Origin of the sequence: Hoyosella sp. YIM 151337, assembly GCF_026041215.1 — a bacterium.
In the GTDB taxonomy this organism is placed as follows: Bacteria; Actinomycetota; Actinomycetes; order Mycobacteriales; family Mycobacteriaceae; genus Hoyosella.
Window position 1 is genome coordinate 1 of sequence record NZ_JAPEIQ010000031.1, and the last position, 57,671, is coordinate 57,671.

At 63.3% G+C, this 57,671-nt stretch carries 51 protein-coding genes and 1 pseudogene (1 of these 52 running past the window's edge); 20 read left to right on the top strand and 32 right to left on the bottom strand.

Annotation, left to right across the window (positions count from 1 at the left end; translation table 11 throughout):
- Window positions 1-214: pseudogene (locus tag ONR57_RS16340) on the top strand (hypothetical protein); the annotation flags it as partial.
- A gap of 72 nt (window positions 215-286) precedes the next feature.
- Here the strand turns inward: ONR57_RS16340 and ONR57_RS16345 are convergent.
- From ONR57_RS16345 to ONR57_RS16360, 4 genes are read right to left on the bottom strand one after another with little or no spacing between them, the layout of a single operon-like run.
- On the bottom strand, window positions 287-1,141 hold the full coding sequence (locus ONR57_RS16345; protein WP_265124589.1) for a short-chain dehydrogenase/reductase: 855 nt from the start codon (window positions 1,139-1,141) through the stop codon (window positions 287-289).
- Complete coding sequence (locus ONR57_RS16350; RefSeq protein ID WP_265124590.1) at window positions 1,134-2,615, bottom strand: NAD(P)/FAD-dependent oxidoreductase; 1,482 nt, start codon at window positions 2,613-2,615, stop codon at window positions 1,134-1,136. The genes ONR57_RS16345 and ONR57_RS16350 overlap by 8 nt, the downstream gene beginning before the upstream one ends.
- Before the next feature lie 14 nt (window positions 2,616-2,629).
- A complete protein-coding gene (locus ONR57_RS16355) occupies window positions 2,630-3,685 on the bottom strand; it encodes a PDR/VanB family oxidoreductase (protein WP_265124591.1) in 1,056 nt (351 codons plus the stop codon).
- The gene (locus tag ONR57_RS16360) at window positions 3,682-4,581 is read right to left on the bottom strand and encodes a metal-dependent hydrolase (RefSeq protein WP_265124592.1); all 900 of its coding nucleotides are present in this window, start codon (window positions 4,579-4,581) and stop codon (window positions 3,682-3,684) included. The genes ONR57_RS16355 and ONR57_RS16360 overlap by 4 nt, the downstream gene beginning before the upstream one ends.
- A 90-nt stretch (window positions 4,582-4,671) precedes the next feature.
- On the opposite strand from ONR57_RS16360, the gene ONR57_RS16365 reads away from it, so the two are divergent.
- Window positions 4,672-5,310: a TetR/AcrR family transcriptional regulator gene (locus tag ONR57_RS16365; RefSeq protein ID WP_265124593.1), complete on the top strand. Its 639-nt coding sequence runs from the start codon at window positions 4,672-4,674 to the stop codon at window positions 5,308-5,310.
- On the opposite strand, the gene ONR57_RS16370 is transcribed toward ONR57_RS16365, so the two are convergent.
- From ONR57_RS16370 to ONR57_RS16380, 3 genes are all read right to left on the bottom strand, one after another.
- Window positions 5,262-6,215 (bottom strand): alpha/beta hydrolase, encoded by a 954-nt coding sequence (locus tag ONR57_RS16370; protein WP_265124594.1) that lies wholly within the window; start codon window positions 6,213-6,215, stop codon window positions 5,262-5,264. The two genes, ONR57_RS16365 and ONR57_RS16370, sit on opposite strands and share 49 nt — an antisense overlap.
- Before the next feature lie 60 nt (window positions 6,216-6,275).
- The gene (locus ONR57_RS16375) at window positions 6,276-8,069 is read right to left on the bottom strand and encodes a long-chain fatty acid--CoA ligase (RefSeq protein ID WP_265124595.1); all 1,794 of its coding nucleotides are present in this window, start codon (window positions 8,067-8,069) and stop codon (window positions 6,276-6,278) included.
- 120 nt (window positions 8,070-8,189) lie between these two features.
- Window positions 8,190-8,870 (bottom strand): TetR/AcrR family transcriptional regulator, encoded by a 681-nt coding sequence (locus tag ONR57_RS16380; protein ID WP_265124596.1) that lies wholly within the window; start codon window positions 8,868-8,870, stop codon window positions 8,190-8,192.
- A gap of 197 nt (window positions 8,871-9,067) precedes the next feature.
- Here ONR57_RS16380 and ONR57_RS16385 point away from each other — a divergent pair, with 197 nt between their 5' ends.
- Window positions 9,068-10,234 (top strand): acyl-CoA dehydrogenase family protein, encoded by a 1,167-nt coding sequence (locus ONR57_RS16385; protein WP_265124597.1) that lies wholly within the window; start codon window positions 9,068-9,070, stop codon window positions 10,232-10,234.
- Here ONR57_RS16385 and ONR57_RS16390 read toward each other — a convergent pair.
- Genes ONR57_RS16390 through ONR57_RS16405 form a run of 4 tightly spaced genes read right to left on the bottom strand, consistent with a single transcriptional unit; the run spans window position 10,215 to window position 14,949 of the window.
- Window positions 10,215-11,012 (bottom strand): alpha/beta fold hydrolase, encoded by a 798-nt coding sequence (locus tag ONR57_RS16390; protein WP_265124598.1) that lies wholly within the window; start codon window positions 11,010-11,012, stop codon window positions 10,215-10,217. The two genes, ONR57_RS16385 and ONR57_RS16390, sit on opposite strands and share 20 nt — an antisense overlap.
- A 2-nt stretch (window positions 11,013-11,014) precedes the next feature.
- On the bottom strand, window positions 11,015-12,742 hold the full coding sequence (locus ONR57_RS16395; protein WP_265124599.1) for a GMC oxidoreductase: 1,728 nt from the start codon (window positions 12,740-12,742) through the stop codon (window positions 11,015-11,017).
- 3 nt (window positions 12,743-12,745) lie between these two features.
- Window positions 12,746-14,242: an NAD(P)/FAD-dependent oxidoreductase gene (locus tag ONR57_RS16400; RefSeq protein ID WP_265124600.1), complete on the bottom strand. Its 1,497-nt coding sequence runs from the start codon at window positions 14,240-14,242 to the stop codon at window positions 12,746-12,748.
- 2 nt (window positions 14,243-14,244) lie between these two features.
- A complete protein-coding gene (locus ONR57_RS16405; protein ID WP_265124601.1) occupies window positions 14,245-14,949 on the bottom strand; it encodes an acetoacetate decarboxylase family protein in 705 nt (234 codons plus the stop codon).
- A 115-nt stretch (window positions 14,950-15,064) separates the two neighbouring features.
- On the opposite strand from ONR57_RS16405, the gene ONR57_RS16410 reads away from it, so the two are divergent.
- Together ONR57_RS16410 and ONR57_RS16415 are read left to right on the top strand one after the other, a co-directional pair.
- Window positions 15,065-16,123, top strand: coding sequence for an AraC family transcriptional regulator (locus ONR57_RS16410; protein ID WP_265124602.1), 1,059 nt, complete (start codon window positions 15,065-15,067; stop codon window positions 16,121-16,123).
- Between the two features lie 75 nt (window positions 16,124-16,198).
- Window positions 16,199-17,719: an aldehyde dehydrogenase family protein gene (locus ONR57_RS16415; protein ID WP_265124603.1), complete on the top strand. Its 1,521-nt coding sequence runs from the start codon at window positions 16,199-16,201 to the stop codon at window positions 17,717-17,719.
- A gap of 159 nt (window positions 17,720-17,878) precedes the next feature.
- Here the strand turns inward: ONR57_RS16415 and ONR57_RS16420 are convergent, their stop codons facing one another.
- Window positions 17,879-18,739, bottom strand: a complete 861-nt coding sequence (locus ONR57_RS16420) for an oxygenase MpaB family protein (RefSeq protein ID WP_265124604.1) — start codon at window positions 18,737-18,739, stop codon at window positions 17,879-17,881.
- Window positions 18,740-19,195: 456 nt separating this feature from the next.
- On the opposite strand from ONR57_RS16420, the gene ONR57_RS16425 reads away from it, so the two are divergent.
- Complete coding sequence (locus tag ONR57_RS16425; protein WP_374116469.1) at window positions 19,196-21,178, top strand: elongation factor G; 1,983 nt, start codon at window positions 19,196-19,198, stop codon at window positions 21,176-21,178.
- Here the strand turns inward: ONR57_RS16425 and cydC are convergent.
- The 4 genes from cydC to ONR57_RS16445 are packed head-to-tail and all read right to left on the bottom strand — an operon-like array spanning window position 21,141 to window position 27,033.
- Window positions 21,141-22,847 carry a thiol reductant ABC exporter subunit CydC gene (gene cydC / locus ONR57_RS16430; RefSeq protein WP_265124605.1) on the bottom strand — a complete coding sequence of 569 codons (1,707 nt, stop codon included), beginning with the start codon at window positions 22,845-22,847 and terminating at the stop codon, window positions 21,141-21,143. The two genes, ONR57_RS16425 and cydC, sit on opposite strands and share 38 nt — an antisense overlap.
- Window positions 22,844-24,499, bottom strand: coding sequence for a thiol reductant ABC exporter subunit CydD (gene cydD, locus ONR57_RS16435; protein WP_265124606.1), 1,656 nt, complete (start codon window positions 24,497-24,499; stop codon window positions 22,844-22,846). The genes cydC and cydD overlap by 4 nt, the downstream gene beginning before the upstream one ends.
- Window positions 24,496-25,530, bottom strand: a complete 1,035-nt coding sequence (cydB, locus tag ONR57_RS16440; protein WP_265124607.1) for a cytochrome d ubiquinol oxidase subunit II — start codon at window positions 25,528-25,530, stop codon at window positions 24,496-24,498. Before cydB ends, cydD begins: the two co-directional genes overlap by 4 nt.
- 15 nt (window positions 25,531-25,545) lie before the next feature.
- On the bottom strand, window positions 25,546-27,033 hold the full coding sequence (locus ONR57_RS16445) for a cytochrome ubiquinol oxidase subunit I (RefSeq protein ID WP_265124688.1): 1,488 nt from the start codon (window positions 27,031-27,033) through the stop codon (window positions 25,546-25,548).
- Between the two features lie 343 nt (window positions 27,034-27,376).
- Here ONR57_RS16445 and ONR57_RS16450 point away from each other — a divergent pair, with 343 nt between their 5' ends.
- Both ONR57_RS16450 and ONR57_RS16455 read left to right on the top strand, forming a co-directional pair.
- On the top strand, window positions 27,377-28,546 hold the full coding sequence (locus ONR57_RS16450) for a CaiB/BaiF CoA-transferase family protein (RefSeq protein ID WP_265124608.1): 1,170 nt from the start codon (window positions 27,377-27,379) through the stop codon (window positions 28,544-28,546).
- Window positions 28,539-29,444 (top strand): hydroxymethylglutaryl-CoA lyase, encoded by a 906-nt coding sequence (locus tag ONR57_RS16455; RefSeq protein ID WP_265124609.1) that lies wholly within the window; start codon window positions 28,539-28,541, stop codon window positions 29,442-29,444. Before ONR57_RS16450 ends, ONR57_RS16455 begins: the two co-directional genes overlap by 8 nt.
- A 12-nt stretch (window positions 29,445-29,456) precedes the next feature.
- Here the strand turns inward: ONR57_RS16455 and ONR57_RS16460 are convergent, their stop codons facing one another.
- A complete protein-coding gene (locus ONR57_RS16460) occupies window positions 29,457-30,314 on the bottom strand; it encodes an aminodeoxychorismate lyase (RefSeq protein ID WP_265124610.1) in 858 nt (285 codons plus the stop codon).
- Between the two features lie 123 nt (window positions 30,315-30,437).
- Here ONR57_RS16460 and ONR57_RS16465 point away from each other — a divergent pair, with 123 nt between their 5' ends.
- From ONR57_RS16465 to ONR57_RS16475, 3 genes are all read left to right on the top strand, one after another.
- Entirely contained in the window at window positions 30,438-31,508 is a 1,071-nt protein-coding gene (locus tag ONR57_RS16465; RefSeq protein WP_265124689.1) for a folate-binding protein YgfZ, read from the top strand.
- A gap of 14 nt (window positions 31,509-31,522) precedes the next feature.
- The gene (locus tag ONR57_RS16470; protein ID WP_265124611.1) at window positions 31,523-32,476 is read left to right on the top strand and encodes an asparaginase; all 954 of its coding nucleotides are present in this window, start codon (window positions 31,523-31,525) and stop codon (window positions 32,474-32,476) included.
- 221 nt (window positions 32,477-32,697) lie between these two features.
- Entirely contained in the window at window positions 32,698-32,904 is a 207-nt protein-coding gene (locus ONR57_RS16475; protein WP_265124612.1) for a DUF3073 domain-containing protein, read from the top strand.
- A gap of 77 nt (window positions 32,905-32,981) precedes the next feature.
- On the opposite strand, the gene purM is transcribed toward ONR57_RS16475, so the two are convergent.
- The 7 genes from purM to ONR57_RS16510 form a co-directional block, all read right to left on the bottom strand.
- Window positions 32,982-34,070 carry a phosphoribosylformylglycinamidine cyclo-ligase gene (gene purM / locus ONR57_RS16480; protein WP_265124613.1) on the bottom strand — a complete coding sequence of 363 codons (1,089 nt, stop codon included), beginning with the start codon at window positions 34,068-34,070 and terminating at the stop codon, window positions 32,982-32,984.
- Between the two features lie 98 nt (window positions 34,071-34,168).
- The gene (locus tag ONR57_RS16485) at window positions 34,169-35,161 is read right to left on the bottom strand and encodes an oxidoreductase (protein ID WP_265124614.1); all 993 of its coding nucleotides are present in this window, start codon (window positions 35,159-35,161) and stop codon (window positions 34,169-34,171) included.
- Between the two features lie 77 nt (window positions 35,162-35,238).
- Window positions 35,239-35,967, bottom strand: coding sequence for a MerR family transcriptional regulator (locus tag ONR57_RS16490; protein WP_265124615.1), 729 nt, complete (start codon window positions 35,965-35,967; stop codon window positions 35,239-35,241).
- A 72-nt stretch (window positions 35,968-36,039) separates the two neighbouring features.
- The gene (locus ONR57_RS16495) at window positions 36,040-37,566 is read right to left on the bottom strand and encodes an NAD(P)/FAD-dependent oxidoreductase (RefSeq protein ID WP_265124616.1); all 1,527 of its coding nucleotides are present in this window, start codon (window positions 37,564-37,566) and stop codon (window positions 36,040-36,042) included.
- Window positions 37,563-38,483: a ferritin-like domain-containing protein gene (locus tag ONR57_RS16500; RefSeq protein ID WP_265124617.1), complete on the bottom strand. Its 921-nt coding sequence runs from the start codon at window positions 38,481-38,483 to the stop codon at window positions 37,563-37,565. Before ONR57_RS16500 ends, ONR57_RS16495 begins: the two co-directional genes overlap by 4 nt.
- A gap of 2 nt (window positions 38,484-38,485) precedes the next feature.
- Window positions 38,486-39,385 carry an SDR family NAD(P)-dependent oxidoreductase gene (locus tag ONR57_RS16505; RefSeq protein ID WP_265124618.1) on the bottom strand — a complete coding sequence of 300 codons (900 nt, stop codon included), beginning with the start codon at window positions 39,383-39,385 and terminating at the stop codon, window positions 38,486-38,488.
- 1 nt (window position 39,386) lies between these two features.
- Window positions 39,387-40,379 (bottom strand): alpha/beta hydrolase, encoded by a 993-nt coding sequence (locus tag ONR57_RS16510; RefSeq protein ID WP_265124619.1) that lies wholly within the window; start codon window positions 40,377-40,379, stop codon window positions 39,387-39,389.
- Window positions 40,380-40,505: 126 nt separating this feature from the next.
- Here ONR57_RS16510 and ONR57_RS16515 point away from each other — a divergent pair, with 126 nt between their 5' ends.
- On the top strand, window positions 40,506-41,573 hold the full coding sequence (locus ONR57_RS16515; protein ID WP_265124620.1) for a ferredoxin--NADP reductase: 1,068 nt from the start codon (window positions 40,506-40,508) through the stop codon (window positions 41,571-41,573).
- Window positions 41,574-41,617: 44 nt separating this feature from the next.
- On the opposite strand, the gene purF is transcribed toward ONR57_RS16515, so the two are convergent.
- From purF to purL, 5 genes are all read right to left on the bottom strand, one after another.
- On the bottom strand, window positions 41,618-43,108 hold the full coding sequence (gene purF, locus ONR57_RS16520; RefSeq protein WP_265124690.1) for an amidophosphoribosyltransferase: 1,491 nt from the start codon (window positions 43,106-43,108) through the stop codon (window positions 41,618-41,620).
- A gap of 188 nt (window positions 43,109-43,296) precedes the next feature.
- Window positions 43,297-43,707: a sterol carrier family protein gene (locus ONR57_RS16525; RefSeq protein WP_265124621.1), complete on the bottom strand. Its 411-nt coding sequence runs from the start codon at window positions 43,705-43,707 to the stop codon at window positions 43,297-43,299.
- Window positions 43,704-44,432 carry a CPBP family intramembrane glutamic endopeptidase gene (locus ONR57_RS16530; protein ID WP_265124622.1) on the bottom strand — a complete coding sequence of 243 codons (729 nt, stop codon included), beginning with the start codon at window positions 44,430-44,432 and terminating at the stop codon, window positions 43,704-43,706. The genes ONR57_RS16525 and ONR57_RS16530 overlap by 4 nt, the downstream gene beginning before the upstream one ends.
- Window positions 44,429-46,258 carry an alpha/beta-hydrolase family protein gene (locus ONR57_RS16535; RefSeq protein ID WP_265124623.1) on the bottom strand — a complete coding sequence of 610 codons (1,830 nt, stop codon included), beginning with the start codon at window positions 46,256-46,258 and terminating at the stop codon, window positions 44,429-44,431. The genes ONR57_RS16530 and ONR57_RS16535 overlap by 4 nt, the downstream gene beginning before the upstream one ends.
- A 122-nt stretch (window positions 46,259-46,380) precedes the next feature.
- Window positions 46,381-48,708 carry a phosphoribosylformylglycinamidine synthase subunit PurL gene (purL, locus tag ONR57_RS16540; RefSeq protein WP_265124624.1) on the bottom strand — a complete coding sequence of 776 codons (2,328 nt, stop codon included), beginning with the start codon at window positions 48,706-48,708 and terminating at the stop codon, window positions 46,381-46,383.
- A gap of 133 nt (window positions 48,709-48,841) precedes the next feature.
- On the opposite strand from purL, the gene ONR57_RS16545 reads away from it, so the two are divergent.
- The 5 genes from ONR57_RS16545 to ONR57_RS16565 all read left to right on the top strand — a co-directional run bounded on the left by ONR57_RS16545 (window position 48,842) and on the right by ONR57_RS16565 (window position 53,105).
- Window positions 48,842-49,813, top strand: a complete 972-nt coding sequence (locus ONR57_RS16545; RefSeq protein WP_265124625.1) for a DUF4129 domain-containing protein — start codon at window positions 48,842-48,844, stop codon at window positions 49,811-49,813.
- 71 nt (window positions 49,814-49,884) lie between these two features.
- The gene (locus ONR57_RS16550; RefSeq protein ID WP_265124626.1) at window positions 49,885-50,298 is read left to right on the top strand and encodes a hypothetical protein; all 414 of its coding nucleotides are present in this window, start codon (window positions 49,885-49,887) and stop codon (window positions 50,296-50,298) included.
- A gap of 119 nt (window positions 50,299-50,417) precedes the next feature.
- Entirely contained in the window at window positions 50,418-51,338 is a 921-nt protein-coding gene (locus tag ONR57_RS16555; protein WP_265124691.1) for a MoxR family ATPase, read from the top strand.
- The gene (locus tag ONR57_RS16560; RefSeq protein WP_265124627.1) at window positions 51,331-52,614 is read left to right on the top strand and encodes a DUF58 domain-containing protein; all 1,284 of its coding nucleotides are present in this window, start codon (window positions 51,331-51,333) and stop codon (window positions 52,612-52,614) included. The genes ONR57_RS16555 and ONR57_RS16560 overlap by 8 nt, the downstream gene beginning before the upstream one ends.
- Window positions 52,611-53,105, top strand: coding sequence for a hypothetical protein (locus tag ONR57_RS16565; protein WP_265124628.1), 495 nt, complete (start codon window positions 52,611-52,613; stop codon window positions 53,103-53,105). The genes ONR57_RS16560 and ONR57_RS16565 overlap by 4 nt, the downstream gene beginning before the upstream one ends.
- Here ONR57_RS16565 and ONR57_RS16570 read toward each other — a convergent pair.
- A complete protein-coding gene (locus tag ONR57_RS16570) occupies window positions 53,071-54,144 on the bottom strand; it encodes an acyltransferase family protein (protein WP_265124629.1) in 1,074 nt (357 codons plus the stop codon). The genes ONR57_RS16565 and ONR57_RS16570 overlap by 35 nt on opposite strands.
- A gap of 177 nt (window positions 54,145-54,321) precedes the next feature.
- Between ONR57_RS16570 and ONR57_RS16575 the strand changes: the two genes are divergently transcribed.
- Window positions 54,322-55,551, top strand: a complete 1,230-nt coding sequence (locus ONR57_RS16575) for a glycosyltransferase family 87 protein (RefSeq protein ID WP_265124630.1) — start codon at window positions 54,322-54,324, stop codon at window positions 55,549-55,551.
- Window positions 55,552-55,639: 88 nt separating this feature from the next.
- Here the strand turns inward: ONR57_RS16575 and purQ are convergent, their stop codons facing one another.
- Window positions 55,640-56,323: a phosphoribosylformylglycinamidine synthase subunit PurQ gene (gene purQ, locus ONR57_RS16580; RefSeq protein ID WP_265124631.1), complete on the bottom strand. Its 684-nt coding sequence runs from the start codon at window positions 56,321-56,323 to the stop codon at window positions 55,640-55,642.
- Window positions 56,320-56,565, bottom strand: a complete 246-nt coding sequence (purS, locus tag ONR57_RS16585) for a phosphoribosylformylglycinamidine synthase subunit PurS (RefSeq protein WP_265124632.1) — start codon at window positions 56,563-56,565, stop codon at window positions 56,320-56,322. Before purS ends, purQ begins: the two co-directional genes overlap by 4 nt.
- Before the next feature lie 84 nt (window positions 56,566-56,649).
- Between purS and ONR57_RS16590 the strand changes: the two genes are divergently transcribed.
- Entirely contained in the window at window positions 56,650-57,294 is a 645-nt protein-coding gene (locus ONR57_RS16590) for an MBL fold metallo-hydrolase (RefSeq protein ID WP_265124633.1), read from the top strand.
- A gap of 172 nt (window positions 57,295-57,466) precedes the next feature.
- Window positions 57,467-57,671, top strand: the beginning of a protein-coding gene (locus ONR57_RS16595; protein ID WP_374116470.1) for a SulP family inorganic anion transporter. 1,331 nt of this gene lie beyond the right edge of the window; 205 of the gene's 1,536 nt are visible here — the first part of the coding sequence; it begins with the start codon at window positions 57,467-57,469; its stop codon lies beyond the right edge, outside the window.

Sequence of the window (57,671 nt, forward strand, 5' to 3'; positions counted from 1 at the left end):
CCAGAACGGCTTCGCCATCGACGCCACCTACGGCATCTCCGGCACCAACAGCGAAGCCGTGTTCTTCGCCAACAACTACCCCGGCGCACAAACCGACACCCAGGCCACCCGCATCGACGGCGACAACACCGCCCACCTCGGCATCAACAGCAACGTCACCACCGGCGCCCCCTACATGGTCGCCAGCTACACCCTCACCGGACTCCTCGGCTAGCCAGCCACCTGCTCACCTATCAGCGACAGCACCCCAGTGCTGTCGCTGATAGTCGCCAGACCTACCGAAGAATCAGCAGCCGCCGGACCCCGTCACGCTGGTGGCCCGCTGCTCGAGACGGCTGATCATTCGCTGCGTGCGCTTGTCCCGGACAAGCAATGCATCGAAGCCGACGTTAACCAGCCCGCGCAGCAGCGCGTACGCCGTCCATGCTCGGGGCGCGATCGTGCGGGCAGACCGTCGCGCTATGCCGTCGCAGATTGTCACCGCAGCATCTCGCGCGGTGATGCGCTGGCTGAACGGCCACGGGAAACGGTCACCGAGTTCGCGGCCGAGTTCATCGTCGTCGAGCATTGCCTGAGTCATCGCGGTCTCGACAATGCCGAAGTACGCCACCTGGGCGGTGGCCCCGTGGACTGCCAGTTCGATACGTAGCGCGCGGCCTAGTTGCTCCACCGCCGCTTTGGTGATCATGTACGGCGATCCGGCCATACCCGGGGCGAACGCAGCGACGGAGGCGACAACAACCACGTGTCCGCGAGTAGCGATCACATCGTCAAGGACCGGTCGCACAGTGTTGTAGACACCGGTGAGATTGATGCCGACCACGCGATCAAATTCGGTGTCATCCATGACCCGCAGCGTCGCCGGTTTTGGCGTGACGCCAGCATTAGCGACAACGATGTCAATGGGACCTAGTTCGGCCTGAACTTTCTTAACCGCGAGCTTCATGGCGTCACGATCTGAAACGCTGACACCGATGCCGATGTCGCACGCTGCCTTTACCGCGGCCGCCTCATCGACATCGAGGATCGCGACCCGTGCACCGCGCCGAGCGAGCTGCCTTGCCACTTCGAGGCCGATGCCCCCGCCACCACCGGTGACCAGTGCGGTCCTGCCCCGCACATCCAGTACGTCATCAGCCATTGCAGCCTGCCTTGATCACATAGTCACTGCTGTTGAAGTTCTTTACGCGGCTTCGGTATTCGAAGCTCCAGTTGGGATATAGCCCGGCGTTACGACCATCGGGAGTGGTGTAGTAGCTCTTGCAGCCACCTTTCAGCCACACCGTGTTTTCGCTTCGCTCTTCGACTTCCGCCATGAACCTGTGCTGTACCTCTGGGCGCACCTCGATGCGCTGGGCGCGGAACGAGTCGATCGTTTTCAGTGCGTCGATGATGTAGCTGATCTGCTGCTCGATCATGTAAATCGCGGACTGATTCCCGACCGCACCAAATGGACCGAGAATCGAGAACACATTAGGAAACCCAGCGGTTGTGACGCCGAGGTAGCTCTGTGGCCGCTGCTCGTAGCGCTCACCGAGCGAAATCCCTGCGGGACCGAAGATCCGTGCCACCGCGCCTGGCGGCATGGTAAATCCGGTCCCGAATATGATCGTGTCCACGGGATGCTCCGTACCATCGCGCGTGGTGATGCTGCGCGGCCTGATTTCTGCGATCCCGCTTGTTTCCACGGTGACGTTCGGTTGTGTCAGTGCTGGCAGATACGAGTCCGAGAAGATGGCACGTTTGCACCCGATCATGTAGTCGGGGGTGAGCTTTCGGCGCAGTTCGGGGTCTCGAACTTGGCGCAGCAACTGCAGCCGCCCGAATGCTTCGAATGGGTGCCGGAATCGGCGATCGACGAAACCCGGCAGACCGAAGCTCTCGATCATGCCGTAGTACGCGGCACGCAATCCGCGCTGCACAGCGGGGACCTTGCGCAACAATGCCCGCTCCGGGGCGAGCGTCGGACGGTCCAGACGTGACACAATCCATGGTGCGCTGCGCTGAAAAACGGTGAGATGTTTGACGATTGGCTGGATCTCCGGGATGAACTGAACGGCCGAGGCGCCGGTGCCGATCACCGCGACGCGTTCGCCCGTCAGCTCATGTTGATGGTCCCAGTGCAGCGAGTGAAACGCCCTGCCCGCGAAGCTGTCGAGGCCAGGCAAAGTCGGTATCGACGCTTCGGTGAACAGGCCGGTCGCGGTCACCAGAATACGAGCGGTAAGCTCGCCGCTCGCTGTGTTGAGTCGCCAGTGCGACGCCTTGTCGTCCCACCGGGCCTCAAGGAGTTCCGAATTGAAACGCATGTGCCGGATGACGTCGTGATCTGCTGCCAATCGGCGCAGGTATGTCAGAATCTCGTGTTGTTTACCGTACATCCGAGACCAGTTCGGGTTGGGCGCAAACGAGTAGCTGTACAGGTGGGAAGGTACGTCGCAGGCGCAGCCTGGATAGGTGTTGTCGCGCCAGACACCGCCGATCGCCGCGGCGCGTTCAAGGACAAGGAAGTCGGTGAAGCCGGCTTCGCGCAGTTTGATGGACAGCCCGATTCCAGCGAACCCAGCTCCGATAATGACAATGTCGACGTGGTCGACGTCGTGCGGTTTCGGCATGAGGGTGAAGCTCCTTAGAGATCGAGTACCAGCGGCCCGGCAGCAGACCGCGAGATGCAGAGGAGCATCGACTCCCGCCGTTCTGACTCAGTGAGCAGACGATCCCGGTGCTCAACGTCTCCGCATAGCACTCGTGTCTTGCACGAGCCGCAGAAGCCCTGCTGACAGGAGTAAGCGACACCCGGCAGGACGCGCCGGACTGCGGCTAACGCAGTTTCGTCCGCCGCGACGTCCACTGAGGCACCAGTTCGCGCGAGCGTGAGGTGAAACGGTGTGCCGCCGCGGACCGGCGGTGCCGAGAACCTTTCCGTATGCAGCGACGCTGAGGTGCTGAACACTGGCAGCAACGAGCGGGCAGCGTCGAGCATGGGTGGTGGCCCACACACGTATACCGCCGCCCCGCGTGGCGTGGCTTGAAGCTGGCCGGCAAGGTCGGGAGTGCCATACTCGTCGTCCGGCATGATGTGCGATGGTGCGCCGATCGCCCCGATTTCCGGCAGGAACGGCATGGTTACACGCGTCCGGCCGGTGTACACGAGGGTCGCCGGGACGCCCCGGCGGGCCGCGGCCCTCAACATCGGGAGGATCGGAGTAATCCCGATTCCACCGGCGACGAAGAGGTACGCGGGTGCGTCGATCATCGGAAATGCGTTACGCGGCCCGCGTATTCGCAGCGTATCGCCCGGCCGCAGAACGTCATGGATCTCACTGGACGCGGAACCACCGGCGATCCTTCGTACTGCGATGCGATACCTGGTTTTGTCGGCGGGATCCCCGCACAGCGAATATTGCCGCTGTCTTCCGGATGGGAGGAACACATCGAGGTGGGCACCGGGCGTCCACGCTGGCAGAGCTGCATAATCGGGCGCGGTAAACGCCACGCTGACAACATCTTCAGCGATGTGTTCGATGCAGTCGACGAGAACATCGTGGTCGTAGCCGTCTCGGCGCACCGGCCGCGGCGTTCCGATGATGGGCACCTCCGGGCTGTTCACCACGACATTGCGATAAGCCGTCAGCGCTGTCGATAGCAGGGCGAGAGAGCGCTCGCGGGGCACTGCCGCCGTCATGATGTGCTCTCGGTCTCTGTGCTCTCCGCTGCTCGCGCGGCTGGTGAGATCGCGAGGTATCGGATCGCCGCGTCGAGGTCGCCCATGTCGGACGGGTGAAAGTTCGGGCGCAGGTATTTCGGCATTTCGGTGATAAATACGGTGAAGCTGGGGATTTTCCCGCGCCGCGTGGCCGTGATGTAGTTCAGGATTGGGTGCTTCGCTTTTTCTGGCTCAGGATCGTTCCGAACGAGATATCGCATTGTCACGGCATACAGACCGATCAAGGTCGCGGCTGCAAGCAACGCGGTTCGAGTCCTGCGGGTGTAGCTTCCGTCGAGGTACTGGAAGGCGTCGAAAACGACGTTGCGGTGCTCGACTTCCTCAGCACCATGCCATCGAATGAGGTCGAGCATCATGGGGTGCATATCTTCGATCTCTTCGGAGTCGAGGAACCACTGACCGATGACGGCAGTGAAGTGCTCCATCGCGGCGTAGAGACCGAGCCGTTCTTTGAGCCACTGCTTCTTTGCTCGCCCGGTGAGGCCCCGCTCCCCGATTACCCGGTCCGCGAAGTACTGCATCCGCTCGATCACCGGCTGTATAGGAACCCCGTTGCGTTCGAGGTGTTCGCGCACGCCTTCGTGTGAGCTCGCGTGCATCGACTCTTGTCCGATAAAGCCCTGGACCTCTTCACGCAGTCGCTCGTCGTGGATATACGGCAGAGCTTCGGCGAGCGCCGCCGCCATCGCCCGCTCCCCTTCTGGCAGCACGAGATGCATGAAGTTGAAGAATTGAGTGGCTACCGGCTCACCCGGCAGGTAGTGCAGCGGCACGCCTGACCAGTCGAACGTGACGTTGCGGGCGGTGATCGCGTACGCCTCGTTGGCGTACCGGCGCGAGGTTGTCGTACCCATGCAAGGCTCCTTTGCCTAACTGGAATCAGACGATTCAACTTGAATCAGATGATTCCAATGGCACGGCCTCGTGTCAAGTACCATGAGCAAATGCAAATGGAGAGTTCCGCACCCGCCAAGAAGTGGCGTGGCCAGACTCTCCATGACCGAGCCGATGAACGGCGCGAGCAGCTGCTCGACACGGCGTACGACCTGGTTGCTGCGGAAGGCGTGGGCGCACTCACGATGCGTGCGGTCACGCGAGCAGCCAACCTGTCACCGCGATACTTCTACGAAAGCTTCCCCGACCGCGATGCGCTTCTCTTCGCCGTCTTCGACCGAACCGTGGAACAACTGCAGCAGCGGGTGGCGGCTGCAATGGCCGATAGCGAAGGCATGGAGGCCAAGTGCCGCGCTGCGTTCAGCGCGGCTGCGCACGCCTTCGACGAGGATCCGCGGGCCGCACGTCTGCTGCTGCGCGAAGCACTCGCCGATAACATGCTGCGGGAACACGCACTAGCCGCGCTCCCTCATTTCGTCTTCGCGACTGCCACGCACTTCCTGCCTGAACCAGCGGACCAGCACGGGGTTGACGCACTGCGCCTGCAACTCGACATGTCAGCGCTATCCGGGGCCGTCGTCACACTGTTCCTCGACTGGACAGAAGACCGCCTTGCTATTCCGCGCGAGGAACTTGTCGACTACTGCACCGAACTGGTGGTCGGAATCCTCATCCGCCACGCGGGCTGAGCGCCGATCCTCGCCCGCACGAATTCACCGACATCACACAGCATTTCCCGGCCCTCGGCGGATGCGGGGAACAGCGCGCTGAAACCGTGGATTTGGCCGCGCCACAGATGCAGGACGCACGAAACTCGCGCGTCACCAAGCCGGGCAGCCATCGCTTCGATGTCGGTGCGCAGAACTTCAGAACGCAACGCGACAAGCAGCACCGGAGGCAAGCCTGTGACATCGGCGTTCGCCGGAGAAAGCGCCGCATCCAGCTCGCCATCCACCTCGCCCCCGAGCCGCGCCACAGCCTCGAACACAGATATTGGCAGAAGCGCTTCAGTCTGCGCACCCGATGCTGCGCGCTTTGTCGCGCAATCGAGGTCGAGCCACGGCGAGATGCCGACAAGCCCACTCGGCAGTGGCATCCCCTTGTCCCGAGCGGCTATTGCTGTCGCGAAGGCCAGAAAGCCGCCCGCAGATTCGCCCGCTACGACGATCCGGTCAGCGGGGACGTCATGCTCCAGCAACCACCGGTAGCCGGAAACGCAGTCGCTCACCGAGTCACGGATCGTTGCGTGCGGCAATTTGCGGTAGCCGACATGCATGACGGGCAGCCTCGCACACCCGGCAAGCAGCGCGATCATTCGCCGGTGGGTGTTGAGCCCGCCTGCTACAAACCCGCCGCCATGCAGGTACAGAAGCGCCCCACCGGATGAGCCCTGCACGCCCCGGGGCGAGACAATCTCGGCCTCACAGGCGCCGAGCGACACTCGATGGTATTCGCAATCCCTGGGCCGGGGCAGAAGTCCTGCCGCCCGGTCGATCAGCGACGCGCTCGCCATGACAGTCGAGTTCAGCGGAAGCACGCCGAGAGTCGGCCGGACCACGGTGCGAGCGAGACTCACGACAGCGCGCGAGCGCATGCTGGGACCGAAGACCCCGTTCCCGGCGTGGTGCACCACGGCGTATGCGGACATGGCCAGCTAGGCACGTACCGTTTCAGCGCTGTAGAGCTCTTCGATGTCAGCTGCGTACCGCGCATCAATGGGCTTGCGCCGCAGTTTCATCGTGTGCGTCAGCACCTCGGAGCCTGGCTCCCAGTACTCTTCGAGCACACGATAGCGCTTGATCTGCTCCGCCCGGGAAAGCGACTGATTTGCATCCGCGACGGCACGATCGAGCGTCTCCCGGAGTTCCTTGCTCGCCACCACGGAGGAGAGTTCGCCGCTGATACCGCGCCGCTCCGCAAACGCGGCGACTGCTTCCTGATCGAGGACAATGAGGGCAACGTTGTAGCTGCGATCGTTGCCGATTGCCACGACCTGCGAAATTAGCGGACACGCCGCTTTCACCGCGTTTTCGATGTTCGCCGGTGACATGTTCTTGCCACCGGCGCTGATGATGAGTTCTTTCTTGCGATCAATGATGGTGATGTACCCCTCCTCGTCGATCGTTGCGATGTCACCGGTGTGCAGCCAGCCTTCGCTGTCGATCGCCTCCGCGGTCTGTTCTGGGCGGTTACGGTATCCGCGCATGAGGATGGGACCCGCGATGAGCAATTCGCCATCGTCGGCGAGTTTCGCCCGGACGCCCGGGGCTGGTCTGCCGACAGTGCCGAGTCGCATTTCCCCGTCCGGGCTCATGGTGCTCAGTCCGGAGAGTTCCGACATGCCCCACGCGTCCGATAGCGGTACCCCAAGGCCGATGAAGAACTTGATGACGTCTGGTGCGATCGGCGCAGCACCCGAGAGCGCAACGCGCGTCTGATCGAGACCGATCTTGTTCCGGATCTTGCCGAGTACCAGTTTGTCCGCGACAGCGAACTGGGCAGCGAGCAGCAGACCAGGCTTTTTGCCGCGACCGCTCATGGCCGCAACGTGCTGCCCCGTCGCGATCGCCCACTTGCAGAGCGCCTTCTTCACCGGGCTTTGCTCACCCTCAATGGCCGCAAGAAGGGCTACACGCACTTTCTGCCAGACTGTGGGAACCGCTCCGAAAACCGTGGGCCTGACGTCAGCGAGAGCCCCGACGACTTCCTTGGGGTTGGCGACGCAGGTTACCTGGTTGCCGCACACGGTCTGGATGTAGTGCGCGGACCAGCGGTCAGCGACATGGGCGCTCGGCAGAAAGGAAATGATCCGGTCCTCTGCAGTGACGCCCATGAGCAACTCTGAGCCTTCCACCTGCGCAAGCATGCCTGCGTGCGTGAGTTCCACGCCTTTGGGCGCGCCGGTCGTACCCGAGGTATAAATGAGCGTCAGGACGTCGCCTGGCGCGACTGCGCGCCAGGAACGCTCGAAATCGAATTCGGCCGGCGCAGCAGGCGGCACTGACTCGAGTGACCGCGTACCCTCTGGAGCGCCATCGATGCATACGATGTGCTGTACTGCGGTCTCTTGCGCCCCCTCGAGCAGCACCGGCACGAACGCCTTCTCGCAGATGACGACCTTATTGGCAGCATCGGTGAAGAGGAAGCGGATCTGGTCGGCTGAGGACGTGTTGTAGATCGAGAACGGAATCGCCCCAAGGTGCTGGGCCGCAGTGTCGACGAAATGGAATTCGGGCCGATTCGTCATCATGATCGCGACGGTGTCACCGTGCCCGATTCCTAGGGTATGCAGCTGGGACGCGATCGTTCGAACGCGCTCACCGTACTGTGCCCAGCTCACCCCTGTCGGAGAACCGGGCGTGCGCACTGCGGTACGGGACGCGAAGTCGCGAACGGTGTTCTGGAAGGCTTCGCACATCGTCGTGGCTTGGGAAGATCGCGTGGTCATCGCAACTCCTTGCGGTGTGAAAGATGAGAATTCGGGTCAGTGCCGCGGAATCAGAGATCGATCACACAGTAGACCACTATTGACATTCTGCCAATAGTGGTCGGCAATCTTCCGGGTGCCCTACTCGTCCCAAACGAGGGCTTCACGCACGATGCCGAGCAGCGCACCACGCAGCATCGCGTGGACACGGTCCCTGGTCAGCGATTCGCGCAAAACCCACTCGCGAGCAGCCGCTTTCACCACACCGCCGTAGGCTCGAATCATGGCGCGCAGGTCATCCGGCGAGGATTCGAACCGGTTCAGCCCAACAACGTCGATCAGCCGCGATGCGGCGATGTCATCCGCCTCGTCAAGAACACGCATGACATCAGGGTCACCACCGAACCCCTCGGCCGACACCGCTGAGACCCACAATGTGCCGTGCCGCTCGATGAAGTCCAGGAAGCCGGCGATCCAGGAGTCGATGCGCTCCTCCACGCTCCCAGCAGCGCTTCCCACCTCGTCGATTTCGGGCACGGTCACGAGCACCCTGACCACTTCGATGTAGAGCTCTCGCTTAGTGCCGAAGTAGTGGTGCATCAAACCCCGGGTCACCCCTGCGGCGGCTGCCAGCTCCGTCGTCGACACACTGGCGTAAGACTTCTCCTCAAACACCCGGATTGCGGCGCGGAGAATCTGTTTGCGGCGCTCATCAGGCTCGAAGCGCTGGCGGCGCGAACGAACCGGCGCGGCGCCCGCCGCACCAGCCTGCGGCAGTGGAACCACCTCGGCGGCCGTCTCAGTACCCATCGGTTCGCTCACACCCTCAATGTAACCAGGTCAGCAAGTACATGCCGCCTCCGCCGAGGCTGACATCACGAAAGCCGGGAGCGCGGCCGTGCGGCCACCAGAGAGGCAGCCGCACTGGAGACGGATGCCATACGGCCCACTTTAATCGGGTTATTGACAGTTTGCCAATAGTTCGCGACGATGTGACCTGACCACTTTGGGAGGACCACATGACGACCACTGCCCCCACCGCTGAGAAGCACCCCTGGATGGACGAGGACCTCGCGGCAGTCTCCGAACTCGCCCGAAAATTCTTCGAGAAAGAAGTCACTCCGCACACTGAACGGTTCGTTCAGCAGGGCTATCCGGACCGCGACGTTTACCGGAAAGCCGGCGATCTCGGGCTGCTCGGAATGTCGATCCCTGAGGAGTACAGCGGGGGTGGCGGGACGTTCGCGCACGAGATCGTTCTTTTCACCGAGCAGGTCCGCGCCTGCGAAAGCTCCCTGCAACTCGGCGTGCACACCGGCGTGGTCCTCCACTACCTGCTCGCCTACGCGGGCGAGGACCAAAAGCGCCGCTGGCTGCCGAAACTCACGTCCGGAGAATGGGTGGGCGCGATCGCCATGACCGAACCCGGAGCCGGGTCCGACCTCCAGGGCATCACCACCCGCGCCGTGCGCGACGGAGACCATTATCTCGTCAGTGGCGCAAAGACGTTCATTTCGAACGGCCACAACTGTGACCTCGTCATCATTGCCGCGAAAACCGACCCGTCCAAGGGGGCGGCTGGCGTTTCGCTGATCGTCGCAGAAGTCAGCGACGAGACACCAGGATTCGAACGCGGCCGAATTCTCGATAAGATCGGCCAGAAGGGCCAGGACACCACCGAGTTGTTTTTCGACAATCTCAAGGTGCCGGCCCAACACCTTCTCGGCGCGAGCGAAGGACTCGGGTTTTACCAGCTGATGGAACAGTTGCCGCAGGAACGCCTGATCGCGGCTGCGGCGGCCGTGGCCAGCATGGAACTCGCGGTGGAGGTCACCACCGAGTACACGAAGACCCGAATGGCCTTCGGCAAGCCGCTGTTCGCGCTCCAGAACACCCGCTTCGAACTCGCACACTGCGCGAGTGTCGCCCAGATCGGGCGCGTATTCCTCGACGACTGCATCGCAAAGCACCTGCGCGGCGAACTCGACGTCGCCACGGCAGCGATGGCGAAGTACTGGCTGACCGAGCAGCAGTGTGACGTCGCGACGCGATGCCTTCAGCTCTTCGGCGGTTACGGGTACACGATGGAGTATCCGATCGCGAAGATTTTTACCGACTCGCGGATCCAGAAGATATACGCCGGCGCTAACGAAGTGATGAAGGAACTCATCGCTCGTTCCCTTTGAGAGCCCCCTGAGCTGTGTGCGTGAGAACATCCGCGCACAGCTCAGGGTTGTCATGCATGGGGAGGTGGCCGCAACCTGGCAGCGTCACGTGGGCGGCGAAGGGCAGCAGCGCCTCCGCGCGGCGATGCTGTGTCCAGTACGGCAGCAGCAGATCGCGACTCCCCCACGCGATTGTCACTGGCACCTCCGGGGAGACATCCCCAGCTAGCCAGCGAAACTCGCTGAACGAGCGCAGCGCCTGGTGAAAGCCGTCCGCGCCACCCAGGCCAGCGAGGTCGCCCTCGATCGTCGGCATCGAGAGCGCGCCAGGCTGCCCGTAGAACAGGCCGAACAATCCGGCGCGGGTGATGCGGTTCGACGCCACCAGCGGCACGATTGGTCGGCCATATCGTGCGACCATCCGTGCCGCCAACAGCGCGGCCTGCGTCCACACCCGTTCCGGAGTGTTCCAGAACCCAATGGGCGAAAACGCCGTCACCGAACGGGCCAGCCCCCGGCGGGCGAGTTCCAGGCTGATACCACCGCCCATCGAATTGCCGGCGAGGTGCGGCCGGTCGAGGCCTTGGGCGTCGAGGAAGCCACGCACATGCTCGATCAAGTCCGGCACTGTCGTCGCGCCAGGGCTGGGCGGGCTGGCACCAAACCCGGGGAGATCAACGGCCCACACCTGGAAGTCACGGGCCAGTAAGTCAAGCACTGGTTCCCAAACCTGCCAGCGGCTGCCGATTCCGTGGATCAGAACGAGCGGCTCCCCAGAACCCCGCACCTCGTAAAGCACTCTTACTCCCCTGCCGCGCGTGTGATCGGTGTGATTGGCAGTCTAAGCGCTGCGGGCGCGGCCGCTGGGACTACCGGATTCTTCGGCTCCACCGGGCTCAGCCTGCGGTATGCCGCGCCCAGCGGTGGGCGCCGATCAGCTTCACCTTTATTCGGCCACAGCGCCATCGCGCGCTCAGCCTGCGCGGTGATGGTCAGGGACGGGTTGACGCCAAGATTCGCCGAGATCGTCGACCCGTCGGCGATGTGCAGGCCTTCATAGCCGTACACCCGGTGGTAGGGATCCACAACTCCGTGTTCCGGCGAGTCGCCGATTGGGCAGCCACCGATGAAATGGCCGGTGATCGGGATGTTCGCCATCTCCGTCCAGCTGCCCTGCGGGATGCCGTTGATCTTTGCTGCGACACGTCTCGTGACCTCGTTGCCGACGGGAATCCAGACCGGCGGCGCGGCACCCTGGCCGTGCTTGGTCGTCATCTTCCGGCCGAACAGCCCCCGTTTGGTGTACGTCGTAATCGAGTTATCGACCGTCTGCATGACCAGGAGCCCGATCATGCGTTCGGACCATCGTCGCGGGCTGTGGATACGCCACAGATCGCGACGCCGCCGCCACATTTCACGCAGGCCGAGAACCCAGCGGCGTTTGCCCTCCTGCGCATCCACGAGGACTGACGTGAGAAGTGAGAGCGCATTGCTGCCTTTTCCGTAACGCACCGGCTCGATGTGCGTGACGGAGTCGGGGTGGATCGAAGAGGTGATGGCGACACCTTTGGTGAAATCAGTGTCGTTGCTGCGAGATTTCGCGGCGAGCACCGCTTCGGAGTTGGTCCTGGTCAATTCACCGAGCCGCGGTGACACGTTCGGCAGCACCTTCTCGTCACGCATCCGGTGCAGGAGTCGCTGCGTTCCGAGCGCAGCGGCCGCGAACACCACGTGATCCGCTGTAAAGGTTGTCTTCCCCTTGCGGATCCAGCGGCCAGTGCGGACCGTGTCGATCGCATAACCCCCACCGTGCAGAGGCCGCACCGTCGTCGCAGTCGTCAGCGGATGCACTGTGGCGCCGGCCTTTTCCGCGAGATAAAGGTAGTTCTTCACCAGGGTGTTCTTCGCGCCGTGCCGACAGCCTGTCATGCATTCACCGCAATGGGTACACGTTCTGCGGCCCGGACCTTCGCCGCCGAAGTACGGGTCAGCTACCTCCCCGCCCGGCTTGGTGGCTTTGTCAGCGAAGAGGACACCAACCGGGGTGGGATGGTACGTGTCGTCAATGCCCATGTCTTTCGCGACATCCAGCAGCACCCGGTCCGCCGCGGTGGTCGCAGGATTGAGAGTGACACCAAGCATCCTTTTCGCTTGGTCATAGTAAGGGCCCAGTTCATCGGCCCAATCGGTGATGTGCGCCCACTGCTTGTCCTTATAGAACGGCTCCGGCGGCTCATACAGCGTGTTGGCGTACACGAGCGAGCCGCCCCCAACACCGGAGCCGCTCATGACGAACGTGTCATTGAGCAACGTCATCCGCTGGATCCCGAAGCAGCCCAGTTTCGGCGCCCAAAGGTACTCACGCAGGTGCCAGGAGTTCTTCGCGAACTCGTGATCGGCGAACCGGCGCCCGGTTTCCAAAACACCAACGTTGTAACCTTTTTCGGTGAGACGCAGCGCTGTGACGCTGCCGCCGAATCCGGAACCTATGACGAGGACGTCGTAGTGTGGCCCCTGTTTCGCGGTCATGCGTCACGCATCCTTTCCAGCGCGGGTGATGGAGTAGTCGGAAAGCCTCAGCCGTCGTGTTCGGAGCCAGTACGTCGAGACAGTGCCCGGCCAGTTGTTGGTGATGCGGCCGGCCGCGTTGCGGTACCAACTTGAGCACAGCGTCCACACCGAGCGGTCGAGGCGCTGCTGCAGCTTTTTGTTGAACTCGGCCTCGACTTCGGGGCGCACTTCGATCGCCGACCCCGGTCGTTTCGCGAGCACCTCCACGGCCTGCCGAATATAGCGGGCCTGCGCTTCGAGCATGTAGACGATCGACCCCGCGCCAAGATTCGTGTTCGGACCGTACATGACGAACATGTTGGGAAAGCCTGAGACGTTCATACCGAGGTAGGCGTGTGCGCCTTCGGGCCCCCACACATCTTGCAAGGCTTGCCGGTCCCGGCCGAAGATCTTGATCGGCCAGAGGAACTCTGTCCCTTTGAAGCCGGTGCCGTAGATGATGACATCGACCTCATGGTGGGCACCGTCAGCGGTGACGATGCCCTTTGGCGTCACTGCCGTGATCGCGCTGGTCTTGACGGTGACGTTCGGCCTGGTCAACGCTGGGTAATAGTCGTTCGACAACAACCCGCGCTTGCATCCCGCCTCATAGTCTGGTGTGAGCTTCGCACGCAAGTCTTCGTCCTCAACCTGCTTATGCAAGTGATTGAGCGCGAGCTTCGCCACGGGCGGCCGGATGGCCGGGATGTCAACGAGCGCGAGCGCGAGGAACTCGTAAATACCCCAGCTGAGGAATCGCTCGGCCAGCCGGACGGGCGGTATGCGCGTCAGCACAGTGTGGTGCAGAGGAGTGTATTCAACGTCAGGTTTCGGCAGCACCCACGCTGCCGACCGCTGGAACAGGGTCAGGTGGGACACGTCCGACACGATCTGCGGAACGAATTGGATCGCGCTAGCTCCCGTGCCGACAACCGCGACCCGTTTGCCCTCGAGGTCAACGCTATGATTCCACTCCGCGGAGTGGAATGCCGGGCCTTCGAAATCGCTGATGCCCGGTAATTCTGGCAGCGCAGGGCGGGAAAGCTGTCCAGTAGCCATGATCAGCACATCAGCGGTGAGTTCAGCCCCGCCCGAAACCCGAATGGTCCAGGTACCGGTGTTCTCGCTGAACTCAGTTTCGGTGACCTCGGTGCTGAACTGGATCTTGCCGAGCAGATCGTACTTCTCGGCGACTCCCTTCAGGTACTGAAGGATGTCTGGCTGCTCCGAGAAGCGCTTGGGCCAGTCCGCCTTGGGCTCATACGAAAACGAGTACAGCGGTGACGGGGTGTCGCAGGCCGCGCCTGGGTAAGTGTTTTCCCGCCACACTCCGCCGACGCCGTCCGCCCGCTCGAGGATCGTGATGTTGTGGAAACCCGCCCGCTCAAGTTCCATCGCCATACCGAGACCGGCGAAGCCCGCACCCACGATCACGATGGACGGACCGCCCTGCGCGTTGGTGATGTGATTGTTTCGCATCGTCATACTCCATTTCGGGGCGCTGACGACACGCCCAGCGTGAACTCCATTGATTCCAGAATCAGCCCAGCATGACGGCCTGGTCGCAGCCAGCCGGACAGTGATTTGCCTGCGTCAACCTCCACAGTTACGAGCGCTGGCCGCGCCCGGCCCCAGGCCCGCATGGGTGCGTGGCGCACGACCCCGTCGGGCCACTGTTGTGCGAGCGAAATGGTCAGCGGAATCAGCGGTATTGCGGGCCCTAGGGGGCGCGCCGTGGCGTGCACCGTCCACGAGCTGCCGCGCGCAACCATCGTGGCCCCCGGTACGGGCGCACCCTCGAAGGATGAGAGTGTTTTGGGGAGCGACCAGTTGGATCGGCCACCGACCAAGCTGGTTTCCGAGTCGACCGACATGAACGGCACTGTGCCGACGATGCGGTGTCCGCGGCGAACCGCGACCGCGCCAAAGACTTCGCCGTAGCTGCCGACCGGCGTATCGGTGTAATGCACCATGCCGCCGACGACGCTCAGTCCCTTGTGGCTCCGCGCCAGTTCCGGCGCCAGCGCCTTAGTGGCTGCTCTGCCGCCGCGACCGAACCACAGCACCGATTGCGCCGAACACTTCCAGGGCGCAGGCGCGAGGTTGGGCCCGAGACGACTGGCTACACCCGGATCCACATCCGATTCGGGTACGCCCGGCACGCGGACGAGTTCCTGGATCTCCATTGACGAAACTCCTTTACAGGCTGTTGATGCAACGCTATGCCGGTTGCTGCCGCGCTCCCATGAGCACTGGGGACAGATACTTGAGAAATTCGGCCAAATGGCGTGTGATGTCAGGATGATCGATCGCTGGGAGATGCCGCGGTCTTGCGTGAGCGCTGCGATGCTCACCGAACTGGCAACGGAACACGGTGTCGCCGCCGCGCACGTCCTCCGCGGTACCGGCATTACCCCCCAGGTTCTGAAAGACCCCACCGCGGAAATCACCGCAGGGCAAGAGCTCACACTGGTGCGCAATCTCATCAGCCACCTCGCCACTGTCGACGGTTTGGGCATTGCGGCCGGTAAGCGCTACCACGCGCCCTCCTTCGGCCCACTTGGGTTCGCGATGATCAGCAGCCCCACGGTGCGCGAAGCCCTGGAGGTTGTCACACGGTGGTTCGAGTTGTCCTTCTCGTTCTCGACGCTCCGGCGCCACGACGACGATGCGACGATCACTGTCGTCCTCGATGACACTGGCGTACCTGCGGACATCAAGTGCTTCAACACCGAGCGCGATCTGTCGGCGATTTGCACGATGATCAGGTCGCTGTTGCCTTCGATGCCCATACTCCTCGCGGGCCTCGACATCGCCTTGCCTGAGCCCCGTTACGTCGCGAAATACGCCGACATTGCGGCGGCGGTCGCCACCGAGTTGCGTTTCGGCTCCGCCGTGACTGCGCTGCACATCGACGCCGCGCTGCTCCCTCTTCCACTGCCGCAAGCGAACCGGCATATCGCGGAGATGTGTGTGCAGCAGTGCGCCACACTGTTACAGCGGCGGCGGGCGCGGGCGGGTGTGAGTGGTCACGTGCGTGATCACCTTCTGCGGCGGGGGCATGCTGCCGATCAGGACGAGGTCGCGCGGGAGCTCAGCATGAGTGTGCGTACGCTGCGGCGGCGGCTGACCGAGGAAGGCACGTCGTACCGCGAACTGGTCGCGGAAACACTCGGGATGCTCGCCGAAGAACTGTTGCGCACGGGGATGCCGGTGGAGCAGATCGCTGATCGGCTCGGTTACGCGGACGCATCAAGTTTCACCCATGCGTTTAAGTCATGGAAAGGGATGACTCCGGGGCGGTACGCGCGCGAGCGAGTCGGCAATCGGACCAGCCAGCCCATCCGGGCCGCTTATTGACATTCTGCCGATAAGCGTGATGATGGACACTGGAAGGCACCTATCTGTGCCAGCGCCGCTCACCGAAGGAGCTTCATGTCCACCCCCAAAACCACGAAAGAACCCGCGCCCGCGCAACAGGCGTCGGCCCTCGCATCGGTTAACCCGGCAACCGGTGATGTCATCGCCGTGCACTCCGTCCAGACACCCGCCGAGGTGAATGCTGCCGTCGAACGCGCGCGCGAAGCCGCAGCCACGTGGCGCGACCTCGGTTTCGACGAACGAAAGAAATACCTGCTGAGATGGGTGACCTATCTCCTCGATCATGCGGAGCAGTTCAGCGATCTCATCCACGCTGAGAACGGCAAGCCGCGCGACGACGCGTACCTCGAGCTCGTCCTCGCCGTCGAACACGTTGCCTGGGCGGCGAAGCACGCGAAGAAAGCGCTCGCGCCCAAGAAGGTCAAACCCGGGGTTCTGATGGCGAATTTTTCCGCCGTCGTCGAGCAGCGGCCGCTCGGCGTGGTTGGCGTGATCGGCCCCTGGAATTACCCTGTCTACACCCCGATGGGGTCTATCGCGTACGCGCTCGCCGCCGGCAACGCGGTCGTATTCAAGCCCAGCGAGTACACGACGACCGTCGGAAATTACCTCGCCGATTCGTTCCGCCTGGCAAACCCGGGACTGCGAAATAACATTTTTACGACCGTGAACGGTTACGGCGAGACCGGTGCTGCGCTCGTCAAGTCCGGCGTCGACAAAATCGCCTTCACCGGTTCGACCGCCACGGGTAAGCGCATCATGGCGACCGCTGCCGAGTCGCTCACCCCAGTCCTGCTCGAATGCGGCGGCAAGGACGCGGCTATCGTCGCCGCGGACGCCGATGTCAAAGCCGCGGCGGATGCGATCGCGTTCGGGGCAATGGCCAACAGCGGGCAGACCTGCGTCGGTGTCGAGCGCGTCTACGTCGAGAAAGCGGTGGCCGACGAGTTTATCCGCGAAATTCGCACCATCATTTCCGGTTTGACACCTGGCGAAGGACCCGACTCCTCGTACGGCCCCATGACGATGCCCGCTCAGATCGACATCGTACGCAAGCACATTGCTGACGCGATCGAACATGGCGGCACCGCAATCGTCGGCGGACTCGATTCGGTCAAAGAACGCTTCATCGAACCGGTCGTTATTGTGGACGCGGACGAGTCCTCTGCCGCAGTCCAGGAAGAGACCTTCGGCCCCACACTGACGATCCGCACCGTGAAATCAGTCAGTGAGGCGATTCGCCTGGCGAACGCGTCGAAGTACGGCCTCGCGTCCACCGTCTACTCGAAAAAGCAGGGTCTGGAAATCGCACGCCAGTTGCGGGCGGGCGCCACCTCCATCAACTCTGTGCTCGGCTTCGCAGCAATCCCAGCACTCCCCTTCGGCGGTGTTGGCGAGTCAGGCATTGGACGCATCCACGGCGAACCCGGTCTCAAGGAATTCACTCGCCCGCACGCGATCGCGAGCCAGCGGTTCGCGCTGCCCGGTATGGCGCTGCTGAGTTTCAAGCGATCCAAGATGACGACCGTGATCGTCAAGAAGGCAATGAAAGTCCTGCACGGCCGATACAAGTAAGGGCCGGGAGCAGACGACGGCCCGGTGCACCGGCGCAATCACGTAAAAGACGCACGGGAAACGGGACAGGTTCACAGCAAAAACTCGTGAACGTGTCCTGTTTCCCGTGCGTTTGGGGCAGTCGTGGGTGCCTCACTGGCTCCCGCGCGAGCACCCCCGCTACACCAGCGGCTGGCCGTTTCTCATGCGCCGCCGCGTGTCCCACAGGTATGTATTCATGGGGAAGCGCCGAATAATCCCTGGTGCGACCCGCAGCCCCGCGCCGAGCGCCCGGAACGCCGCGCGGTGCAGCCGGTCCTGGCGCGGTGTCCATGTCAGCTGCATTTCGTCGCGCAAGCGCGGCGGCAGTTGCCCCGTTACGAGGAAGCGATGCAGGCGCGCGCTAAGGATCCGCAGCGGCAGCGGCAGCGCTTTGAGATCAATCAGATCGTTCAGGTAGTCCCGCACCGTGTCATCGATGGACGTCGCGGCGAGCGTCTTCTGCCAGTATTCGCTGAACGCTTCCCGGTTCGCCGGCCACAGTTCCGGCGGCATTTGCAGGGTGGAGCCGAACCGGACGCAGTAGCGGTATAGTGCGTCAGCCTCAGCATCGTCGATGGGCCCATGAAGTCGCTCGGTGAGATCGACGACGCCGTAATAGAGGCACGCTGCGACCCATAGCTGCAGCGCGGGGCTGAACGCGTTGTACTTGACGGGGCTCTCCGGGCGCGAACGCACGAGCCGATGGGCCTGGTTCACAGCATCCCGATAGCGCGCCCGTTCTTCCTCAGTGCCTTGCAGTGCGATTGCGAGGTACGACAGCGTGGTCCGCAGCCGCTTGAAGGGGTGCAGCGTGACTTTTCCGCTATCCACCGGACTTTCCACCACGCCGTAGCCCACTGGGGGCAGACTCAGCTGCATGATGACGTTCGCTGCGCCACCGAGGAACGCAGCCGCGCCGTCGATGTGCTTCCACGTTTCCGCGTCGGCCGGCAGTTCAGGCTCACGGTGGTACGGCGTGTTTCGTGCGGCGCTCGTCATTGTGCGCTCCCCCTGGAAGCCCCGGCGTCAACCGAGAGTTGATATTTGATCAAAATATAGCCCAGTTGGTCCACGGTATGAAGGCGGCACACCACACAATCTCCTCAGAAAACGGACAGCCCCCGAACCGTATTACCAGTGGGACAACACCGGTGGTTCGGGGGCTGGGTAACTGCCTGGTATTCGCACGCTGCCTGCGGCAGAGGAATCCCTGAGCACACAGGCTGCTAGCGGGCAGCCACCTCACGTGTCCTAAAGCCAATCATTCTTTGGACCACCTCCTTCCTCGTGTACAAGCGAAGGTACCCGCGCGTGAGACAACCGGCAATGGATTTTTTCCGAGCGGACGTTGGGTTGCGTCGCGCGGGGTAGTGTCGAGTTACCCAACCAGCGGCACATCCTTCCCGAGGGGAGGCGATCACCATCGGCGCCAAGCGGATCCGCAACGTTGCTCTCGTGGGCCACCACGGCAACGGCAAAACCTCGCTTGCCGAAGCGCTCCTCGCGGCCGCAGGAGCAATCGGACGGGCCGGGCGCGTGGAGAACGGCAACACGACCCTGGACACCCAGCCCGAGGAACGTTCCCGAGCACAAACGCTCACACTCGGACTAGCGTCCTTCACGTGGAATGACTACCGTATCAACCTGATCGACACACCCGGGTATCTCGATTTCGCAGGCGATGCCGAAATCGCATTACAGGTCGCCGACATGGCAGTTTTTGTCGTCGACGGTGTCAGCGGGCTGCAAGTCAGCGATGAAATGATGTGGGCCGCCGCAGCCGAGCGCGGCCTCCCGCGGCTCGTTTTCATCAACAAAATGGACAAGGACCGAGCGTCGTTCGCGACCACGCTCGAAGACGTTCGTGCCCACTTCGGTCAGGGAATCGAGCCGATCGAATTACCAGTCGGCGAGGCACGAGCGTTTACCGGCGTGACGGACCTGCTCAGCGAGCACACCTTCTTCTACGACACCGGGAGCACCGTCGAGCGGGATGAAGTCCCGCCGGAGATAGCCGCACAAGAACACGAAGAACACGAGCATCTCCTCGAGGACGTCATTCAGATCGAGGACGACCTGCTTGCGCGCTACCTCGATGGCGAGACGATCACGGTGACTGAACTGGGCCGCGCGCTCAGGTCCGGCTTCGCGACCGCGACATTGTGGCCAGTGCTGTGCGGATCGGCGACCGAAATGGTCGCCGTGGACCGGCTGCTCGACTTCATTTGCCGACTCGGCCCCGGTCCCGACGACCTTCCCGGCCCCCGCGTCGGCGAGAGCGGAAAAACTGTCACCCTCTCCTGCCGGGACGACGGCCCCACCGTGGGGTACGTCTTCAAAACACAGACCGATGAGTACGTCGGGCAAGTCGCCTACCTCAAGCTTCTCTCCGGAACGATCCATGCGGATGAGGTGCTCATCAACCAGCGCACTGGCGCGAAAGAACGGCTACACAACCTCCTTACCGTGCTGGGCAACAAGACGACCAGCATCGGAGTGGCCGAGGCCGGCGACATTATCGCGGCGATAAAACTGTCCGACGTCGCCACCGGTGACACCCTCGCGCCGCCAGGCTCAGCGCTTACGGTCGCGGCGGCCGCTACCCACCAGCCCGTGTACGCGATAGCGGTGTCCCCACAGCGCACCGGGGACGAGGACAAACTAGCGACCGCGCTTGCCGAAATGGTGCGCGACGACCCGACACTGCATGTTGAGCGCGATCCGGACACGCACCAGCTCGTCATCCGCGGCGCCGGGGACGTGCACGTTCAGGTCGCGCTTTCGCGGGTGCAGCGCCGGTTCGGGGTGTCTGTAGGCACTGAACCGGTGAAAGTCGCCTACCGCGAAACGCTCGCCAAAGCGGTGCAAACCGAGGGCCGTCATAAGAAGCAAAGCGGTGGACATGGCCAGTTCGGGGTTGCCACTGTTCGCTTCGAACCGCTCCCCCGCGACTCCGGCTTCGAGTTCCACGACGAGACGAAAGGTGGTGTCATTCCGAAGTCGCTCGTGCCTGCCGTCGGAAAAGGCATTTCTGAATCTATGGGGCGCGGCGGCCGGGAAGGCCACCCACTCGTCGATATCCGCGCCACGGTGACTGACGGAAAGCATCACTCCGTCGACTCTGACGAGTTCAGCTTCAGAATGGCAGGCGCCCTCGCACTCAAAGAGGCGATCGAGCGCGTCGGCACGATCGTCCTCGAGCCGATCGTTCATGTTGAAGTCACCGTACCCGACGCGGTACAAGGCGACGTCCTTGCGGATCTTGCACGGCGGCGCGGCCAGATCGAAGGCACCGAGCCTGCCACCGATGGACACACGACCATCATTGCGTCTGTGCCACAGGGGGAAGTTCTGGACTACGCGGTGTCGCTGCGTTCGATGACACACGGCCGCGGCCGCTTCACCGCCGAGTTTGCCCGGTATCAGCAGCGGCCGTAACCGGCCCCACACGGTGGAAACTGACCCCCGCATTCCGGTGGTCAGTTTCCACGATCGTGCGCGCAGGGACGAGGTGTGACACCACCACCACGGTGCGGTCGGGTGCCACCAAGCCGCTGGCCGGATCAAGCAGTTCCTCAAGGAGCCGTTCGGCATCATCTGCATCGAGGTGCTCAGCGGGCTCGTCGAGCAGGAGCACGCGGGCGGGCGAGAGGATCGCGCGGGCTAACAGAAGCCTTCGCCGCTGCCCCCCAGACACCGCCTCTTCGCCACCGGACAGCATCGTGTCGATACCATCGGGCAGCTCGCCCAGCCACTCACCCAGCCCTACCTCGTGCAGCACGGCCGCCATCTCTGCGTCAGTCGCGTCCGACCGGCCGACACGAAGATTTTCGCGGATCGTGGTCGCGAAGATATGCGCGTCCTCCGCGAAGAAGGATACAGTGCGGCGCAGCGCCGCCGGCTCCCACTCGTGCAGCGGCACGCCGCCTGCCGTGACGCTGCCGCTGATCGGCGGGATCAAGCCAGCGATCGTCATGAGGAGGGTCGATTTGCCAGCGCCGCTCGGGCCGGTGATGAGTATCCGGCTGCCCGCCGGCCACCGGAGGCCGAAGGGCCCAGTCTTCTCGCTGCCGTCCCAGCCGCATCGCAGGTCCTGTACCCGCAACTCGTAACCGCTTGGCGGGCGCGAGGGCTCTTTCGCTGTGGGCGGCTCAGCCGCTTCGTCCACCAGTGCCATCACGCGGTGCGCCGCGCGCTGGGCCCGCTGCAAGTGCACAGCGGCCTCCGGCAACACGGACGTCGCTTCGAAGGCCGCTAGCGGCAGCAGGACGAGGATGCCAAGAGAGGTGAGCGCGATCTCGCCCGCCGCATAAAGCTGCATACCGATGAGCAGCGCACCGGCCACACTCGCCCCCACCGCGATTGGCGTCACTGCCCCAGCCCCGGCCGCAGAAATCGCTGCTTTGTCCACCGAGCGGTCCGCAGAACCTATAGCCCTGTCCGCACGGTTTAGCGATCCGCTAATCTGCCCGGAAACCTGTAACTCTGCGGCGTGGTCGAGGACATTCATTGCGGCCTCGCGGTGTTCGCTGCGATAGTGGTCGGCGTCGTATTCACGATGCCGGGCAGCAGCCGCAGCCAGCGCCGGAGCGAGCACACCGGCAGCAACCAGCGCCACCGCGAGGATTAGCGCAGCAGCGGGCGCGATCAGCGCCATCGCCCCGACAGCCGCGATGCCGAGCAGCACGGCAACCGCGATGGGAACGACACACCGGACCACCGTTTCGCCGAGCGTGTCGATGTCTTCGCCGGTGCGGGCCAGCAGCCCGCCGCGACTTGCGCCCAGCGCCGCGCGCGGATAGCCGCGAGCAAGCCGGTCATAAACGGATGTGCGCGCGGCAACGGTCCCGCGGAGCGCAAGATCGTGCGTTGCGAGCCGGTCCAGATAACGAAAGACGCCCCGGCTAATCCCCAGCGCACGCACCGCGACTACCGCGACAGTGAGATCGAGGACGGGCGGCATTTCAAACGCACGCATAATCAGCCACGCCGATACACCCGCCAGTGTGAGCGCGGAAGCCAGTGTGATGGTGGCCGCGGTGATCGCGACAACGGCCCGGCCCTTGGGGATTTCTAAAAGCGCCAGCGCGCGAGATAGCGTGGTCACACGCACCGCCCGGCGCTGTGTTCAACGCTGATTACCCGGTCTGCCACATCGAGTACACGGCGATGGTGTGCCACCACCACGACGGTCTTGCCGCGTTCTGCGCAGTCACGCAGCGCCCCCAGTACGTGCTCAGCGGATGCGGCGTCGAGATGCGCGGTGGGCTCGTCAAGCAGCAGAACATCCGCGTCCACGGCTAACGCGCGTGTCAGGGCGAGGCGCTGACGCTGTCCAAGCGACAGGCCCACCCCGCCCGCACCGAGCATTGTCTCCAGCCCTTCGGGCAGTTCTGCGAGCACCGCGCCGAAACCGGTCCGCGCCGCAGCGGCAGCAAGATCCGGCACGGCACCGCCGAGTTCCAGGTTCGCGCGGACGGTCCCCGGCACCAGCACCGGTTTCTGTGGCACCCATGCGACGTGCTGCCACCACTCGCCGCGGTCGATGTCGCTAACGTCGACACCATTCACTGTGACAGAACCCGCGTCCGGCTCCACCAGTACGAGCATCGCGTGGAGAGCAGATGACTTGCCGGCCCCGTTGGGTCCGGCAAGGACGGTGACTTCGCCGGGCCGGAACTCCGCGTTCAGTCCGTCTGGCGCGTATCCGTCCCGGGCGCGCAGCCGCAGTCCGCTCAGCGCGATCGTGTACGGCCCAGGCGGGGCGGGAGGCCCGGAGCGCTGGTCAGCAGTCGGCCCCTCAAGCAGTCTGAAGGCCTTGTTCGCTGCGGTCACTCCGTCTTCGGCAGCATGAAATTGGGCACCAACCATACGCAGCGGCAAGTACACCTCGGCCGCGAGGATCAGCGCTACGAGGCCTGGCTGCAGCTCCATGTTCCCGTAAACCAGCCGCAGGCCGACGCTGACAGCGACGAGCGCGACGCACAGCGTCGCGAACATCTCTAACACCATGGATGACAGAAAGGCTATTCGCAGCGATGCCATCGTGGTACGGCGGTGCTGCTCGCCGAGTTCCTGCACGCGCTGTGTTTGACCTTGCTCGCGGGCGAGCGCGCGCAACGTTGGCAGGCCCGCGATAAGATCTAGCAGCTGGGCGGACAGCTGGGACATCGCTCGCAACTTCGTGCGGGACTTTCCGCGCGTCAGCAATCCGATCAGGATCATGAACGTCGGAATGAGCGGCAACGTGAAGAAAATAATCAGCGCCGACGTCATGTCGTTCATTGCGATCACCACAAGAACAGCGGGCGGCACAACCGCAGCGAGTGCGAGCGCGGGCAGGTAGCCCGTGAGATACGGGCCGAGACCGTCCAAACCACCAGTCTTGTGCGTCAACACCAGTACCGCGTCATCGCGCACCTCCGCGCGGCGGCGCGGCGGCAGCTGCGCAACCGCGCCGAGAACGTCATTCTTGAGGCCCCGGACGACGGCTGCCGCGCTGCGGTGCGCGAAACGGGTATGCACCCACATTGCACCCGCTCGTATCAGCACGGCTCCGGCAAGGATTGCGAACTCCGCTGTCCACGCGCTCAGGGTGCGCCGCGCCGGATCAGTTGCGATTCCCGCGAGAATCGCCGCGATCATCAGAGCCATGACGATGACGGTCGCGGCCGTCACGACACCCATGACGACCGTCAGCACCAGGTACGGCCGTACCGGCGCGGACAGTCGCCACAGTCGCGGGTCGAAAGGTTTCATTTTCGCACTTTAAGCCCGATGGAGTCGGGAATGTGCTCGGTTGAGATGCGCTTTCGGAATACCCAGTACGTCCAGCCCTGGTAGATCATCACGACGGGCGCGAGGAACGCCGCAGCCCAGGTCATTACGGTCAGGGTGTACGGCGATGACGCCGCATCGGCAACCGTCAGGCTCCATTCAGGGTTGAGCGAGGAGGGCATGACATCGGGGAAGAGTGAACCGAAGAGCAGCGCGGTCGCTGCCCCGATCGCCGCGAACGTGGCCGCGAACGCTCGGCCCTCGCGCTCGCGGGCAGTCATGACGACCGCGATCGCCAGCCCGGCTGCCGCGATTGCCGTGAAGACCCAGGTGAGGTCGGAGCCGTACGCGAACTGCGTCCAGATTGCGAAGCCGCCCGCCACCAGGAAGGTCGGCGGGGCCAGCATCTTGGCGGTCCGAACCGCGTCGGTACGCACCTCACCGGCGGTCTTGAGTGCGATGAAGACCGCACCGTGCAGAAGGAACAGCATCGCCGTAGTGATGCCACCGAGAATCGCGTACGGCGTGAGGATCGCTCCCCACACGCTCGTGATCTGCTTGTTCTCGTCGATCGGGGTGCCGCTGACGATCGCTGCGAACGCGACGCCCCAGAGCACCGCGGGGATCCACGACCCGATGATGATGCCGGCGTCGCACCGTGCCCGCCACTTGTCGTCGTCGATCTTGCCGCGGAATTCGATGGCGACGGCGCGGAAGATCAGCGCAAGCAGGATCAGAAGCAGCGGAATGTAAAAGCCTGAGAACAGGGTCGCATACCAGTCCGGGAACGCCGCGAACATCGCGCCGCCCGCGGTAATGAGCCACACCTCGTTGCCGTCCCACACGGGGCCGATTGTGTTGAGCGTGGTTCGGCGGCGCTTGTCCGCGTTCATCCTCGATTTGCGGCCCAGGAATGGCATGAGCATGCCGACGCCGAAGTCGAAGCCCTCGAGGACGAAGTAGCCGAGAAACAGGAAGGCGATGAGTATGAACCAGAGCGTGGTGAGTTCCATCTTCAGACTCCCGGCTTAGTAGGCGAACGACAGTGGCTTGACTTCCTCGCCGGTGTCGTCGTCGGGCTTGTGCGGATGTTTGTCGTGCTCGAGCGGGCCTTCTATGACGTATCGCCTGATCAGGTAGAACCAGACTCCGGCTAGCAGGCCGTAAACCAGGGTGAATGTGACCAGCGAGGTCAGGACCATCCCGGCCGAGTGGTTCGAGACCGCGTCTGCGGTCATGAGCCGGATTTGGTCGACGCCGGTGAGGTTCGGCACGACCACCCACGGCTGGCGACCCATTTCGGTGAAGATCCAGCCGAAGCTGTTCGCGAGGAACGGCGTGGGAATCGCGAGAATGGAGAGAGCCGCGAACCACTTCTGGTCGGGGACCCGGTTGCGCCGGGTCACCCACAGACCGGCGAAAGCAAGGATGGCCGAGCCAGCTGCTAGTCCGATCATCAAGCGGAACGACCAGTACGTGATGAACAGATTTGGCGCGTAATCGCCCTCACCATACCGCTCTGTGTACATCTCCTGAAGTTCCACGACGCCCATGAGTTCGGCATTGAAGTCGTTGGTCGCCAGGAATGAGGTCAGTCCCGGAATCGCGAGGATGTGGCGGACGTTCTCGCAGTCGTTGTTGTGATCGCCCAGGGTCAACAGCGAGAATTCGGCGCCCCGTTCGGTGTGGCACAGAGCTTCAGCGGAAGCCATCTTCATTGGCTGCTGCTCGAACATGAGTTTGGCCTGGATGTCGCCGGTGACACCGAGCGCGACGCCCGAGGCGATCATCACACCGAGGGCCATCCGGGTGACGGGCCGCCACATCGTGCGCGCTTCCTCTATGAGTTCAACCGCCTGCACCGGGTCGGCATGCTTCGCCTGCCGCATGCGCCGGACCATCCACCAGCCGCCGACGCCGGCGACGAATGTCGCCGCGGTGAGGAAGCTGCCCGCGATGGTATGCGGGAACGCGGCGAGTGCCGTGGGGTTGGTCAGAAGTTCCCAAATGCTGCTCAGCTCGGCTCGGCCTGTTTCTTCGTTGAATACAGCGCCGACGGGGTGCTGCATGAACGAATTGGCGACGATGATGAAGTACGCCGACGCGTTGACACCGATCGCCACCAGCCAAATCGTCGCGAGGTGTACGAGTCGTGGCAATCTCCCCCAGCCGAAGATCCACAACCCGAGGAACGTCGATTCGATGAAGAAGGCGGCGAGGCCTTCGAGCGCGAGCGGCGCACCAAACACATCACCGATGAACCGGGAGTATTCGCTCCAGTTCATGCCGAACTGGAATTCCTGGACGATGCCGGTGACGATACCGAGCGCGAAATTGATCAAGAAAAGTTTTCCGAAAAATTTCGTGAGCCGGTACCAATGGTCCTTGCCTGTGACCATCCACATCGTCTGCATCACCGCAACGAGCGGCGCGAGGCCAATCGTGAGTGGCACAAAGATGAAGTGGTACACGGTTGTGACACCAAACTGCCACCGGGCGATATCCAGCGCTTCCAGGCTGTTCACGGCGATCTCCAAACTAGGGCGGGCTGGCCCCTCCGGTTGGAAGGTTCAGCCGAGAACCACCGGCACTCCTCGGCCATAAACTGACCGTACTACTACTAAAAGTAGTAGTCACTACGCCCTGTAGTAGACGTTGGTCACACTGGGAAAGCGGCGTACCTGCAGAGATAAACCCGAAAGTTCTCGACAACAGCTTCTGAGCTTCCTCTTTCTGGCCGGGGCAGCGCAGTGCCAAACGGCATGTCTTCCCAGGGACTGAAGTCCCATATGCAGCCCCGGACGAACTGGACCGAATGGACGGGCCACCCTGCAACACATCACTGCAACAATGGTGATCGTGACTGCAGACACACACAGCGGCCCCTTGCAGGGCGTCCGCGTGCTTGAAATGGGACAGCTCATCGCGGGCCCATTCGCAGGCAGCCGCCTCGCCGACTTCGGAGCTGACGTCATCAAGATCGAGCCACCAGGCCGCGGCGATCCAATGCGTGACTGGGGCAAGAAAGTCAACGAAACGAGTCTGTGGTGGGCGGTAATCGCACGCAACAAGAGGTCTGTCGCCGCCGACCTGAGCACCGATGAGGGGCGCGACGTCATCCGTGAACTAGCCAGGGACGCTGACGCGATCGTTGAGAACTTCCGGCCAGGAACCCTGGAACGCTGGGGCCTCGGGCCCGATGAGCTGCACGCGATCAATCCACGGCTGATCATTGTCCGAATCTCCGGATTCGGCCAGACCGGGCCCTACTCGGCACGGCCGGGATTCGCGAGCGTCGGCGAAGCCATGGGCGGCTTGCGTTACATCAACGGGTTCCCTGGCGAGGTCCCGCCCCGATGTGGCATCTCCCTCGGCGACACGCTCGCCGCGCTCTTCGCGTTCGAAGGACTCCTCATGGCACTGTACTGGCGCGACGCACGCGGCGGCACCGGCCAGGTCGTCGACGCGTCCATCCTCGAGAGCTGTTTCGCGATGCTCGAATCAACTCTTCCCGACTACGACAAACTCGGTGTCGTGCGCGAGCCCACGGGCACCAGCCTGAAGAACCTGGCGCCGAGCAACGTGTACCCCACCAAGGAAGGCCGTCACATCGTGATCGCCGCGAACGCGGATCCCATGTTCCGGCGACTCGCTGCAGCGATGAACAAACCAGAACTCGCCGAAGACCCGCGCTTCGCCACCCATATCCCGCGCGGCGAGAATGCCGAAGAGATCGACCGAATCATCACTGAGTGGTCCTCGAGTTTGACGTACGCGGACGTGACCCGCTCGCTGGACGCCCACGCGGTGGTGTGGGGCCCAATCAACTCGATCGCCGACATCGTTGCCGATCCGCACGCCCAAGAACGCGGCATGATCGTTCGGCAACCTGATGAACGGTTTGGCGAGCTCGCGGTGCCCGGCGTCGTACCGAAGCTGTCGAAAACACCTGGCAGGGTGAATTGGCTGGGCCGCGCGGAACCCGGCGACGACAACGCCGTAGTCCTGCGAAGGACGGAACATGAGTGACATCACAATCGCTGAAGTCGGCCCGCGCGACGGGCTACAGAACCTCGGCCGAGAGTTTTCGATAGCTGAGCGCGTGGAGCTGATCAATCGACTCACCAGCGCATCCCCCGCACTTGTGGAAGCAGTCAGCTTCGTCAACGACCGGCGTGTGCCCCAGATGGCGGGCGCTGAGCGCATTCTGCAGGAGATCGCCCGGCCCGAGGGAGTGCTGATCGCGGCGCTTGTCCTGAACACGCGCGGTGTGCAGCGCGCCCTCGAATGCGACCTCGACGAGGTGCGCTTCGCTGTGTCAGCCACCGATGCATTCAACCTTCGCAACGTCAACGCACCGGTTGCAGCGACCGTCGCTGATTTCGGGGCTGCAGCGGCGCCGCTGCATGCGGCCGGCAGGAAGCTCACAGCGGTGATCGCAGTGAGCTTCGGATGTCCGTTCACGGGCCGTGTCGCGCCCAGTTCCGTCGTCGATCTCGCAGGCAAGCTCGTCGACGCGGGCGCAGACGAACTGGTTCTCGCCGACACGATCGGCTGTGCGGTTCCGACGCAGGTGCGAGACCTCCTAAACCGGATGCGCACGCGCTGGCCTGAACTACCCCTCGGTCTGCACCTGCACAACACCCGCAACACCGGCTACCTGAACGCACTTGTCGGTGTTGAAGCAGGCGCGACCACGCTCGACGCATCTGTTGGCGGTCTCGGCGGCTGCCCGTTCGCACCCAATGCGACGGGCAACATCGCCACTGAGGACCTCGCGTTCATCTTGCGCAATATGGGGATCGAGACCGGGATCAACCTTGACGCACTGATCGCCGCCTCACAATGGATCGGCCGGTTCGTTCCGGGCGAGATCAGCGGCCAGGTGGCGAAAGCCGGTCTTTTCCCGGAGGTCGCCGAGCACTAGCGCAACACCTGGCTAGTCCGCTTTTTCGACCGCGCGGTCAATCAGGCGAGCAACGTCGAGAGCGAGTTTCGGCTCCGGCATCCGAATGCCGTTGACGGACGTGATGCGCGCGCCAAGCGCCACACTAGACACCAGCCAGGCCCCGTCCGCGTTGAGCAGGTCGACGACGGTAAGCGGCGCGTAAGAGGCCTGGAAGCCATGCTCGTCGGCCATATCGAACACAGCTCGCTGTGTGGTGCCGGGCAGGACACCGTAGTCAACAGGTGGTGTCACGAGTTCGCGACCGCGGAGGATCATCACCGTCGAGCGCGGCCCCTCGAGCACGTATCCGTCCGAGCTCACGAAGATCACGTCGTCCGCCCCGTTGCGGGCGGCATACCGGATTGCCGCCATATTCACCGCATATGACAACGTTTTCGCACCTAACAGCAGCCAGGGCGCGTATTCCTTCAAGTCGCTCGCGTAGCCGCGTTCGAGCGAGATCACGGTGACACCACTCGAGCGGGCTTGATGCACCCGCTGGTTGAGCGGGCTCACGAGCACGTATGCAGTCACCGCGCTCCCGGCATACTCGCGCCCCCGGCTGTACACAAGCCGCAGCACGCCCTCGCGGCGGTCGCCCCAGCGCTGCACCGCCATCGCAACCGCGTCGCGCCATTCCTGTGCATTCTGTTCTGGCAATTCGAGCATCGCGGCAGATTGCGCGAGACGCTTCAAGTGCGCCTCTAAGTTCAGCGCGCGGCCGCGCCGAACAAGAATTGTTTCAAACACACCATCTCCCCGCAGCGCAGCCATATCGTCTGCGTGCAGGAGAGGTTCGTCCGCGTCACGAAGCTCACAATCGAGCGTCACCAGAACCTGCTCAGCCATATACAAAAGCGTATTCGGCGCCGCAGCCGTAGGATCGTTGACGTGGCCGATCCTGAAGCACGCGAACAAGGCAGCGCTACCGACCTCAGCCCCGGGCATTCAGCCGCGACCTATTCAAGTCCGCTGCTCGCTGTACCAGGCGCTGTCCCAGCCCCGGAAGAATGGCCTGATCAGGGCGTTGCCTGGCACTGCGGTGATCCTCTTGTCGAACAGCGTGCAGGCGCCGAAGCGCTTGCGGTGATCGACCGCTCACACCGCACTGTGATATCCGTGACAGGCGCAGATCGCCTCACATGGCTGCACTCCCTGGCCAGTCAGAGTTTCACCGACCTCGCCGAGGGCCAGACCGCCGAAAGCCTGATTCTCGATGTCAATGGACGGATCGAGCACCACTTCATCGCGACGCATTTCGGTGAGACCCTCTGGCTTGACACGGAACGTGACCGCGCACCGGCGCTGCTCGGGTATCTCCGCAAGATGATCTTCTGGTCCAAGGTCGAGGTCACCGAAACCGACATGGCCGTCGTCTCCCTCCTCGGCCCTCGTGTCTCGGATGCTGTCGCGGACATCAGCCAGGCGCAGCCCTTCGCGAGCGGCTTCACCCGGCCGCTCGCCTGGCCCGCCGAGGGCCGTGCGGATGCGATCGTGCCCCGCGCTGAACTGCGTGTCGTGTGGCAGCGTCTCACCGATGCCGGCGCGCACCCTGCGGGCACCTGGGCCTTCGAAGCGCTGCGGGTTACCGCGCTGCGTCCCAGGGTCGGCGTCGACACCGATGAGCGCACCATTCCGCATGAAGCTCGCTGGATCGGAACCGCGGCCCAGCATGGCGCGGTCCACCTGGAGAAGGGCTGCTATCGGGGCCAGGAGACAGTCGCCCGGGTGCATAACCTGGGACGGCCGCCCCGGCACCTCGTTTTGCTCCACCTCGATGGCTCCGACGAGCATCGCCCTGTCACTGGTGATCCGGTCAGCACCGGCGGCCGCGCGGTCGGCCGCGTTGGCACCGTGGTGGACCATTTCGAATACGGGCCTATCGCGCTGGGATTACTCAAGCGAACCGTGCCCGTAGACAGCGAACTCACCGCAGGCGCTCCCGGCCGGGAAGTCGCGGCATCGATCGACCCTGATTCGCTGCCCAGTTACGACGAGGTCCAGCCAGGCCGCGCCGCCGTCGACAAACTGCGGGGACGCTGAAAGCAGGCTGACACATGCGCTACGTTCCACTAGTCAACGTCATCAGGTCAGGGTTCGTGGAGTGCGTCCACCACGGCGCCCTGGTCGTATTGTCCCCACGTGGCCACATTCGACACTTGCGGGGCAGCGCGGATACACCGATTTATCCACGGTCCACCAATAAGCCGCTGCAAGCAGTCGGTTTGCTGCGCGCCGGGTACGAGCCCGCTGATGACGAGCATCTCGCGCTTGCCAGCGCGTCTCACGAAGGCGAGCCGGACCACGTCGCGATTGTCGAGGGGATGCTGGACAAGATCGGTGCGACAGAAGACATGCTGCAATGCCCGCCCGATCTGCCATCGAATGAGACAGCCCGCGCGCGGGTGATCCACCGTGCTGAAGGGTTGCGACGCGCCTACATGAACTGCTCCGGCAAGCATGCTGCGATGCTGGCGGCGTGCCTGCAGCACGACTGGCCGACCGCGAACTACATGGCTCCGAACCACCCCCTACAAACGCACCTGGCAGCGACGGTGCGTGAACTCACCGGAGAAGCCGAGCACCCGCTGGGTGTGGACGGGTGCGGGCTGCCAATCGTGCCGGTGTCACTGACCGGACTTGCCCGCGCGTTCCAGAAGCTCGTTACCGCTGTTGACGGCACTTTCGAGCACCAGGTCGCCGACGTCATACGCAAGCATCCTTACCTGCTGTCCGGAACGGGAAAGACAGATGTCACCCTCATTCGGGCGGTACCTGGCCTCGTGTGCAAGTCGGGCGCGGATGGAGTGTTCGCCGGCGCCCTGCCCGACGGGTCGGCGTTCGCATTCAAGATCGCCGACGGTCACGAACGGCCGCGGCTACCGCTCGCGGCAGCGGTCCTGCGCGCGCTCGACGCGCCCGGAGCCAGCCGGATCCCGGCGACTCCAGTGCTCGGTGGCGGCGAGCCCGTTGGAGAGGTACAGATCACAGTAGATGCCGTGCAGTTCTGACTGACCCGCGTAACAGACCGGCGGAGAAGGCAACAGACAGCAACAAACACAGCTAGCCCACGAAAATGCGGTAGGCTTCACATCGCTTGCGGCCGCAAACGGAGACGTCATTGCGGCGCAAGTCCGCGTCTCGCGGTAGAGTGTTTGCCAGGAAGAACATCAGACACGAACGGGGTCGCCAAATCCCCAGGCCACCCCGACATCGCGCGAGGGGGTCAGCCATGGGCCGCGGCCGGGCTAAGGCGAAGCAGACCAAGGTTGCACGGGCACTGAAATACAGCTCACCGGACACCGACTTCGATCGGCTCCAGCGAGAACTGTCGGGAGCGGCATCGAACTCCCCGCGAGACGATGCCTACTCTGACGACCCGTACGAGCACGAGTACTCGCGCTGGGTCGATGACGACGACGCTAGCTGGAGTCGATGAGGTTCTAGCTTCCCTTTGACATAACAGGCGGGGTGCCTCTCGCGAGGCACCCCGCCTGTTGTCACAACGGAACTAGGTCAGAACCTGGGGTGCTCTCCCACGAGGACCGCGCGAGTGTCGTCCCCCGCGTGCACCTCGTTCGCTTTGCGCACCGTGCCGAGCGTCCAGCAGTCAACGTGGCGTGCGGTGAGCACGGCAAGCGTCCGGTCGACGTCGTCAGGCGCGACGATGGCCACCATTCCCACGCCCATGTTGAACGTGCGCTCCATCTCGGCTTCCATGACCTTGCCGCGTTGCGCGATCATGCGGAAAACGGGAGCCGGACTCCAGGTGCCACGGTCAAGTTCAGCAACCAGCCCTTTCGGCATCACGCGCGCCAGGTTCTCGGTGAGTCCCCCACCCGTCACGTGGGCGAAGGTGCGCACATCGGCTTCTGCGATCACCGCGAGGCAGTCACGCGCATAAATGCGCGTCGGCTCGAGCAGCTCTTCACCAAGAGTCCGCCCGAACTCTTCGACATGTCCAGCAAGGGACATGCGGTCAATTTCGAGAAGGACCTTGCGCGCCAGCGAGTACCCGTTCGAATGCAGGCCTGACGATGCCATCCCAATCACGACATCGCCGGGCCGGACCCGGTCAGGGCCCAGCACCGAGTCGGCTTCAACAACGCCTATTCCGGTCGCGGACAGGTCGTAATCGGCTTCGCCCATCATGCCTGGGTGCTCGGCGGTCTCCCCGCCGAGCAGCGCACAACCGGCCTGCACACAGCCCTCGGCGATGCCGGACACGATCTGCGCGACCCGCTCCGGAACGACCTTTCCGACCGCAATGTAGTCCTGCAGGAAAAGCGGCTCAGCGCCGCATACGACAAGGTCATCCACGACCATCGCAACGAGGTCAAGACCTACCGTGTCGTGCTTATCCATCGTCTGCGCGATGGCAATTTTCGTGCCGACTCCGTCGGTAGAGGCTGCGAGCAGCGGTTCACGGTACTTGTTCTTGAGCGCAAACAGACCCGCGAACCCACCGAGCCCTCCGACAACCTCCGGCCGAGTAGCTTTCTTTGCGAGTGGCTTAAAAAGCTCCACCGCGCGATCGCCAGCGTCGATATCGACTCCGGCTGCCGCGTAAGAAGCCCCGGCCGTGGTGGTGTTGTCGTCGATCATGAGGTTCGTGTGCTCCGCCCCTGGTATGTCACAGTTACGGTGTAACGCTACCGGACATCACCAGGAGACGGAGCGGCCTGCCGCCACGTTTCAGACCGTCACTTATTGAGTTCAGCGAAGTCGACGCCGGTAAGCTCCACTGATTTTTCCCAGAGCGCCCGTGCTAGGTCGCGATCGTCCGCGTCCCTGCTGCGGTGACACCTGCTGACCGGGCCTTTGACGCCGCCGAATTCAGTGGGGCCGAGAAAATCGTTGTTGCGCACGTCAGGCATTGTCGCCGCGTAGAGGGTACTGTGGGCACCTTCCTCGACCGAGGCCGCGGTGAGGGCGATGATCTGGCGGACCATGCGGCGCAGGCCCATTGTCGGGACGATCGGGTCAAACAGATCGGTAGCTGCCGCGCCCGGGTGCACCGCCACCGAGGTGAGCGGGACGTCCACAGCCTCGGCACGACGCGCGAGCTCAGCGGCGAACAGCATATTCGCGACCTTTGACTGCACGTACGCGTTGATACGCAAATACTTGCGGCGTTTGAAGTTGAGATCATCCACGTCGAGCTTGCCCTGGTGATGCATAATCGAGCTCACTGTGACAACACGGCTGGAGCTCGCCGAGAGCAGCCGCGGCAGCAGCAGTCCTGTCAGCGCGAAATGGCCCAGATGGTTCACACCGATCTGGGATTCGAAGCCGTCATCAGTTTCCTTGTAAGGCACCGCCATCAGGCCCGCGTTGTTTATCAAAACATCGATCGAATCTGTGTGCTCGGCAATCTCCTCCGCACATGCGCGGACACTGCTGAGGTCACCGAGGTTGAGGTGAGCCAGTGACGGCTTGGCACCCGAGGCGACCGAACTGATCTCATCGAGCGCAGCTTTCGCGCGCTCGAGGTTTCTGCATGCGATGATCACGGAGGCACCCGCCGCGGCCAGCACTCTCGCTGACTGTTTGCCAAGACCTCCATCACCGCCCGTGATGACGATCGTCTTCCCTTCCTGAGAGGGGATGTCGGCTGGGGAGAAATCGTGCGCGGCTAGGGGATCAGCATGCTTATGGCCAGTCCCTGGCCGTGACGCTGTTGAGTTTGCAGACATTGTTCTCACTCCCTGTGATCTGCCCCACACCTCGATCTTAGTCCGTGGTATGCGCAGTGCCGCAACGGAAGCTTCACTTAATCCTGGGTCGACGTGTCCTCATCATCCGTGCGGTTCAAGCCCCGCTTGAGGTTTTCGTCGACGGCGCGCGCGAGCAGAATGTGAACGGACCGCACCGCGACGTGTGTGAGTTGCTTGAGCTGGTCGATGGCACGCGCAACATCATGTGGCCTCGCGAACTGGTCATGGCGTTCAGGGCCACTCACTTCAAGTGCCGCACGAATCATTATTTGGGCGATCTCGTTCGTGCGCTCCGCAACATCCGCCATGACGCGGATGAGCGGGCGTAACTCGAACCCAAACTGCTGTAGTTCGACGAACGCCTGCACCAGCTGGGGCTCAGCGAATTCGACCGTATCCCCGTCGATCCTTGCCATCTTCATGGCCACGAGCTGGTCCAGTAGCTCGCTATCGCGGCCGAGGCGTGCCCGCACCGCAGCTAACGGCACTTCGAGTGTCTCGTCACGAACCCAGCCCACAGCTGCCGACCCGGGCAGCCCGAGGATCTCGGCGAGACTCTTGCCGTTCTCCCACCCGGCGATGAAGTCTGCGATGTGGTTAATTGTGAATCCCCGTTGCAGCAGAGTATTGATGAGCTTGAGCCGCTCGAGGTGCGAGTCGTCATAAAAGTTCGTCCGGCCCTGCCGGTGGGGTTCGGGGAGCAATCCGCGCTCTTTGTACGCGCGGACATTGCGAGTGGTGACGCCAGCCGCACGAGCTAGGTCATCAATCCGATACTCCGGCATTGCAGCAGTGCCTCCCTCGCGCTCCGGTACGACATGTTACTGCCGCGGACCGGGCCGAGGGAGGCGGCTCACTCAACGGCTGCTGCGCAAGACCTCCGGTGCTCGCGATGAATCGGAGTGAGCATGACTGTGCGGCATGCTGGCGCAGTCGTAGTCAGAGACGTCGAACGTACGCAGCTGATTGATGTACTGCGTGGCGAATCCGGGATACATGGTGGGGTTGAACCCCTCTTCGGTCAGATACCAGCTCTGGCACCCGGAATTCCAGGTGGTGCTGCGAAGCCGGCGCTGAATTGACACGTTGTACCGGTCCTGGCGCTGCTCGTTCACGTCGAGCAGCACGCGACGGGCCAGGATTTCTTCAACTCCCGCAACGATGTAGTCGATCTGAGCCTCCATGTAGACGAGCGCTGAGTTGTGCCCTGGCCCTGAGTTCGGTCCGAAGGTGATGAACAGGTTCGGATATCCCGAAACCGCGACGCTTTTGAAGGCATACGCTCCCTTGCCCCACTCTGCCGCCAGCACTCGCCCTCCGCGGCCCACGACGGGTATCGGAGTTCCCGTCTTCGACACGTCGAATCCGGTGGCGAAAACGATGCAGTCGAATTGATGCTCGATGCCCTCAGCGGTCCTGATGCCGCGCTCCGAGATCCGGTCAATCGGCCACGTGACGAGCTTGCAGTTGTCACGCTGCAGCGAATGGTAGTAGTCGCTGCTCATCAGCAGTCTTTTGCAACCGGCGTGGAAGTCGGGTGTCAGCTGGCGGCGCAGCCACGGATCCTTTACCTGCGTGCGGAGGTGTGCTTTGCCGGCTATCTCGATGATTCGGGTGAACGGGGTGTTCCACACCGCTCCTAACGCCACCGATTCGTGACCCCAGTACCAGGCGGCGCGGGCGACCTGCTGGGCGATCGGGAACTGCCGATAAATCTGCTTTGTGAGATGGTGTGTCGGACGGTTTACCCGCGGCAGGACCCAGCCCGGCGTGCGCTGAAATACCTTCACGGACGAGGCTTGCCGGACGAGCTCGGGAATGATCTGTACGGCGCTTGCGCCGGTGCCGACAACAGCGACCTTCTTCTCGCGGAAATCGTAGGTGTGATCCCAGCGTGCGCTGTGGATTTTGTGGCCCCGATAGTCGTCCAGCCCGCGGATCGCCGGAAAGCTCGCGTTCGCAAGTGGCCCAGACGCGAGAATCACTGATCGCGCATAGACCGGTGCCGCAGCAGTTTCGACGTGGACTCGCCAAAACCCAGCATCCTCATCAAAAACGAGGTCGTTGACGTTGTGGCCGAACCTAATGAAAGGCCGCACGCCGAAATCGTCAGCTATGCGTTCGATGTAGGTAAGGATCTCCCCGCTTGTGGAATACGTATGCGACCAGTCGGGATTGGGCGCGAAACCGTAGGAGTACAGCCTCGATGGGATATCACAGGCAGCCCCGGGATAGGTGTTGTCCCGCCACGTTCCACCAATCCGATCGCCGCGCTCGAAAACGGCGATGTTCGTGATGTTCCGTTGTCTGAGCCGGATAGCCGCGCCAATGCCCGCGAACCCTGCACCGATGATGGCCACATCCAGTGGCTGTGCGGCACTCATGCGACTGGCTCGTAGGTCAGCTCTTTCGACCAGGCTGGCTGGCCGGGAAGAAGCCGGTGCGGAATGCGCTCAGTCGCTTTCACGAGCGCGTCAGCGACAATGTGATATGGATGGCCACGGTTGATCACCATTCCCGCGTGGGCCTTCACGATCTGGTACATCGGGACGCGGCGTGCGTAAGCGCTCCGTTCCCCAACACTCTTGAATCGGCGCATCGCAACGTACAGCCGCTCTTCGTCGACGCCCATCGCGACGACGTTGTCACGCATTTTGTTCAGCAGCGGGACGTAACTCAGAACGCCAATCAGCAGTGACGGGTTGAGCCATCCGCCAACGAGGTCAATGAACAATTTGCGCACCGTGGCATGGCCCAGCAGGTCCATGACTGCATAATCCGTCGCGAGGTGGCGCGCCTCGTCAGCGTTGATCTTCTTGAAAACCTCCTGCGCGACCGGATCCGGCACTTCATCGGTGATGAATTTGATCAGGGCGCCGTCCAGGGCGACTTCAAGCATGGGGATCACGGTCCCAAGGAAAGACAGCGACATCCCGTCCGAGTACTTGTCGAGGAAATCGATTACCAGTTTGACATTGACGTTGGGTTCAGGAATCTCGTCGCCGTCCAGCATCCCCCACCGCCGCATGAGCGCCAATTCTGCGTTCGCATGCTTTTGCTCCTCGGCGTGGAAGTATTTGTAGATTTCCCGCAAGGTCGCGGTCGGCGCCTTTTTCGCCATAGCCGCGAACCCGCGTGCACCCACATTTTCGATCCACATGAGATCCGCCATGAACGGCTTCAACTTGGCGTAAAGCTCCGGCGTGATTGTGTCCGCACCTGGGGCATCCCAATCAATGTCGGCGAGCGACCATTGCCGGTTCTTGATCTTTCGCAGCATGTCATCGAAATCGAATGTCATAGCTAGACTCCTGTTCTTTCCGCATCCGCACTGCTTGCTTTCTCGTCCGCCGTGCCGTCGGGCAGCAGCCGCGGCAGCAAGCTGAGAAAGTAGGTGTATTGGGCAGGGAAATGCCTCTTGAGGTGCCAAACTAGGCGCGCGTCGAGTTGCGGCAGAACGTAAAGTCGCCCCGCGTCGTGCGCGTCGAGGGTCATTTTCGCGACGTTTTCGGGCGTGTAACCGGTCCAGCGCATCAGTGCCTCGGCGAGCGTGGACGACTGCGGTGTGATCCGCCCATCCCGCGCCACGTTCGTTTTCACGAAGGTGGGGCACAGTACAGTGACCGTCACGCCGTGCCTGCGCAGTTCGGCGGCCATCGTCTCCGAAAGTGACACCACGGCGGCTTTGGAGACGTTGTAGGGCGCCATCATGGGGGCGGCGGCGAACCCTGCAGCCGACGCGACATTGATGACGCCGCCATGCCCGGCACGCAACTGCGGCGCGAACGTCTCGCAGCCGTGCACGACACCCCACAGGTTGATATCGAGTGCCCATTTCCAGTCATCCAGGCCAATATCACCGACTGGCTTACCACCAATCCCGACACCCGCGTTGTTGATCACCAGGGTGGCGGGGCCATCGAAGATCAGCTCGGCATGCAGCGCGAGACTTTCAACATCCGCACGTCGTCCGACATCACAGAAGAAGGCATGCGCCTTAGCTCCGTAGATCCGGCTGATGGTCTGCACCGTCGCGTCAGCGCGGCCCTTGTCGATATCGGCACAGATCACCTCACCGCCGCGTTTCGCTAACTCGATGGCGAACGCCCGTCCAATGCCACTGCCCGCGCCCGTAACAACCGCCCGCGCGCCGCGTGAAGGTGCGGAGCGGCCGCGCGACAGAAATGGTGCCACAATCCCCACGTCAGCTCACCTCCGCGTATTCGCCGACTGCCATACCGTGGGCCGCCTGAATAAACGCCGCAGCACGGCGCAGCGCTCCGGCCGCTTCGGGGATGATGAGGGGAAGGGCTTGAAAGACGTGCATCTGATCCGGCCACACCTCGAGTTCGCACCTGCCCCCCGCGGCCGTCACCATGGCGTACAGGTATTCAGCATCGGCTTTCAGCATCTCGGCGCCACCGGCCTGCACCAGAATCGGTGGCAAACTCACCCCGGTGCGCAAAGAGAGACCCAGCCTCGGGTGATCCTCCGGCTCGTTGCAGGAGTACATGTCCACCATCCGGCGGGCCGCCTGCGCTGAGATCATCGGATCCTTGCGCACGGCCTCTTGCGCTCTCGCCCGGTTCAGCGTGAGGTCGACCAGTGGCGAGAACATCACTGCCCCGGCCGGCTGGGCTTGCCCCTGGCGGGCATTCTCGATCAGCAGATCCATCGCAAGGTGGCCGCCGGCTGAGTCACCCGCCACCACGATGTCCTGCGGCCGGAAACCGCGCTCTTGTAGCCATCGATAGCCAGCCTCAACATCATCTGCGGCCGCCGGAAAACAATGCTCAGGAGCAAGGCGGTAGTCCGTGAGAAACACCGGAACGCCCGTCGTCTTCGACAGCCTGGACGCGAGCCCGCGGTGCGTGCGCGCTGAGCAGACTACGTAGCCGCTGCCGTGGATGTAGTAGATCGCCTTGTCGGCACGCGTGACACCGGGTGCCGACACCCATTCGCCGCGCACCACGGCGTCGCGGACGGGGACCACCGTCGTACCCGGCAGTGGCGGCCCCAGCGCCGCCATGAAGGTCGCCACCATCGTGCGGCCGAACCATACCCCGGCGGCATTCGAGGGAAGTGCGTTGTTGAGCCGCCGCACGCTTGCCCGAGTCACCATCGCGGCGGTCCGCGATTGGAAGGAACCGGTCAGCGGTACAGCAGCCGTCGACAGATAGCTGGAAGGGGTCGACATTGACCCTTGAATACGCATATCGAAAGCATCACCGACCAATGTGCCATTTGTCAATGGCACATTGATCGGTGCACAATCGGGCTCAGCCGACCGCTCGCCATCGCCGAGCTGCAGAAAGGGAGTTATATGACCAGTTCAACCGTCGAGCAGCGTGCGCACGCACTTCGCGTATCACGCGTCGTCCGAGAAACTGCAGACGCCCTCTCCATCGTTTTTGACATGCCTGCCGACGCCCGAAGCGAGTTCACATACTCGCCTGGGCAATTCCTGACGGTGCGCATACCTCACGAGACAGGCGCGATCGCGAGGTGCTACTCGCTTTCGAGCGCCCCTGCGGTTGACAGCGACCTGCAGATCACGGTCAAGAGAACCCAGCACGGGTACGCGTCGAATTGGATTTGCGACAATATCGAGCCGGGTTCCTCGCTGCTTTCGCTGCGCCCTGCCGGGATGTTCTCACCCCGCAGATGGGATGCGGATCTCGTTCTTGTGGCAGCTGGCAGCGGCATCACGCCGATCATGTCGATCCTCAAAACCGCGCTCGCTTGTCACTCGAACCGGGTTGTCCTCATTTACGCCAACCGAGACATCCGCGACGTCATATTCCACAACGGAATCACGCAGCTCGAAGCTCGATATTCACACCGGCTTGACGTCATACACTGGCTCGACTCTGTCGACGGGCCACCCATCCCAGAGAAACTTGCCGACCGTATCGCGGCTGTCCCTCCAAGTGCACACGCCTACCTGTGCGGCCCTGCAGAGTTCATGAAAGTCGCGGAAACAGTACTGCTCGGGTGCGGCGTCAGCGCGGCCAGCATCCATCGGGAGGTATTCGCATCGCTGCCCACGGATCCGTTCGCACCGCCGCGGTCACCTTTCCGCCCAACAACCTCGCTCACCGAAGCTAGTCAGCAAGCGACGCGGGTTCGCGCCGAAATCGACGGCGAAACGCACACTATCGATTGGCCGCAGGGCGAAGTCCTGCTTGACGCGCTGCTCTCTGAGAACCTGGACGCGCCATACGTCTGCCGTGAAGGCAATTGCGGCGCGTGCGCCTTCACCTTGCGCGAAGGTGAAGTGGAAATGCTCTGCAACGACACTCTCGACGATTACGACCTCGAGAAGGGATTGCGTCTCGCGTGCCAGTCGGTAGCGTTAACCGACACCGTCTCGATCGCCTTCGATCAATGAGCCCGCAAGCTAAGCCCGGGTGCCCGCCGGGGAACGGAGACGATTCAGGAAGGTGCTGCAGTGCCGCGGCGTGTTGCCACGGCAGACGGTTCTGTATGGGACGTTTCAATAGACTTCGCCGCCGAGTCAAACATCGCTTCGAGCACGTTCTTCCCGATGCGGCTGTCGTCTGACAATTCGATCGGGTAGACGCCGTCGAAACACGCGCGGCAGAGTCGCGATGACTCCTGCTCGGTGGCGGCAGTCATCCCCTCGATCGAAATGTAACCGAGCGAGTCCGAACCGATGGATGAACGCACAGCCTCGAGCATCTCTTCTGCGGAATCCGCCCCGTTAGCAATGAGTTCAGCTGGCGACGCGAAGTCGATGCCGTAGAAGCAGGGCCACTTGACGGGGGGTGATGCGATGCGGACGTGGATTTCTGCGGCCCCTGCTTCGCGGAGCATCCGCACTAGGGCACGCTGCGTATTTCCGCGCACGATGGAATCGTCCACAACAACTAGACGTTTGCCCTTGATCATGTCTCGCAATGGATTCAGTTTCAGCCGGATACCGAGCTGACGGATCGTTTGGGACGGCTGAATGAACGTACGCCCCACATACGCGTTCTTCATCAGCCCCTGACCGTAAGGAATGCCAGAACCCTGCGCATAGCCGATAGCGGCTGGCGTGCCTGACTCAGGGACCGGGATCACGAGGTCCGCGTCCACAGGGTGTTCGCCCGCGAGCTTGCGGCCGATCTCCACTCGGGCCGCATGGACGGAACGGCCCGCAATCGAGCTGTCCGGCCGGGCCAAATAGACGTACTCAAACACGCAGCCTTTGGGCTCCGGTTTGGCGAACTTCATCGAACGAACCCCATCGGCGTCGATCGCGAGCAGCTCCCCCGGCTCGATCTCCCGGACGAACGAGGCACCGACGATGTCGAGCGCCGACGTTTCACTCGCGACGACCCAGCCACGATCCAGGCGCCCCAGGCACAACGGCCGCACCCCATGGGGATCGCGCGCCGCGTAGAGGGTGTTCTCGTCCATGAATGTCAAGCAGAAAGCGCCTTTGAGCTGAGGGAACAGCTCCATCGCGGCCTGCTCGACAGTGATATCCGCCGCGGCGTGCGCGAGCAGTGCCCCGACAATGTCGGAGTCCGACGTGGCAGCCTTGCGCCTGCGGCCGGCGAGCAAGCCCGCCTCGCGCGCCTTCGCCGCCAGCTCCGCGGTGTTGACCAGGTTTCCGTTATGCCCAAGCGCGATTCCTGTACCTGCGCTCGTTGTGCGGAAAATCGGCTGGGCGTTCTCCCACGTGGTAGCGCCGGTAGTCGAGTAACGACAGTGCCCCACGGCGACGTGGCCCCGCATCGCCACGAGCGTCTGCTCGTCGAAGACCTGACTGACGAGACCGAGGTCTTTGAAAACCAGCACCTGGCGCCCGTCACCGACAGCGATGCCTGCGGCTTCCTGACCACGGTGCTGCAGTGCGTAGAGACCGTAATACGTCAGCTTCGCGACATCTTCACCGGGCGCCCACACACCGAACACACCACATTCCTCGCGGGGCTCAGGTTCGACGTCCGGGGCGTGCTCGGTGAGTTGAGTTGATGCATCAAATACAGAGTTCTCATTGTCCGAGTCGCTGCGGTGGCTGCTCACTACGGGACGCTCCCTTAATGCCGGCATCGGGGGTCAACTCAGTTTACGGTGAACCACCGACACCTAGCGAACCCGGACTACAACCGGACGATTGGCAGCCACCTGACGATCTCACCCGCGCGCGTTCCCGAAACGCTGATGTCTCCCGCATCGACTGCGGCCTGGAAATCGATCCGGCCGGCCGCGAGGAGGAGCCACGTCCGCGCGTCGGTTTCCATCACGTTCGGCGGCGTGCCTCGCGTGTGACGCGGCCCTTCGATGCACTGCACCGCAATCAACGGCGGCACACGCACTTCGACGCTCGCCCCCGGGGCGGCCTGAGCCAGCGCCTGGGCCGTAAGTCGGACCGCGGCCGCAACCTGCTGTTTTGGTGGTTCCTCCAAGGCGCTGGTGGCATTATCTTGACGCAGCCAGCCAGCGATCGCGAGAACCGCCGCACGCACCTCTTCAGGATCCGCGGACCGGCGCCGCGCGGAAGGTCTGGTCATGGCTGACTACCATATGACACCGGTGTCCGCAGGCGGGCCGCGAGCAGCGCACCGCCCGCATTGGCAGTTACATGCGCGATCATCGGTGCCACCACGCTGCCGCTGCGGCGGGCAAGCAACGTGAACACCACACCTCCAGCTGTGGTGAACAACACGGTGGGGACTACCGGATCTCCGCTCGCTCGGGCGGGAACGACGTGCCACAAGCCGAACACCGCCGCGCTCGTCAGCAGTGCGGCCGCACGGCCCGCCCGGTCGCCCGACTGTCGCGTGAATACTCGCTCCAGCATCGGATCGAGCGCTGCCCGGAACGCTAGTTCCTCGCACAGCACCGTCCCGACGGGGATGTGGTAAGCCACCCACGCGATGAGTTCGCCCGCCGTGAGGTCCCGGACAGCGCCCTCGCTGACGATTGCACCACGCAACCGCGGAAGTACACCCGCAACAGTGAACACGACCGCGGGGAGCGCCGCGACCACCATCCCGGTGCGCACCCCCGACGGGATGGTGGTGAAGGACAGTCGAAGTTCGGTGCCATTGAGTCCGGCCGCCCGAGCAGCGGCAACCGCCGCGACCCCCACCGCCGCGTTCGCTGGTGCACGCCAGTGCGGCGGCCATCGAAGCCCCGGGAGCGCAGCGTTATTCCACGCCAGCAGCGCGGCACTGAGCGCCCCCGCACCGGCGAGGTATTTGCGCACCTGGGCGCGCCTGCCGACTGCGTTCATCGATCGGAGTCTCCGATGGGGCTGTGGCGGGGCGTCTGGTACCGCGAAATGGAGCGCAAGACCTCATGAGCCTGCGCGGTGTCAGCTGCAGTCCAGCCTTGCGGCTCGCCGATCGCGAGCCAGCCGTCCAGGATGACCGAGCTGTACAAATGACCGTGTCCGTGCGGAATCCGCGCGGCATTCGCAAGGTCGGAGGAGATCTGCCAGAAGGTAACGATCGGTCGCCACTGGATCGACGGAGACACATCGTAACCAGGTGGTTCACGCAACCAATCGGGCCGCTGGAACAGCAGGTCCGGCGACCACCACACCACCGGGTCACTAGGGTGCTGAATGTACAGGACACGCGGTTCCAGCCATGGCGCTTCCACGCCCGCGCCGACAAGATCCTCGCGCCGATTCGCGAACCGCACAACCAAGCCGCCCGCGTACGTGGGCCGGATCTCCGGTGAGCCTGGGTCACGGCGCTCAGTCAGTGATCGCCACAACGGGTTCGAGTTAACAGGGCCGATCCAGAGGGCGCCGGATACCCTCGCACGCAGATCTGCCAGGCCGTCGAAGGCTGCTTCGGAGCCAAACGATCCGAGGCTCTCGCCGTAGACGTACAGTCGTGGCCGTGTCTCGGGATCCTGGCGCAGCCATTCCTGATGCACGCCGTCGAACAGTGCCCGCCCTGCCTCCGCGGCAACATCACGGTCTACCAGGAAAGAGAGCGCACTTGGCAGGAATGAATACTGGACACCCACGAACGCGGTATCGCCGCGATACATCAATTCGAGGGATTGCATCGCGTTTGGATTGATCCAGCCGGTGCCTGTCGTGGTTGCGACAACCAGGACCTCGCGCTCGAAGGCACCTGACCGGCGGAGCTCCTCGATCGCCAGGGCAACGCGCTCCTCTTGTGTTTCGGCCGAGTCGAGACCAACGTAAGCGCGAATCGGTTCGACCGCAGGGCGGCCGAGAGCGGTTTCGAGTTCCGGCGCACGCAGCCCGCCAGCGACCATCCGACGGCCTTCACGGCCCAGCGTGTCCCAGGGCACCAAGGACTCGGGGCTGCCGGATCGTTCAGGTTCGGCGGGCTGGATAACTCGCGGGTCCATCGTTTCGTTTTGCACCGCGAACGCCGAGTTCGCGAAGGTGACGAATCCACGGACGAGCACGCCGTCAACCAGGGTGATGACCATCGCGGCCACGACGATGATCCCCACCGCGTTGACCAGGGGCTCCGGCAGATGCAGGAGACGCCGAATGCCTTTGCCAACCAGCCGGACGCAGGTGCGCAGCGCGCGCACCACAAGAATGATCACTGCGGCAATGCCGATCGACAGGGCGCCCGTGCGCAGGAATCCGGTCGTAGTAGTGCCTTCCATCCCCAGCAAGCTGGTGATTTCGTTCTGCCACCCCGCCGCAGCTACGAGCGCTGAAAGCATGAGAACGAGCGTGCCTGTGCCAACGGTGCCGCGGATCCACCACACAACCTTGCGGGGTGGGGACGGCCACTCAAGCAGCGGGAGTATGACTGACCGAATGAACCAGCTCAGCACCACACCGGCGCCATACCCGGCGGCGAGGCTAATTCCGGACGTTAAACCCTGGTAATGCCACTCGCGGGGCAGCAGCGACGGTGTGAGCGACCAGGCAAAGAAGACCCCCGCCACCGCGAGGCCCGTCAGGTCGAGGCGCAGCGAGAACCAGACTCTGCGGGCCGTGCGCTGAGCAGCCGTTCGCCGGGGCGATGAGGAGGTCGCGGCTGTTGGCACAGGCGACGGGCCGGCTTCCACCGTGGTCTCGGAGCCAGGTGTTGCCGGGGTCGGCCGTCGCAACACCGCTCACCTCCCCGTGTGACATAGAAACGCCGCGCCCGTAGGCACCGCGCGCTATCGCGGTGCCTGCTGCGGGTGTTTCTGCGCGGGACGTTCCCGTAACGGCCCCGCAGCGTGGGGCGGCCTCAGCCTGTAGTGTGCCCGAAAAGCTCCGGAAGCGCGCCTTCAAAACGCTCACGCAGCGTGTCCAGCGTAAACGTGAATTGATCTTGAACCTCGACGGTGTCGGACCCATCGATTACAACGCCAATCCGCACCCAGGGCATTCCGCGCATCGTGCACATCGAGGTGAAACGGGGCTCCTCAGTGCGCGGTACTGCGGCAAGCACACGACCAGCTGACTCGGAGAAGAGCGCCACGAATGGATCAGAGCCCTCGGGCAGCACAACCCGGCATCCGGTTTCAGACGCCAATGCCATTTCGACGACAGCTTGCGCTAGACCGCCTTCAGAGAGATCGTGCGCGCCGTTGATCAGCCCGTCCCTGCTCGCTGCGACCAGGATCTCGGCGAGCAGACGCTCGTGATCGAGATCAACCCGTGGCGGAACACCACCGACATGCTTATGAGCGACCTGCGCCCACACCGACCCGTCGAATTCATCAAGCGTTTCGCCGAGGAGGATGAGGCTTTCACCTTCATCGTGGCCGAAGGTTTGCGGCGTCCTGCGCGTGACATCATCGAGCACACCAAGCACACCAACAACCGGTGTGGGCAAAATTGCCTGGCTGCCCGTTTGGTTGTAGAAGCTGACGTTGCCGCCGGTGACAGGGATGCCCAGCGCCGCGCAGCCATCCGCCAGCCCGCGCACAGCCTGCTGGAACTGCCACATCACAGCAGGGTCCTCCGGAGAGCCGAAGTTGAGGCAGTTGGTCACCGCTTTTGGCACCGCGCCCGTTGTCGCAACGTTCCGGTAAGCCTCAGCGAGTGCAAGCTGCGCACCCTGGTACGGGTCGAGCAGCGTGTAATGGCCATTGCAGTCCGTCGCCAGCGCGATGCCACGGTTCGATTCCTCGTCGATACGCACGACACCGGCGTCCGCGCCCTCAGCCAGCACAGTATTGCCACGCACGTAACGGTCATACTGCTCCGTGATCCAAGCACGGCTGCACAGCTGAGGTGACGAAATCAGCGCGAGAAGCGTCTCCCCCAGTTCTTCTGGCGTCGATGGCCGCGCCAGTCCCGATGTCGTGCTCGCGCGCAGTTCATCCTGCACGACCGGCCGCTGCACTGGACGCTCATAAACTGGCCCCTCGTGTGCGACCGTGCGCGGGGGTACATCGACAACTGTTTCCCCATGCCACGTGATCTGCAGCCGGTCACCGTCGGTGACCTCGCCGATGACAGTGGCGATGACGTCCCACTTGCGGCACACCTCCATAAAGGCATCAACCTTGTCTGGAGAAACGACCGCGCACATCCGCTCCTGCGATTCCGACGACAGAATCTCGGCTGCGGTCATATTGGTGGCACGCAGCGGAACCGTGTCGAGCTTAACGTGCATGCCCCCATCGCCCGCCGCAGCGAGTTCCGACGTTGCACAGGCCAGCCCGGCGCCGCCCAGATCCTGAATGCCAACCACGAGGCCGCGCCGGTACAACTCAAGCGAGCACTCGATAAGCACCTTCTCCATGAACGGGTCGCCAACCTGCACTGACGGCAGTTTCTTCCGCCCGGAACCCGTCTCGTCCCCCTCGAACGTTTCGGATGCCAAAACAGACACGCCACCAATACCGTCAAGGCCCGTGCGCGCACCGTAGAGGATGATCTTGTTACCGGTGCCGGAGGCGTGTGCCAGGTGCAAGTCCTCCACCCGCATGACACCTGCGCAGAGCGCATTCACCAGCGGATTTCCCTGATAGGACGGATCAAAAACGGTTTCCCCGCCGATATTGGGCAGGCCAAGGGAGTTGCCGTAACCGCCGACGCCGCGCACCACCCCGTCAACCACGCGGCGAGTGTCAGAGTGATCGGCGGCACCGAACCGCAGTTGATCCATTACCGCGATCGGGCGGGCGCCCATGGCGAGAATGTCCCGGACAATACCGCCGACTCCCGTCGCTGCGCCCTGATACGGCTCCACGTACGACGGATGGTTGTGGCTCTCCACCTTGAAAGTGACTGCCCAGCCGTCACCGATGTCCACAACACCAGCGTTCTCACCGATGCCAGCGAGCATCTGCTCGCGCATTTCCGCCGTGGTGGTTTCACCGAAGTACCGGAGATGCACTTTCGACGACTTATAGGAGCAGTGCTCGCTCCACATCACCGAATACATCGCAAGCTCAGCGTCTGTGGGCCGGCGCCCCAAAATCTCCCTGATGCGGGCGTACTCGTCGTCTTTCAGACCGAGTTCACGGTAGGGCTGCGGAATGTCAGGCGTCGATGCGGCATGTGACACCGAATCGATGCGCGAGGAGGTGTGACCAGTTGCGGACGGAGCTGGTGACGACACGGAAACCTGGGTCCTTTCGACGTGGCAGTACGCCGAGCAGCAGTCTACCGGCAAGAACTGACAACCCGTTCCCGCCTCACGCGAGATGCTCGTTCCGCGACGGCGATCCCGCCCTCCGTGACACCATGACCAAATGACCGGGCAGCGTACGCCAGTTCGCGACGCCCAGCACCGCCCCGCCACGCCCGGGGCGGTGCTGCTCACTGCTGGCGTCCTGTTTGTGCTCGCGGGGTCGCTGAACACTGCACCGCTCGACGGTGAACCACTACTGCCGGAGAACTGGACATATGGCGCCGTCGTGGCGATCTTGCTCCTCTCGATAGCGCTCACCGCGATGTCCGTCTACGTGGTGTGGCGCTACCCGCGTGCCCGGCTGATACAGGTGCGTGCCCCGCTACCACGTGCGCGGCCAACCCGCTCGGGCCAACAGCGCGATTGGCGCACTATCGCGCTGTTCTTGCTGTATTTCGCCGTGATTACTGCGTTGTTCACCGCGATCAACCGGCTGCTGGGCCCCCGCGAACTGCCCGTGGATAACGGTGCGGCCGAGCCCGCGGACAGCGCGCCCCTGCCGCAGCAGGACGTCGCTCCACCGCCTGCTGAGGGCCCTGACCTGACGCCGGTCCTCCTCACTGGCCTGCTCTTGCTGATCATTCTGCTCGCGGCGGGCACGGTGCTTACGATGCGCGGCCGCAAATACATCCGTCCCGAGGCGGGTTACGGCTCCACCACCGAGCCGGAAGCAAAAACCGGAACCGGGGAAGCCCAGCTCGCGGCGGCAGCGCAGCGGGGCCTCGACACGATCACGAAACCCGCGCCCGACCCGCGCGCGGCAATCATCGCGTGCTACGCCGAAATGGAGGCAGCACTGAGCGAGGACGATGCGACCGCCCCGCACGAGTCCGATACACCCTCCGAAGTGCTCGCCCGCGCGGTCTCCCGTGGACACGTCCGGCCCGAACCTGCGGAAGCTCTAGTGACCCTCTTCGCAGAAGCCCGGTACAGCGCACACACGATGACAAAAGACCACCAGGCGTACGCGTCGAACTTGCTCCGGAACCTGCTCAGCGACGTGAGGAGGATGCCATTCGCACCATCGTCGTAACCGGGCTGTGCAGCGTTGTGGTACTTGAAATCCTGCTTGTCGCGGCTGGTGCGTACACTCGGGTGCCCCTCGTGACGGCCACTGCGGCCGCGATCGTCCTGGCACTCATCCTTTATCGCGTGCGGCGCTTCGCCCGTGCGGACACCAGCGTTTCCGACCTCAACGCGGTACATGCGGCCGCATCGCAGCAAGAAATGCTGAACCGCTGGCGAGCGAGAGCCGCATTCACCATCAGCTGGGCTGATGGCACGCGCGGTGACTGGGATCTGCACCTGCGTCCGGTGCTAGCCCGTGAATTCGAGCAGGTCACAAAGGTTCGCGCGCACCGAAACCACATTCAGTATGAGGCCGCTGGTGAGATGCTCTTCGGCCCGTCGCTCTGGCAATGGGTAGATGCGTCGCAGGGCGCGCGCGACCGCCGCGACGAACCAGGCCCGGGCCGGGGTGTTCTCGCCGAGATACTCGCCAGATTGGAGCGCGCGTGACCGCACCTGAGCAGTCAGACAGCACGGCAGCACCAGCAGCACGGTCAGCACCGTCAGCACCGCCCCGCGATCCGCGCGCCGCCGAGACGACGCGCCGGGCGGCTGCGGTTCTCAGCGAAATCGAGAACGCTGTGGTCGGCAAGCGTGAAGCGCTGACGAGCATACTGCTCGCGGTACTGGCCGGCGGCCACGTACTCATCGAGGACCTTCCTGGGCTCGGGAAAACGCTCATCGCACGTTCCTTCGCGGCCGCCTTCGGCCTTGACTTCAACCGAATACAGTTCACACCCGATCTGCTCCCCTCCGACCTGCTCGGCGCAACCGTGTACGACATGCGGTCTGGGGCGTTCGAGTTCCGGGAAGGGCCGGCGTTCACCAACCTTCTCCTCGCCGACGAAATAAACCGGACTCCGCCGAAAACGCAGTCGGCCCTGCTCGAGGCGATGGCAGAAGGACAGATCACCATCGACGGGCTCACGCACACGCTGCCAAAGCCGTTCATCGTGCTCGCGACCGACAACCCGATCGAGTACGAGGGCACCTACCCGCTGCCCGAGGCTCAGCTCGATCGCTTCGCGATGCGGCTCAGCCTCGGCTATTTGGACCCTGCCGGTGAGCAGGCGATGCTGCAGCGGCGGATTGATCGTGGCTCCAAGCCCGCTGTCGTCAGCCAGGTACTCAGCGCGCAGGATCTCCTCGATATGCGTGAATCGCTTGAACACGTATCCGTGCACCCTGACGTCCTGCGTTACGTCATTTCGATAGCAAACGCCACGCGCAACCACACGCAGATCGAGGTTGGCGCGAGTCCGCGCGCGGAACTCGACCTCGTACAGCTTGCGCGCGGCCGCGCGCTTCTCAATGGGCGCGACTTCGTCATCCCGGAGGATGTCAAAGCGCTCGCAGTGTCCGCGATTGCCCACCGGATCACGCTGCGGCCCGAGATGTGGGTGCGCCGCATCAGTGGCGCCCAGATCGTCAATGAGCTGCTGGGCCGGATCCCCACCCCGAGGATCGAAGCCAGGGAACACCGTGATTAAGAACAGCGGGAGCACTGGGATTACTGCCGCGCTACGCTGGCGGCCTTCCACGCTCGCGATTCTCCTCGCGATGTGTGGCAGCAGCGGGCTGATCGCGGGGCTTGTCGCGCAGGATCCCCGTCTCGCGATCTTCGCGGCGCCCTTCTTGGGGGCGGTGAGCACCGCCGCCTGGGCGGCACGCGGCCGGGGGCGCCTCGCTACGGAGGTTGTGATTACCGCCGAGCCTGAGCTCAGCAGGATATTCGAGAGGGAATCGGTGACTTTGCGGTGTGCCGCGCACGCGATCGACGGGATGGCCGTGCTGTCCGTGACGCCGGTTGCCGCAGCTGGTCTCACCCTCACCCAGTTGCGTGCTGATGGCAGTTTCGACGCGTCCGCGACCCGCTGGGGTAATTACCCCATCGCAATCGAAGTGCACGCGAGCGCACCTGGTGGTTTGCTCGACGCTACCGTCCGCGAAACCCCCGCCCGGATCCACGCCTATCCCCTGGCCCCGCCTAACCAAACCCCGCTACCACCCACAAAGCTGCCCGACCGGATTGGCACACACCTGACAAAGCGGTACGGCCCCGGCGTCGAATATGCCGATACACGCGGCTACCTGCCGGGTGACCCTTTGCATGCGATCAATTGGAAAGTCAGCGCGAGAACGGGACGCATGCACGTCACAGAACGTTTCACCGACCGTGCGGCCGATATTGTCGCCATCATCGACACCTACCCGCACGCGCCCGGCCCCGCGAGCAATGGTCTCGAGCGCGCAGTGCGGGGCGCAGCCCAAATCACCCAGTCAGCGCTGCAGCGCGGCGATCGCGCAGGAGTGATAGCACTGGGCACACGAGCTCGGTGGCTTGGCGCTGAGTTGGGAAGGAAGCAGTTCTATCGCATACTCGACGCGGTTCTGGCCGCGGGTGACGATCACCACTTGATTCGCGGAACGCTCGCGCCAGTCGACGCGGTGCCGCGCGGCGCGGTAATTATCGGCTTCTCACCACTGCTAGAAACGCAGTTTTCGCTGGCAATGATCGAACTGCGTCGTCGCGGGCACACCGTTGTCCTCGTCGACGTCCTTGGGTCGGAACCGCCTTTCGATGACGAATTGGACGACATCAGTGCCCGGATGTGGCGTATCGAACGACGCAGCCAGGCTCGTGACCTCGGCACGGTCGGCATCGATATCCTCGAGTGGGAGTGGACGGACGAGTCGGGCGCCGGGCTTGAGCACGCCTTCCGCTTGATTTCGAGGCGACCTGTGCGCCCGCGGCGGCGAGTATGATTCCACGGCTCGCGTATCCCCTCCTGATTGTCGTCAGTGGATGGGCCGCGGCCGGGGCGCTGCTTCTCGGACACACAGCAGCGCACGAGACGCTTGGTCTGGTCGCAATGGCGGGCGCGGCCGCCGCGGGCATATTCAGTGTGTGCGCGCTGCACCAGGGATTTGGCGCAGCGGCCTCCGTCCTCACGATCCACGGCCTGATCGTGGTTCTGCTCGTCAGCGAACAACCGCTGCTTGCGGTTATCGTCGCTGGCCTGGCTGCGCTCATTCACGTCCTGGCTGTGCAGGCCCGGCGCGAGCCCCGCCTTGGCGGCCACATTCTCACGCGGCTGATACCCGGTGCAGCGGTGGTGACTGTGGTTGCCGCCACTGGGGTTTTGCTGCCGGGCGTGAGCCCGTGGCTGTCGCTCGTCGCACCGATCGCAGCGATCCTCGCGGTCGCGTTGCCGCTGCGCGTCACACTGCGCGCTCCCGCGCGCGATACGCCGTAACCGCCTGACGCTCCGGCTCACCGGGAATGAACTGCAGCGGCGCGGGCAGCCTGAATAGCCATGGCATACCGATCGAGAGCAGCACGCGATGGAGGGCGAGCGCGCCGAGGATTCCGATCAGCGCGATAACGAGGGGGCCAGCACGGCGCACATACTCCGGTTCAGGCAGAGCACCGAGCACCAGCCAGCCATAACTGACGGTTCCCATCGCGATTTCGTGCATGAGGTACACCGGGAGCGTGAGCGCACCGAGGCGGGACAGCGCACCGACGGCGGGGCGCCACCTTATGCGTGCTGCCGCGAGGACTCCGAAAACCAGCCCGAAAAGGGTGATGATGATTGCCGTCGGTGCATACTCTCCCAGCTCTGTCCGCCACGCTAGGTAGATCGCGCCGAAGTACGCGGCGGCCGCTGCCGCGACTGCAGGCAGCGAAGTCCGCGCGGCAAGACGGTGAAGTGGTGTCGCGGCATGCAGCCCTAGCAGAAAGAACATGAAGTAGGCGGCCATGTTCTGCCATGTCCACGGCATTTCAGTGAGCGAGCGCCCAGCGAGCGCGATGATGACCGCAGCGACAACCTGGACGGGGACACTTAAGCGCTGGAGCAGTTTCGCGCCGATAAAATAGAGGGCTAGCGCGTAGATGAACCACAGGCCGTTATGCGGAACCACCAGGCCGGTCACCACGTTCCAGGGTGTGGATTCTTCGCGAGTCAGGCTCGCGCCCGGCACCGCAACAAAATACGCATAACGTAAAACCAGCCAGAGCAGGTACAGGTAGAGCAGCAACCCGACCCGGTTGCGCAGCACAAACGTCCAGCTCTTGCTCAGCGATTTTCCCGCGAAAAGTCCAGCTACCAGGAAAAAAAGTGGCATGCGGACCGGCTCGAGGAATTGATTGAGTGTGACCCACATATCGGAGCCGTAGCCGCGGGTAATCATGAAGTTCGTAGCGTGAAAGACGACGACAAGGGCGATGCATGCACCTTTCGCCACGTCGGCCCACTCAACCCGGTTTCCCGTGGCCGCTGGCGCAGACACGAATCACTCCCTCCACAGCGCTTGATTCCGCTTCACCGTAACGCAAAAGCAGCAACGCAGTGGACCCCCGTGTGATTACAGACACATGACAATAATTCGCGCCGTTGGTATTGTGGCTGGTTATGCCACGGCGGAATGCCAAATGACGTCTTTTCACACGCGAGGTCGAATCGATTAATGCAGCTACGTGACCGTGCCGTTGCGACTGGACTCACCACCCGAGCCGTCCGAATTGCACCTATTGTGGGTCTTGTTATTACGGCCAGTGCAGTCGCATTCTTGGTCCTGCAAACGCTGGACAAAGGCCTGATCGATCTTGCCGTGTTCCGTGCGGCGGGGCGAGCATTCCTCGACGGCACTCCGCTTTACAGTGACGAATTCGCGCGGCCGTATGGATTACGTTTTATTTACGCACCGTTTGCTGCCATGTTGTTTACGCCGATGGCAATAATTCCTGTTGGCGCCCTGGAAATGGCGTGGACGATCGGAAATATTGTGCTGGTGTGGTGGATTCTCGGCGCACTTCTCCGCCGCGCCGGAGTCAGCCGCGGCAGCCAGTACATTGCCGTCGCACTGCTCGGTATCGCGCTCCTGCTCGAGCCCGTACGCGCCTCCTTTTTCTTTGGGCAGATCAACATCACACTGATGGCGCTTGTCGTGGCCGACTGCGCCGGTGTGATACCGCGCCGCTACCGGGGCATCGCCACCGGTATCGCGGCCGCGATCAAAGTCACGCCGGCGGCGTTCGGTGTGCTGTTCCTGCTGCGCCGCGACTTCCGCGCGTTCTTTCAGGCTATCGCCACCGGAATCGCGACGATCATCATTGGATTCCTCGTCGCCCCACAGGCGTCCCTCTTCTACTGGGCTGAAGAGTTCTTCCGGACCGACCGCGCCGGCAGTCACGAATACCGGCCAAATCAAGCACTGACGGGTGTGCTCGCGCGTCTTGGCCTCGAAGGCAGCCTGCAGGAAGTGCTGTGGCTGATCGGCGCACTGACGATCGTCGCCGCGGCCACCTGGGCGGCATACCGGTTCGCCAGGGCGGGCGATGGTTACGTCGACTTTGGGCTCATCGCGCTCGCGTCACTCGCTGCCGCACCTTTCGCCGTCTCGCACCACTGGGTGTACACGATCATGCTGGTGCCGATGCTCGTCGCGCCCCGCTACGCTCGCTGGCGACTGCTCATCGGCGCAGCGATCGTCACGTACATCGTGGGCCCGTACAAATATGTGGAAGCCGGGAGTGGGCCAAACCTGGAGACATTCACCATCCAGAACGGACACTTCTGGGCGGCGATGGCGCTCCTGGCCGCTGCCGTCGTCGCCGCTATGCGTCTGCCCCGCACCGTGCCTGCGGAGAAGACGGCGGAGCCTCAGCTTGCGATGGCCAGCGCCAGCGGCCGATAGCCGGGCACCCAAGCCAGCCCCGAACGCACGGGAAACGGGACAGGTTCACAGCAAAAGCTCGTGAACCTGTCCCGTTTCCTGTGAGTCTTTAGCGCGACTGCGCCAGCACACCGTCCAGCACGGAGAGAAACAGGCCGAGCCCGTCGTCGCTTGGTCCTGTCAGGGGCTCTGTGGCGTGCTCAGGGTGCGGCATCAAACCGACCACGCGGCCATTTTCCGACGAGATGCCCGCAATCCCCCGCTGCGAACCATTGGGGTTCTCGCCGGCGTACCGGAACACCACTCGGCCTTCACCTTCAAGCTCGTCGAGCACCTGCTGCGGCGCTTGATAGCGCCCCTCGCCCGACTTCAGCGGAATGACAATTTCCGCGCCCGCCTCATACCGCGTTGTCCACGCCGTCGTGTTGTTCTCCACACGCAGCCACTCATCGCGGCAAATGAAGTGCAGGCCTTCATTCCGGGTGAGCGCACCAGGCAGCAAGCCGGATTCACAGAGAACCTGGAAACCATTGCAGATACCAAGGACCGGCATACCGCGTTCTGCCGCGCGAATGACTTCGCCCATCACTGGCGCGAATCGGGCGATCGCGCCCGCACGCAGGTAATCGCCGTACGAGAACCCGCCAGGCACGACGATCGCGTCGACGTCTTTCAGGTCCGCATTAGCGTGCCACAGGGCGACATCCTCAGCTCCCGCGATACGCACGGCACGCGCGGCATCGACATCATCTAGCGTCCCTGGAAAGGTAATGACCCCAATCCGTGCGCTCACTGCGCACCGTCCAGGCGCGTGACAGTCCACTCCTCGATCACGGTGTTCGCCAGGAAGGACTCAGCTATCCGGGCTAGCGTCGCGTCGTCGACAGAATCGTCGACTTCTAATTCGAAGCGCTTGCCCTGACGCACCTCGGAAACACCCTCGAACCCGAGGCGGGGCAGCGCCCGCACGATCGCCTGGCCCTGGGGGTCCAGAATCTCCGCCTTGGGCATCACACTGACAACAACCCGGGCCACCCGGCACTCCTCAACATCAGTTATGCAGAAAAAACTCGCGTCGACAGCTTACAAGGCAAGCGCTGCGAGACGCATACTGTCCCCATGCGCCTCACCCACTTCGGACACTCGTGCATCCTCGCCGAACTGGACGGAACCCGCATCCTCTTTGATCCCGGCAACTTTTCGCACGGCTTCGAAGGGATCACCGGACTCGACGCGATACTCATCACCCATCAACATCCCGACCATGCCGACGTGCAGCGACTGCCTGCGCTGACTGACGCGAACCCTGGCGCCGCACTCTACGCAGACCCGCAAACGGCGGCCCAGCTCGGTGGCCGGTGGCAGGCGGTGCACCCCGGACAGCGGTTCACGGTCGGAGCCGTCGAAGCGTCTGTTGGTGGCGGGCGTCACGCCGTGATCCACCCGGACATCCCGGTGATAGATAACGTCGCGTACCTCCTGGGCACAGAATCTGCACCAGGGCAACTGTTACACCCCGGGGACTCCCTCTTTGTGCCGTGGCAGCCAGTGGACGTCCTCGCAATACCTGCAGCCGCACCATGGATGAAGGTCTCGGAGGCGGTGGACTACCTGCGGGCTGTGTGCCCGCGCGTCGCCGTGCCGATCCACCAGGGTTTGCTGTCCGACAACGGTCTGGGCATCTATTACGGGCGCCTCAGCGAAATGTCGCGGGATGACACTGAGTTCCGCACACTTTCCCCGGAAGACGCGGTGGAGGTGTAGACAGCGGATTAGACTCTACCGTCACGTAAGGGTAGAGTTCTGGACTGCTCGCTGCAGTCGCGTCACCGCCGGTTCCGGCGCGAGCACCTAAACACTCGCATTGGCGCAGACCAGCGCTGTTTTAGCACGCCGCTGGAATGAGCGGCGCGCCAGATTTGAAAGGGCGCCCCACGTGGCACTGCAAGCTGCACCCGACCCCGAGGCCACCAATATTCCCAGGGGATGGACGGTACTGGGCGCATTGCGTTCCCCGAAGCGCCTCAAAATCGAAGTTCTTGCAGGCCTGGTCGTCGCACTCGCGCTTATCCCCGAAGCAATCGCGTTCTCGATTATCGCGGGCGTGGATCCACGGGTTGGCCTCTTTGCCTCCTTCACGA

Bases quoted from the DNA above. Each gene is read 5' to 3' on its own strand.
- ONR57_RS16590 (WP_265124633.1), top strand. From the start codon at position 56,650: ATGCGCCTCACCCACTTCGGACACTCGTGCATCCTCGCCGAACTGGAC.
- ONR57_RS16410 (WP_265124602.1), top strand. From the start codon at position 15,065: ATGATCGATCGCTGGGAGATGCCGCGGTCTTGCGTGAGCGCTGCGATG.
- ONR57_RS16415 (WP_265124603.1), top strand. From the start codon at position 16,199: ATGTCCACCCCCAAAACCACGAAAGAACCCGCGCCCGCGCAACAGGCG.
- ONR57_RS16545 (WP_265124625.1), top strand. From the start codon at position 48,842: ATGACCGGGCAGCGTACGCCAGTTCGCGACGCCCAGCACCGCCCCGCC.
- ONR57_RS16365 (WP_265124593.1), top strand. From the start codon at position 4,672: ATGCAAATGGAGAGTTCCGCACCCGCCAAGAAGTGGCGTGGCCAGACT.
- ONR57_RS16495 (WP_265124616.1), bottom strand. From the start codon at position 37,566: ATGAGTGCCGCACAGCCACTGGATGTGGCCATCATCGGTGCAGGGTTC.
- ONR57_RS16395 (WP_265124599.1), bottom strand. From the start codon at position 12,742: ATGACCGCGAAACAGGGGCCACACTACGACGTCCTCGTCATAGGTTCC.
- ONR57_RS16565 (WP_265124628.1), top strand. From the start codon at position 52,611: ATGATTCCACGGCTCGCGTATCCCCTCCTGATTGTCGTCAGTGGATGG.
- ONR57_RS16455 (WP_265124609.1), top strand. From the start codon at position 28,539: ATGAGTGACATCACAATCGCTGAAGTCGGCCCGCGCGACGGGCTACAG.
- ONR57_RS16490 (WP_265124615.1), bottom strand. From the start codon at position 35,967: ATGCCGGAGTATCGGATTGATGACCTAGCTCGTGCGGCTGGCGTCACC.
- ONR57_RS16525 (WP_265124621.1), bottom strand. From the start codon at position 43,707: ATGACCAGACCTTCCGCGCGGCGCCGGTCCGCGGATCCTGAAGAGGTG.
- ONR57_RS16345 (WP_265124589.1), bottom strand. From the start codon at position 1,141: ATGGCTGATGACGTACTGGATGTGCGGGGCAGGACCGCACTGGTCACC.
- ONR57_RS16355 (WP_265124591.1), bottom strand. From the start codon at position 3,685: ATGACGGCGGCAGTGCCCCGCGAGCGCTCTCTCGCCCTGCTATCGACA.
- ONR57_RS16420 (WP_265124604.1), bottom strand. From the start codon at position 18,739: ATGACGAGCGCCGCACGAAACACGCCGTACCACCGTGAGCCTGAACTG.
- ONR57_RS16360 (WP_265124592.1), bottom strand. From the start codon at position 4,581: ATGGGTACGACAACCTCGCGCCGGTACGCCAACGAGGCGTACGCGATC.
- ONR57_RS16405 (WP_265124601.1), bottom strand. From the start codon at position 14,949: ATGGAGATCCAGGAACTCGTCCGCGTGCCGGGCGTACCCGAATCGGAT.
- cydD (WP_265124606.1), bottom strand. From the start codon at position 24,499: ATGAAACCTTTCGACCCGCGACTGTGGCGACTGTCCGCGCCGGTACGG.
- ONR57_RS16510 (WP_265124619.1), bottom strand. From the start codon at position 40,379: ATGTCGACCCCTTCCAGCTATCTGTCGACGGCTGCTGTACCGCTGACC.
- ONR57_RS16575 (WP_265124630.1), top strand. From the start codon at position 54,322: ATGCAGCTACGTGACCGTGCCGTTGCGACTGGACTCACCACCCGAGCC.
- purM (WP_265124613.1), bottom strand. From the start codon at position 34,070: ATGATCGACGACAACACCACCACGGCCGGGGCTTCTTACGCGGCAGCC.
- ONR57_RS16375 (WP_265124595.1), bottom strand. From the start codon at position 8,069: ATGACCACGCGATCTTCCCAAGCCACGACGATGTGCGAAGCCTTCCAG.
- ONR57_RS16475 (WP_265124612.1), top strand. From the start codon at position 32,698: ATGGGCCGCGGCCGGGCTAAGGCGAAGCAGACCAAGGTTGCACGGGCA.
- ONR57_RS16370 (WP_265124594.1), bottom strand. From the start codon at position 6,215: ATGCGCTCGCGCGCTGTCGTGAGTCTCGCTCGCACCGTGGTCCGGCCG.
- ONR57_RS16470 (WP_265124611.1), top strand. From the start codon at position 31,523: ATGCGCTACGTTCCACTAGTCAACGTCATCAGGTCAGGGTTCGTGGAG.
- ONR57_RS16500 (WP_265124617.1), bottom strand. From the start codon at position 38,483: ATGACATTCGATTTCGATGACATGCTGCGAAAGATCAAGAACCGGCAA.
- ONR57_RS16530 (WP_265124622.1), bottom strand. From the start codon at position 44,432: ATGAACGCAGTCGGCAGGCGCGCCCAGGTGCGCAAATACCTCGCCGGT.
- cydB (WP_265124607.1), bottom strand. From the start codon at position 25,530: ATGGAACTCACCACGCTCTGGTTCATACTCATCGCCTTCCTGTTTCTC.
- ONR57_RS16460 (WP_265124610.1), bottom strand. From the start codon at position 30,314: ATGGCTGAGCAGGTTCTGGTGACGCTCGATTGTGAGCTTCGTGACGCG.
- ONR57_RS16400 (WP_265124600.1), bottom strand. From the start codon at position 14,242: ATGCGAAACAATCACATCACCAACGCGCAGGGCGGTCCGTCCATCGTG.
- ONR57_RS16515 (WP_265124620.1), top strand. From the start codon at position 40,506: ATGACCAGTTCAACCGTCGAGCAGCGTGCGCACGCACTTCGCGTATCA.
- ONR57_RS16485 (WP_265124614.1), bottom strand. From the start codon at position 35,161: ATGTCTGCAAACTCAACAGCGTCACGGCCAGGGACTGGCCATAAGCAT.
- ONR57_RS16385 (WP_265124597.1), top strand. From the start codon at position 9,068: ATGACGACCACTGCCCCCACCGCTGAGAAGCACCCCTGGATGGACGAG.
- ONR57_RS16350 (WP_265124590.1), bottom strand. From the start codon at position 2,615: ATGCCGAAACCGCACGACGTCGACCACGTCGACATTGTCATTATCGGA.